Here is a 57,671-nt window from a genome sequence, read left to right on the forward strand (position 1 = left end):
ACTTGCTTGACCGCTTCGATCTTGAATTCTTCAGGGTAACGCTGACGACTCATGGCACCTCCTATTTGGGCCTCATTATGAGGCTTGGAGGTGTCTACGAAACCAGGGGCGATTCATAGTGCGCTTCTCGATGGCAATTCGGGCATAGCGCTACGCAGTTGTAGAATCGATCCGACACTTCGGCACCTAGCACGTGGTGTACGTCCAAGAAGCCAGGGAATGATCGACTTTCGGTGCATCTTTCACACCGATACTGAGCTCGTTCCAGCACCGCCAGCCGAACCTTAGGATCGCGCTTCACGTGAGACCGAAGGGTACTCACCCTCTCCCCTACGTCACGTCCTAACGCCGAATAGTCTGGCATCGGGCAATCGTCATAGGTGTCGTCCAGGGCAGGCGATTTCGGATGTGATCCGACCAGTCTGGCGAGATCGACAACCCCCGGCCACTGCCATAAAACATCAGCAACCTGGTGGGTATCCGGCAACCGATCATCCTGAAGCCACAGGGTTGGGCTTGTTCCGTTCTGGGCGTGGTTCTTCGTGATGCGTCCTTTCAGCCCCCTGCTTAGAAGCTCATCGCTCACCTCCCGCTGCCGATTCCAGATCTGATGCAAAGCGCCAATCGGGATCAAGGCGGCATACACCACGGCCTCGCCTTCACGCTGAAATAGCAGATTGTGGGTGATCCCTTGAGCGAGGTCTCTACCCACCACATGCTGCAATGTTGCGTCCCAGCCCCCAGGACGAAGGTGGGCAGTCAATTGAGCAGCAGAGTACTTTTGCTCATTCCGGTTCCGACCATCACGGCGCCAGCACAGGCGCACCCGCGCTGTGGCTTCATGGCCATCTGAGGTGCGGAAAGTCACAATTTGCTGGGATGCCGCGCCAGTAGTGATCAGGCGAGCGCTGGACACCTCGAAGCCGCAGGCTTCCAGAAATGGCCGCACAGCCGCGCGGGAACATTCTTCCGCCGCAAGACTTTCTGCGCCTCGAAACTGACGAGGTGAAGATTCGGACAATGGATCTCTCCAATTTATGAAGTGTCGTAACCAGTATCGCTGATGCGGGTCGTTCCTGAAGAACCTAGATCCTGTGATCATTACTCTCACTAGGTACATTCGGGTCTTGATTTTAGCAGTCTTGGTTGGCACGGGCCTCGTCAATCAGAACGTTCAACCACCCTTGCCGTGAAGAATGGGTTGTGCCCACAAGTAATCGACCAAGGCCGTATAGCTGCTAAAGGTCTGATCGACCAAGCGAGCAGAAACCCAGCCCATGAACATGAACCGATGAACAAACGAATTCACATTGAGCCCATTGGGGTAAATACAGAGGGCTTGCGAGCGGCCTGTGAGCATCTGACATCGCCTACTTGTTGAATAGCATAGTGCGCCGGTAGCACCCTTGCGGTTCTTTACCACCAAGCCCCGCTCGCTTCTCCACAAAACCCTTTTTGGTATTGGCCATGTCCATGAAGCTTGTGATGCCTCCCTCAACCACTGCTAGAGACTCACTGGCGATGGTTGCTACCAATCTTTTCGATCCGTCCACAGCGGATCAGGACGTTGCACGCCTTTTGGGTTGCTGCTCACCACGACCTGGTCGCCGTCAATGACGTTGTAGAAACAACTGCGGCGCCCGGTATGACAGGCACCCCCCACCTGATCGACTAAAACGAGCAGCGCATCTCCATCACAGTCCAAACGGACCTCTTTAACATGCTGAACATTCCCTGACGTTTCACCTTTTCGCCAAAGCCCTCCTCTTGAGCGCGACCAGTAACAGGCCTGCCGGGTCTGCAAGGTCTCGACGAGCGCCTCCTGATTCATCCACGCCAGCATCAACACTTCGCCACTGTCGTGCTGCACGGCAACGGCGGCCACCAGCCCTTGGGGACTCCAGGGAATCTGTGCCAGCACGTCATCTAGAGGGAAGCGCGATCCCGCCTCAGCCTGCTCGAGCTTAAGAAACATGATTTACTACCTTGGAAGCAGAGATATACTATAACGTATCATGCAATCGGCGACGCCTGCCTCTACAATCGAGAGCCCCATGAACCTATTTTCAAGCCTAGGAAGCTACCCAGCAGTTCGTCTGCGCCGTAATCGCGCCGACGACTGGACGCGCCGCCTTGTCGCCGAAAACACCTTATCCGCTGATGACTTGATTTGGCCGATTTTTCTTAAAGAAGGCTCGGGAGGTAGCGAGCTGATCAGCGCCATGCCAGGTCAGGCACGGGTCAGTCTGAACGAGCTGATCGACCATGCAGGGCGTGCCGTAGACCTTGGCATACCCGCAATTGCACTCTTCCCTGCCACTGCGCCCGATCGGAAGGACAGCCAAGGGAGTGAAGCGATCAATGCGGACAATCTGGTATGCAGGGCCGCCAGGTTATTGAAATCGACATACCCCGCCCTGGGGCTCATAGGCGATGTCGCGCTCGACCCCTACACAGACCATGGGCACGATGGGCTGATGCGTAACGGCCAAATCGTAAATGACGAGAGCCTCGAAATGCTGGCTAAGCAGGCAGTTGTCCAGGCGCAGGCCGGCATCGACACCCTTGCGCCTTCAGACATGATGGATGGGCGAATCGGGGCGCTCAGGAAAGCCCTCGATTCGGCAGGCCTGACCGATGTCCGGCTCATGTCGTACGCGGCCAAATACGCTTCGGGCTTCTACGGCCCCTTCCGCGATGCGCTAGGGTCTTCACGCGCACTCAAAGGCGACAAGCAAACCTATCAGATGGACCCAGCCAACAGCGATGAGGCCCTACGGGAAGTCGCACTGGACCTTCAGGAAGGCGCTGACATGATCATGGTCAAGCCAGGCATGCCATACCTCGACATCATCCAGCGTGTGAAGTCGACGTTTGCAGTGCCCACATTTGCCTACCAGGTCAGCGGTGAATACTCGATGATCAAGGGCGCGATCAATAACGGATGGCTTGATCCACACAAGGTCATCCTCGAGTCGCTGATGGCATTCAAGCGCGCGGGCTGCTGTGGCATTCTGACCTACTTCGCGCTTGAGGCCGCAGAGCAATTGAAGCGGGGCTGAGATTTCCCGGCTGCGGTGACAAGCCCTTGTGACACCCCTAGCTTGGCAATGCGTCACAAGGGTTTCATGCTCAAGCGGATTCAGTGTTCGCCATGGCTGCGATCAGGCTGCCCGCAGGTGGCTGCTGACGGAAGTAACCCTCTACCCCCGTGAAGATCGCATCAGCGATTTTGCGCTGATGGCGTACATCATGAAGCCGCCGGCAATCATTGAGATTAGAGATGAAGCCCGTCTCCACCAAAATTGAAGGCACTGCCGCGGACTTCAGTACCGCAAAACCTGCCTGCTCCACTTTGGATTGATGCAGTCTCGACACCCCTCCAAGTTGCGCGAGCACCTGGTGCCCCAAGTCCAGGCTGGTGGAAATGGTGGCATTCATTGACATGTCCAGAAGAACCCCGGCCACCATGGGATCATTCTTGCGCAGCTTGACGTCCAAACCACCGCCGACCGAGTCTGCGCCATTTTCCCTGGCAGCCATCCAGCGGGCCATCGACGAGCTTGCCCCTCCTTGGGAGAGTGCAAAAACCGACGCGCCCGAAGCAGTCAGCCTGGGCGCAGCGTCTGCTTGCACGGAGATGAAGAGGTCAGCATTCAACCGCTGAGCCACTTCTGCACGCTTGCGCAATGGAATGAACACATCACCGGTACGCACCAGGCGAGCCTTATACCCCTTCTGGGCATCTATGCGCCTGGCCAGTAGCAACGCAATCTGCAGGGCAACAATTTTCTCTCGCTCCCCTTTGGCCCCCACGGCCCCAGGGTCTTTTCCTCCATGCCCCGCATCGATCACTACCAACAGATCACGGTTGGACTTCCCCGCTGGCCGGTCCCTGACAGCCCCGGCCACTCCAGCCGACGCGGCAGCCTGGTTAGCCAGGCCCGTCAGTAGCAACTCGAGCTTGTGATTACCCTGCGACGCAGCCAGCAGCTCACCCCGTACACCCGACTGCGTCAAATCCACGACGATACGCAAATCACCCGTTGGTGTTTTTCCACTGCGAATCGCGTGAACGGGCGTACCAGCCAACGCCAGGCCATCCAGTGATGCATCAAGCTCAGCCTGGTGCAGATCAAGCACCACCCTCGGTGGCGACTCCAAGGCAAAGCTGTTGGCGACCACCGGGCCACTCAGATCGAACAACAACTTCGTAGACCCCGCCGCACGAACAACGCTCACTCGCAGCACAACAGCACTCGATGCGCGCGCAGCAAATGATGCCGGCAGCGCTAGACCGGCTAGCAAAAATTTCAACAAGCTCCGTCTGTCCATACACCTTTACACCCTGAGTTGTCTCAGCTCACCGGGCAGATGATCTGATGCCACCCGCCCTATCCGCTCCGCACGCTTGCGCCCCACCAAGAGGGTGTTGTGGCGCTCTCTACAATGTTACGTTATAACATGGCTTCACGAAGGCAATGACCAGCGTGATCGCTTTGACGCCTACCTGCTAACAGACGAAGAGACGGCCTAGGGCCTGAAAAGCTGGATGAAGTAGAAAACCTCTTCCAGGCTGGATCTGAATTGAAAGACGCCCCCGCTTTTGGGAGGGCCGGAAACCCGTGGATATACAAAATGAGTGCAGTGACACATCGAAGGCATCAGCATATGACGTCGACAATTCACCTCCACTCCGCTTGCTTGGGCTGTTGCAACAGCCACCTGATGCGGCACTCGCTGCATTGGCAGCGCCTTCAGCGCCAGCGCAATACCCTTTGCGTCATCGCCAGTATCTCGAGTCGTTACTACTCGCAAGGGACACTGCGCGCAGTGCTAGCGATTTTGCCAAAGCAGACGCCTTGCGTGATGAGTTACTGGCTGCAGGCTTCCGCATCGAAAACACCCCAGAAGGTTCCAAGTTGCGACCGTCGGCAAGGAGAGTGATATGAGGCAGTGGCCGATTTTGATTTTGATTGCATTGGTGCGCGGCTATCAGCTGTTCATCAGCCCGGTGATCGGCAGTCGTTGCCGATTTCACCCCTCTTGCTCCCAATACTCGATCGAAGCACTGCGCACTCATGGCGCATTGCTGGGCAGCTGGTTGACGCTGCGACGGCTATTGCGTTGCCACCCGTTACACCCCGGCGGATTTGACCCGGTACCGCAGAAAGGCAATAAAAAAGAAGGTGGTTCATGCTGATCCGTAAGCTTTTCAAATTCGAAAATGCACACATTGTGCGCGGTTGCAGCACCCGCCGATGCTCTCACTCAATCCACGGGCACTCGTATAAAGTCGAACTGCTTTTGCACGCAGACGCCCTGGATCACGGGCAAATGGTGTACGACTTCGGGTTGCTGAAAGGGGATGTTCGCGAGCTGATCGACGCCTTTGACCACTCCGTCGCACTCTGGTCAAGGGATAATCCCGAATACATTGCTTCTATTCGCAAGCACTCCGAACGGTGGGTTTTGATTCCCGTCTCCCCGAGCGCGGAGCAATTCTCCAGATTGATCTTCCGCTTGGTGGATGCCGCGTTGCAAAACACAGATATGAGCAATGGCGAGTCCGACGTGCAACTTCACTCTGTCATCGTTCACGAAACCGAAACGGGCTATGCACAGTGCTTTCGCGAAGACGTCGTGAATCCACGCATGGGCATGATCGACCTCGACCTTGTCGAGTTCTCTTCTGCCATTAGCACTCAGTGGTCAGACCCCGATCTGTTTGAACGCCTCAAGCCAAAGCACACCCTGACTCAGACCGCGCTAGACAGCCGGGCGTGAACCACGCTGCCCAGGTTTAACGTTCAGCGTGAACGCTTCGTTACTCGATATCGATGACGACCTTGCCCACAGCCTTACCGGAACCCTGCAAAACCTGTGCAGCTTGAGCTTGCGCCAACCCAAACCGGTGAGGATCCATCAGCGGTCTGAGCTTGCCTTCCTCTGCGAGCCGCGTTGCATGCTGCAGGATTTGACCATGATGCGCACGCCCTTCCCCGCTAAGCATTGGCAACAGGACGAATATGCCTGACAGCGTCACGCAGCGCAGTGAGCCAGGGGCCAGATTGTGGGAGGCGAAGGCAAAACAACTGGCGACATGGCCATAGGGCTTGGCAGCAACAAGGGAGTCGTCCAGGCTCTGCCCGCCAACGGTGTCATAAACGATGTCGAACCCTTTGCCTTCAGTGAAATCCGCAACGTACTCGTCGACAGTTTTGGCGTTGTAATCAATAGGCGTAGCGCCAAAAGACGCCACGATCTCTTGTTTGCCGGCGGAGGCTGTCGCGTACACGTCAGCGCCGTGTGCTGCGGCAATCTGGATTGCTACATGGCCGACTCCACCAGCGCCACCTTGCACCAGGACACGCTGGCCGGCCTGGACTGCGGCTCTGTCTACCATGCCTTCCCAGGCAGTCAAAAATACCAGAGGAATTGCCGCGGCTTCGCGCATGGTGAGATTCTTCGGCTTCAATGCCAGAAGTGCCGTGTCGACTGCAGCATATTCGGCCAGCGAGCCCTGCAGCCCCCGAACGCCTCCCGTGAGTCCGTAAACCTCATCCCCCACGTTGAAGGCCGTCACGTCAGGCCCGGTTTCAACAACGACGCCTGCAAGGTCGGTACCGAGAATCGCGGGCAGCTCCGGCATGGCATACGGTGCAAGCCCCTGACGAATCATGTTGTCGATTGGGTTAACACCGCTGGCTACAATCCGCACAAGTACCTCGCCCGCCCGCGGCGAGGGGCGCTCTACCGTTTTCTCCACCAATGTCCCGGTAGCGTAGTCGTCTAGCACCAAGGCTCGCATCGTGTACTGGCTGCTCATTCTGGTCTCCTTAGAGGTTGTTTACAGTGTGCAATTCAGGGATTAGGGTTTAGGTATCATCTGTCGATTAGGCACTTTTTTGGAACGTAGGCACCCAATGGTAACCATGACTGAACCCACTGTTCGCGATCCGGGAACGCCCCTGGTGGTCTGTGAACAATGCCCGCCTCGCAGAATTCACGCGCTCTTGGCCCCAAAATGGTCGTCCATGGTGATTTACGTGCTGAGTTTCGGTTCGATGCGAACAGGCCAGCTTCAGCGCTCGATGCCGGGTATTTCAAAGAAGATGCTTACCCAGACGCTTCGCGAGCTGGAGAGTGATGGGTTGATCGCGCGCAAGGTGCACCAGGTGGTGCCCCCCATGGTCGAGTATTCACTAACCGACGTGGGGCAGCGATTTGTACAGCCGCTGATGGCGCTCTATGAGTGGGCGGAAGACAACGCCGAGCTTCTGGATGAGATTGAGACCAATCGGGCGGCTGCGGGCAGCAATTCAGAGGCCAGCTAAAGCCCACACCTCACCGGCGCAAAACAAACAGTGCAATGAGGAGTCCGCCATGACCGTAGTCGATCGCCTCAAATACTTGCGCGTCGTACTGGTTTTGGCTGGTCTGGCGTGCCTCGCGCTCTACCCACTTATGTTGTCCTGGCCGTCCGGTTGGGCCTGGCACGTCGGTCACTCGGACTACCCGATGATGATCGTTGGCATCTACGCCACACTTGGCGTGTTCTTGCTGCTGGCTGCACGTGATCCATTGGCCAATCTGAGCCTGATCTGGTTCGCCGTGTGGTCCAGCGCCGTTCATGGAGCAATCATGGCTGTCCAGGCGGTAACCCAGCCGGAGCAAATGGGGCACTTGGCAGGTGACGTGCCGGCACTCTTCATCGTGGCGGTTGCCTTGGCCATCTTGACGCCCCGCTCCAAAGGGGCCGCTCGCCGCCGGAAACACAGCCGGGCTTGAGCAGTGCCGTCAGGTGATGGTCACGCTGCCCATGTTTCGTGCAAATGACGCCACAAGATCCGCCCGCCCTGAACACTGAACAGTGCAGTCGAGATCCGTGTCTTGGCGCTTTGTCCGGGTAACCGATGTGTTTCTTGATAGCGGATCAACGCCCCCTCCGGCCACTGCGCCAATGATTCCAGCCCGATAAGCTCAATGGCCAGCCCTGGCTGGCTACCTGCACGTTGAGCGAACAGGGTAGCTACGTCCTTCAGGCTTACCTGCAGACCATTAGGCGTAACCATGGAGAACTCCGGATGGAAGCGCTCGACCATCGACTCAACCGCGCCCTCCCCCCTGGCGAAAAGCGCTTCTATCAATACATGCAGGTCAACGACTTCTTGCAGGTAGGGATTCATAACGTTCAGTTCCTTTGAAGTGTGCGCCTACCCTTGGAATACGGTACTTGCGCAGCTCATGCATTATTCAGGAGCAAAGTTTTGACGTTCAGCGTCAACGCTTCGAGTGTGAAGGGTTTCGTCAGCACAGCCGTATTGGGCTCCAGTGGGGCGTTTTCCAATATATGGGGTTGCGCATACCCGGTCATGAACAAGACCGGAAGACCAGGCCGGGAGCTGCGGCCAGTATCGGCCATCTGCCTGCCGTCGATCCCTCCTGGAAGACCAATGTCTGTGACCAGCAGATCGATGCGGGTATCCGAGCGGAGTAACTGAAGGCCAGCAAGGCTATCGGTCGCCTCAATGACGGTGTATCCGCAGCTACCCAGCGACTCACTCACAAACATGCGGACAGAGGGTTCATCATCGACGACCAGCACCGTTTCGCCTGAGGAGGTATGTTGTGATTCAGGCAACGACTCGGTACGAACTGCAGCATCAACCTCAACCTTATGGCTGGGTAGCTGCAGATATACCCGGGCGCCACGGCCCTCTTCTGACTCGATCCGAACCTGCCCGCCCGACTGTTTGGCGAAACCATAGATCATGGACAGGCCGAGCCCTGTCCCCGCTCCCACAGGTTTGGTCGTGAAGAAAGGCTCGAATGCGCGCGTTAGCGTGTCGGTGCTCATGCCCACACCATCATCGGCGACACAGATCGTGAAGTACGTTCCGGGTGCCAGTTCAGGATCGAGACCTGCTCCTTGTACCAGCGCCTCGTTGTACGTCTTGATGGAGATCGATCCTCCACCGTCCAATGCGTCGCGAGCGTTGATACAGAGGTTGAGCAGTGAGTTCTCGACTTGAGCCGGATCGACCAGGCAGGTACTGGATGTAGCCTGGAGCTCTACCTTGAGCTGGATCGCCGGCCCTACCGTCCGACGAATCAGCTCCTCCATATCACTGATCAGGGTGTTCACATCGGTATGAACAGGCATCAGCGTCTGGCGGCGAGAAAAAGCCAGCAGTCGGTGAGTCAGGGATGCCGCCCTTTGTGCCGCACCCTGTGCCACCGTCAGGTAGCGTTCTACGTCAGCGGTGCGCCCCTGCTTCATGCGGAGCTTGATCAACTCAAGGCTACCCGTGATGCCCGCGAGCAGATTGTTGAAGTCGTGTGCGATACCCCCGGTCAGCTGACCGACCGCCTCCATTTTCTGCGATTGACGTAGCGCTGCTTGCGCCGCTTCTCGCTCGGCGACGGCTTCTTCAATCTTCGCTTCCAGGGTGCGGTTAAGCTCCAGCAGCTCCGACTCGGCTTTTCTTCGCGCGGTTACATCGATGGACGAGCCGATCAGCCCCATGACCTCGCCTGCTTCGTCGCACAGTGGCGCTTTGACAGACAGCCAGTAGGTGGCCGTGCCATCCGGCATGTCGACACGCTCTTCGATCTGAACGGCCTTGCCGCCATGCATGATGTGCTGGTCGGTTGCCATGATCTGGCGTGCTTGCGCTTTGTCTTCCAGAAACTCCAGGTCGGTCTTGCCCAGGTAGCGCTCTGGTGGCTTGCCAACCAGTTGGGTGACACCATCATTTGCAACAATCAGCCGCCCCTGTCGATCTTTTGCGTAGACAACACCCGGTACGGCAGCCGTGAATGTGCGAAGCAAAGCTGACATCCTGTCGCGTTCAGCCTCTGCTGACCGGCGTGACTCAATGTCCATGAGAATGCCAGGGAACCGAACAGCCTGACCTTCCTCGTCAAGCTCGGCTCTGCCATTAGCCTCAACCCAACGGTAGCTGCCATCATGCTGCCTGACGCGGTATTCACACCGGTAGGCGCCCCCACGGCTCATTGCCTCCTGGATATCGGCAGAGACACGATCACGATCGTCAGGGTGAATCGAGGCGAAAGCTTCCTCAATCGGAATACCTGCCATGCATTTGTCTGCAGGAAGCCCGAAAGAGCGCGAGAATCGCTCATCCGCAGTAACCTGGTTTACCTGAATATCCCACACCCACGTGCCAATGATCGCGCCAGCTTCGAGCGCCAACTGTAAGCGCTCCAAAGCGGTCGTCGGAAACGCGGACTCCTGATGGGGTGATGCGGGAGCATCCAGGTCTGCTGAAAGGCCGACGCCTTCGCGATCCATAAATTGCCTCTTTTCCTACGCACATGAGCGACTGGCCAATGGAAGCAATTCTAGAGCGATTTGAGCGCTATCGACCAGCCTCATCACCTCGCTGGGTGTCAGCCATCAAGCCTGAACACCCACTGCGCAGCCAGTGCCCACGGCTTGCAAGCGTTGCGCCAGCAGCCAGGTAAAGGCCAGCACCGGGATCAGCGCGCAGCCAGCCGCCAGCCACAGCAGCATGCCGAAGCCCTCACCGACCAGTTGCCCGGCCAGGGCCGGCCCCGCCATCGAGCTCAGGGCAAAGGCCCCTGGAATCAGCATGATCGAGCGACCGCTGCGGTCCAGGCGGGCAATCGCAGCGGTTTGATAGACGCAGCCCCAGGTAAAGCCCACTTCCCAGACCCAGGCGCCGGCGGCATACATCAAAAAGCCTTCGGCGTTGCCCAGTAACAGCAGCCCGGTACCCAGCACCGCGAGAACGATGACATGGGGGGCGCGCACGCCCAGGCGGTCACCAACCACGGCCAAGGCCAGCGCTGCTGCGCCGCCCAGCAGTTTCAGCACGGCGAAGACGATACCCAGTTCCGCTGGCTGCAACGCCAGGCCATGGCCCAAGCGTTCAAGAAACGCCCAGAGGCCGATCTGCCCGGCGCCGAACAGGAAGAAAAACGCCAACGCTGCATAAGCGGCCGGCGGAAACTTGAAGCGTGAGAGCAACGAGCCGGCTTGCGCCTGCTGCGCTTCGTGAATGAAGTCCTGGCGCCTGGGCAATGCCAGCGCGCTGAGGCTCAGCAGCAAAATGATCGCGGCCAGCATCAAGGCCGCGCCAGCGTAGTGGAAATAGGCAATCACCAGCGACGGCAAGGCGAACAGCACCGCGGCCACCACCCCCAGTTCAATACCCAGGCGCATGCCCAGGGCGCGTTCCTTGTTGGCCATTTCACCCATGATGCGCATGCCCAGGCAGGTCATCAGCGCAGCAAAAAAGCCGACCATGGCCCACAGCGGCAACTGGGCCGTGGCCGGCAGCCAGGACGACATCCCATATGCCGCCGCAGCGCCGAGCGCACAACCCAGGGTCAACCACCGCCAGTTCAAGCGGTCGATCAGCACCACCGCCAGCAGCGTGCCGAGCAGGTAGCCGGCAAAACACACCGAGCCCAGCAGGCCGACCTGTTCCACTGTAAAGCCCAGGCTGTCGACCATCGACCCGAGCAGGATAGGCAAGGTATTGAACGGCAAGCCGCCAATCGTCGAAGCGAAGCTGGCGGCCAGCATGATCGCCAGTATTTTACGGCCACTCATGTTCATTGCCCTCTCCTGCTCGAATGGCTATCAGCGCTGGCCGACGGTAATGATTTCGCGGCGCTCGGCCATGGTGGACGGCACGCTGGCTTCGTCCATGAAGAACTGCTCGTACCATTCGCGCAGTTGATAGACCGGGCCATCGCCTTCGGCCAAAACCGGGTTGTTCACCCGAATCTTGTGCGCCCAGATATCCACGTCCTGGTAGAAGGATTCGCGGTTTCGCATCACGTAGTCCTTGGCCATTTCCCGGTTCTGTTCTTCGCTCCAGCCCGGCACTTTCTTCACCATGCAGCCAAAACGCAGCTCAAAACTATTGGCGGTAATGGGCACATGGCAGTTGAGCAGGATCGAGTGGATCTCCATGCCCTCGAACACCGCGCGCATCCGGGTAAAGTGCGTGGCCGGCCCGTAGTAGGCCGATTCGGCCACCAGGTCACCACCCAGGCGCTCGGAGTCGCCATGGAAAATCTGCTGGGCAATGTGGCCTTCAAAGACGTTGGCGAAATACTTGGTGGGCGTGCCATGAACCGGCCCGAAGTGCTGGGCATCTGCCAGGTTGTCGACCAGTTCGCGTGGGTTGGTCTCGATAATCAGCTTGTCCATGTGCCAGTCATGCAGCCATTCGTCACTGTCCTGTTCCGGCAGGTGAGGAATCACCACGCCGTCGGCCGGCGCCTTGCCTTCCGGGTTGTTCCAGACAAACAGCAGGTTGTTTTCTTCACAGGTCAGCCAGCTGGGGGTCTTGGCTTTCGGCGGGATACGCTTGCAGTACGGGATCTCAACGCACTTGCCGCTGGCGTCGTACTGCCAGTGATGGAAGGGGCATACCACCCGGTCATTTTCCAGGGTGCCGCGCGAGAGGTCGGCGCCCATGTGCGGGCAATGCGCATCAATGACGCTGATCTGGCCACTGGACGTGGCAAATGCCAGCAAGCGCGTGCCGAAGATATTCAGGGTGTGCAGCTGGCCATCACGGTAGTCGGCCGCCTCCCCCAGGCAGTGCCAGCCTCGGCCAAAGCGAGGGGCCAGAGCAGTTTCGACATTGATTGCTGCGAGCTTGGTCATTGTTATTGTTCCTCGTGTGGAAATCCCCGGTAACTTGCCCGGTCAATCTTCACCGAGCAGGCGCCGGTGCTCATCCTCCGCATGGACTAGGTGAGCACCACGAGTACTTCTTCAGCCAGTGTTCATCGCCAGTCGGCGACGATGCCGTGCTCCAGCGCAAACGCCTGCGCCGCGATGGTGCGCCGCTGAAAGCGCGCTGCCTGGTCGTTGGTGGCCAGCCACACCATCACCTCTGCTGGCACTTGGGGAGGCGCAGTGCCGATGCGCATGGCCAGCAGGCCGTTCTCGCCGATGGTAGCCTTCAGCGCGTCGGTGGTGACCACCCCCGGGTTGAGCGTAAAGGCGCGGATGCCCTGCTCGCCCAGTTCGGCGACAAGCACCCCCGAAACCCTGGAGACCGCCGCCTTGCCCGCACCATAGGCATAGCCCCAACCACCGTCGATGGCGGCCACCGGCGGGTCGCCTTCACCGGCACCGGAGGTGACGTTTATCACCACCCCGGCACCCCGTTCGAGCATGCCGGGCAACACGGCCTGGGTCAGCAACAGCGGCGCCAGCACATAGCCCTGGAACACCCGCTCCATGGTCTGCGGCTGCAGCGACATGAAGGCGCTGTTGAGGTCGCGGCCCTGGTAGATTGCGTTGTTGACCAGCACATCGATGCGCCCGAACGCCGCCAAAACTGCCTGGCCTGCGGCCAATACCGAGGCGCTGTCGAGCAGGTCCATAGGCACCACCAACGCCTTGCGCCCCAAGGCGCGGATCGCAGCTGCCGTGCTGTTCAGGCTGCCCGCCAGGGGCACGCCCTGGGCATCGCACAGCCGATGCGTGGTGCTTTCGCCCTCCTCCACGGTGCGAGCACTGATCGCCACATCGAACCCGGCCCGGGCAAAGGCCAATGCTGTCTCACGCCCGATACCGCGGCTTGCTCCGGTAATGAATGCCACCTTGGTCATGGTTGTTCTCACGTGGACAAGGGCTAGAAACGTGCCGGACGAACCATGGCATCCATACCGCCATCGACAAACATCACAGTGCCGTGGACGAAACTGGCGTGAGCGGACTGCAAGAATGCCACCACCTGGGCAATCTCCTCGGGGTTGCCGGCGCGCCCCAGCGGTGCGACAAACTCACGGACCGCCTTGGCAAAGCGGGGATCGTTCAGCGACGCCTGGTGCAACGGCGTCTCGACCGCCCCAGGCGCCACCACATTCAGGCGTATGCCCTGCTTGGCCCAGGCAACCGCCTTGCTACGGGCGTTGCAGGTTACGGCGTATTTGGAACTGGCATAGGCGACATGGGACTGCCCCAAGGTATTGGCGTGCTCCAGCGCCAGCGCTTCGTTGCCGGCGAGCATGGCCGCGATCATCGGCTGCTGATCGGGGTTGACGTGGGTGGCGGCAATCGAGCCGATCACCACAGCGGCTGGCCGGTCGCCCTTGGCCAAGGCATCGGCCAGGCCGTCAAGCAGCTCACAGACACCAAAGTAGTTGACCGAAACGATGGTATCGGACACCGCGCTGGAGCCAACCCCGGCGCAGCACACCAGGCCGTCGAGCACCCCGCCGCTGTGCTCGAGCACCGCATTGATGGCGGCTTGGCGCCCGCTTGCGCTGGACAGGTCGGCAATCACCTCGGCATTTGCCCGGTCGATGCCGATGATGCGGTGCCCGGCGGCGCGTAACGCCTGGCAAACTGCTGCGCCGATACCGGATGCAGAACCGCTGACCGCTGTGACTGGCATAACGTTGCTCCTTGTTGAATGGTGTTACCTAGTATTGGTGCCGCGCAAACACCACAACATCGTCCGCACGGACTAAAACGCCCCGGCCTTGCAAGCAGGACCGGGGCGTTCGGGTATCCAGGGCGAAGGTCAGGCGCTATTGCGCGCCGGGGTGGCCAGTTTCAACACCGGCTTTTCCGGTTTATCGTTTGGCAGCGCTGCCAGCTTGGGCTTTCCCAAGGCAACCACACTGTTGAGGATGATGCGCACCAACTCCGTCTGGCGGCGTACACCCGTCTTCGAAAAGATCGAACGCAAATGCGCCCGTGCGGTGTTGCGGCGCACATTCAATACTTCGGCGGCCTCTTCAAGCGACAGGCCGTTAGCCAGTTCCATGGCCAGTGCGGTTTCGGCCCGGGTCAGGTTGAACAGCTGCTTGGTCACCGTTTCGCTGGCCATGGAGCGGCCAACCGCGTCGCGGATGTATACCACCACCGCAGGTTTACTCTTGCCCTCGGCCCAGTCCTGGGTGGGGATGGCCTCGATCACCACCCCCAGGTTGACCTGCCCCGATGGCCTGGCCACCGACATCGCTTCGGCCGCGGTGCTGACCTGTTCGCTACTGGCGTCGCGGGCAAAGGCATTGCGCACCAGGCGCTGCAGCTCGCGGTTATCGCTGGGATAAGTGGCCTCAAGGCGCCCACCCACCAGTTTCAGGCCATCCGCCTGTTCCAGCAGCTCGCTGGCCACCGGGTTCAGGCGCAGCACGCTGCCATTCTGGTCAAGCACGATGGTGGCCACTGACAAACGGCTGATGGCCTGGGCATACAGCTCACTGATCGACTCGCTGCGGTCGAGCAGGTTGTGCACGTGCATCGCACGGCGCAGATGCGGCAGGATCATTTCACACAGGGTGCGCTCGGAGGCGGTAAATTTGGGCGCGGCTTTGGGCCGGGTAATGCGAAAGCGCAGCTTGCCGCCATCGGGGGTGGAAACGTCGGCACCCATGATGTGGTAGGTGTCGTGCACGGTACCGTAAGTCTTGTAGTAGACCGAATTGGCCCACTCGGCTTCGGTCATCAGGTCTTCGACGGTGAACACCTGGTCCATCGGCGGGTTGCTGAAGGGGGTGACGGCTTGCGGGTAGGCCCAGTAACTCACCTCCCCCTCGCCTTCGATATCACCGACCACAATCATCAGGCCCAGGTCCGGCTGCTCAGGCACTCTCAAAATCAAGGTGACGTAATTGGCCTGGTACAGGCTGCGTACGTGGCGCAGGGTCTTGGCCATCAACTTGTGGTTCAGCGAACCATCGTAGAACTCGCCGATGAGCGTGTCATATTCAGCCAGCTCCATACCCATTTCTGCCAGCGCTTCAAACCCCAAGGTGGAATTTCCCATCGCCCGTCTCCTCGCGGGGCACAGACCAGGCCGTGCCCGCTTTTATTGTTATGATTCAAACACGTGTGCGCGCGCTGCACGGTCCGCCTTGACCGCAACCAGGGGTTTACCGAGGTTGAACCAGGCGGCCAAAGCCGGAAGCAGGAAAATTGCCCCAAGTACATTGACCAGAAACATGAACGATAGCAATACCCCCATATCGGCCTGGAACTTCAGCGGTGCAAAGGCCCAGGTGCACACCCCGATCGACATGGTCAGCGCAGTGAAAACGGCCGCTGTACCGCGTTGGCACATGGCCTGGTAGAACGCCTGGCGCAGGTCGGCGCCCTCGGCCATTTCGTGCTGGATCCGCTCGTACAGGTAGATGCCGTAGTCAACCCCCACGCCGACGCCAAGCGCCATCACTGGCAGGGTCGCCACCTTCAGCCCGATGCCCAGCATGGCCATCAGCGCATTGCACAGTACCGCCACGATGGCCAGCGGCACCAGGATGCACAACACTGCGCGCAACGACTTGAAGGTCAACCAGCAGAACAACAGCACCGAGCCAAACAACGCCACCAGCATCAGCACCTCGGCGCGCTTGACCGCATCGTTGGAGGCCGCCATCACCCCGACGTTGCCACCGCCGAGGAAGAACCTGATTTCCGGCACCTGCACCTGGGCAATGATCCGCTTGGCCTCCTTGACCACATGCGACACCGTGGCGCCATCGTGGTCGGTGAGAAACACCAGAATCTGCATCTGCTGGCAGCCATCGGTCACCAGGCCGTCCTCGGGCATATAGGCACGGGCGCCTTGGCTCAAGCCCCGGGCCGACCCCGGTATCGCCGCCCAGCGAGGGTTGCCTTCGTTGTTGCCGGCAATCACCGTCTTGCCAAAACCGGCCACCGACTGCACCGACTGCACGCCAGTGACGCTGCGCATCTGGAAGTCGAAGGCCTCCACCGCACGCATCACCGACGGTGACAGGCACGCCTCCTCCAGGCCCTGTGCCTGCACAAACACCGCCAGCACATCCAGGCCGATGGAATAGCTGCTGACAATTTTGCTGTTGTCCTGGTTGTAGCGTGACTCGGCGCGCAGCTCCGGTGCGCCTGCACCGATGTCACCGACTTCCAGCTGGCGTGCCTTGAACACCGCCAGGCTCAGCAGCATCACGCTGAGCACCAGCACCGCCAGGGCCGGACGCGGTTCGGCCAGCGCCGACAAGCGCCACCACAGCGGGTGCCTGCCCTGCTGCTGGTTGCGTTCCTTGCTCAGCACGCTACGTTCCAGGCGCAGGTAGGAAATAATGATCGGCAACATCAGCTTGTTGGTGATGATCATCAGCATCACACCGATGCAGGCCGTCACCCCCAGTTCATGCACGATCGGGATGTCGATCAGCATGATCACGGCAAAGCCCAGGGCATTCATCAACAACGCCAGGGAGCCTGGAATGAAGATCTTGCAAAAGGCCAGGCGCGCCGCCTGCAGCGAATCCTTGCCGGCCAGCACTTCCTGTTTCCAGGCATTGGTCATCTGCACAGCGTGCGAAACACCGATGGAGAAAATCAGGAACGGCACCAGTATCGACATCGGGTCAATCCCCAGGCCCATCAGCGGCAACAAGCCCAACAGCCACACCACCGGCAGCAAAGCCACCAACAGCGCCACTACGGTCAGGCGCAACGAGCGTGAATACAGCCACAGCAACAGGCCTGTGATCAGGAAGGCGACGACAAAAAAGCCGATCACGGTCATCAGCCCCTCGACCACATCACCCACCAGCTTGGCGAAACCGACGATGTTGATCTCGACCTGATCGCTGCTGTATTTGTCGCGAATGGCTTCCAACCGCTCGGCGACTTCAACATAACTGACCGATTTGCCCGTCTGTGGGTCCACGTCCTGCAAGTCTGCACGGACCATGGCTGACTTCAGGTCATTGGCCACCAGCCGCCCGACCTGCCCGGAGCGCGCGGCGTTGCTGCGCACCTGAGCCAGGTCTTCGGCGCTGGCGGTGAAGCGTGGCGGTACCACCACGTCACCAAAAAAACCTTCTTCGGTGATTTCGATGTAACGCACGTTGGCGGTGAACAGCGAGGTTACGCTGGCGCGTCTGACCCCGTTGATAAAGAACACATCGTCAGTCACCTTGCGCAGGGTGTCGAGAAACTCCGGGTTGTAGATGTCGCCCTCGCCCTTCCACCTGACACTGACCAGAAAGCGGTTGGCGCCGGTGAAGTACTGGCTGAAATCGAGGAAGTTGAGCATGTACTCATGTCGCACCGGAATCTGCTTGTTGAAACCAGGGTCGAGTTGGGTATGGGTGGCGCTGTAGCCCAGGCCCAGGGTCAGCAGCAGGAATACCGTCAACAGCAATTTGCGTCGTGCCAACAGCAGGTCGGCGCAGCGCTCGACCATGCGCCCGGACCGGGCTTTAGCGTACTTCATGAACTTGCTCTCCTTTGCCCAGCGCGGCAACGCTGTTGCCGTTCCCCTGGAAAACGCCCCGTTCGCCGGCTACTAGTAGTTGATCGGTGCCCACCACAATGGCTGAGGTCAAGGTGCCCAACCCCGGTTGCCGGGTGGTGCCGATCAAGCGGCCGTCTGCGTCCAGGCGCACCATCGAGCTGCCGCCGCCGACAATCAGTACGCCGCTGTGGTCCGGGAGCACTACATGGCCATAAAGCGGCTGGGTATTGCCGACCTTGATCGCCTGCCACTGCTCACCGAAGTTGTCGGTGACAAACACATGGCCGCGCATGCCGTAGGTCACCCAACGCTGGGCACTCAGGCGAGCCACGCCAAATAACGAGCCGTTGTAGAACGCCGGCAGCTGTTGCCAGTGCTGGCCGTTATCGGCGCTGCGCAGCACCAGCCCCTGCTCGCCCACCAGCATGCGCCGGCCATCGCTGCCGCCGTCCATTGCATTGAGATGGGCGCGGTCGACCTCCAGCGCCAGCGCGCGCCAGCTGCGTCCGGCATCGTCGGACTGATAGAACTTGCCGTAGCTGCCGAACACGACCACCTGATCGCCACCGGCTGCCCAGGCACCCAGCAACGGCTCGCCTGCATCGGGGTCGAAATGAACCTCCTGCCAGCTGCTGCCGGCGTCATTGGAGCGCAGAATCAGGCTGTCCTGGCCAACGGCAACCAACTGCTCGGGGTTTAACGCGGTCAGCGCCGTCAGGGAAATCTGGCGTTGCGGCTCGACCGTGGCTTGTTGCCAGGTGCGGCCGCGGTCATCGCTGGTGAGGATGGTGCCGCGCTCACCCACCGCCACCTGGCGCGTGCCCAGGTTGAGCAGGCCGTTTATCTGCATGCGTTCGGTATTCAGCGTGGTCTGGGCGATGTTCAGTGCGCCGCGTGGGGTAAATGCCAGCGCAACGATTGCGGCGACCGTGATGCACACGAAATAGGCAATAAGCTTGGCGCATGGGCGACTGCGTGCAGCGACATCCAGGCGCTCGACAATAGACATACGGTCCACCCTCTTGTTCTTGTAGTCGTGAATCACCGCGCCACCGAGGCGCGGTGCTTGCAACCGTTGTTGACTGAGGTGTGTAGATAGTCCGTCTGCTCGGCCTGCGGGACATCGTCCAAATGGCCTACCCCGGTGCCGATCGACGAAACCGCGGGTCAGTCCAGCTCGAAAAGCCCCGCCGCGCCCATGCCACCCCCGATGCACATGGCCACGACCACGTAGCGCACGCCGCGACGGCGCCCCTCCAACAGACTGTGCCCAACCATGCGCGCACCCGACATGCCGAACGGGTGACCAATCGAAATGGCCCCGCCGTTGACGTTCAGGCGCTCCGGGGGGATGCCCAGGGCGTCGCGGCACTGCAGGACCTGGCAGGCAAAGGCTTCGTTGATTTCCCACAGCCCGATGTCGGCCACGCTCAAACCGAAGCGGTTGAGCAGTTTGGGCACCGCCAGCACCGGGCCGATGCCCATCTCTTCCGGCGCGCAGCCGGCCACGGCGATGCCGCGGTAAGTCCCCAGCGGCTTCAGGCCACGCCGGGCGGCCTCGGCGCGGCTCATCAGCAAGCTGGCCGAGGCGCCATCGGAGAATTGCGAGGCGTTGCCGGCGGTAATGAACTCGCCCTGCTCGACCCATTGGCCGTTCTTCCACACGGGTTTGAGCGCTGCCAGGTCTTCGAAACGGGTCGAAGGACGGTTGCACTCGTCGCGCTCGGCCACCACCTGCTCATGGCCATCGGGCTGGCCTTCCTTGTCAAAGCGCAGCTTGCGCACTTGCAGGGGTACGATTTCTTCGTCGAACAGGCCGTCGCGCTGGGCGGCCGCCGTGCGCTGCTGGCTTTGCAGCGAGTAGTCGTCCTGGGCCGCGCGGCTGATGCCATAGCGCCGGGCAACGATCTCGGCGGTTTCGATCATCGGGATATAGGCGCTTGGCATGCACGCCAGTACCGCCTCTGACTGGTTGCGGTAGGTGTTCTTGTGCTTGTTCTGGGTCAGCGACAGCGACTCGACACCCCCGCCGATGGCAATGCTCATTTCACCGGCCAGAATGTTCTTCGCCGCCATGCCGATACTGATCAGGCCTGAGGCGCACATACGGTCCAGAGCCATGCCCGGCACGCTGTCGGGCAAACCACCGGTGTAGGCGCACAGCCTGCCAATGTTGTAGCCCTGGGTGCCCTGCTGTACCGCCGCGCCCATGATCACGTCATCCACCGCGCCGGGCTCGATACCGGCCCGCTCGACCACCGCGCGTACCACATGGCCGCCAAGCACCGGGGCTTCGGTGTCGTTGAAAGCGCCGCGAAAGGATTTGCTCAGCGCGGTACGGGCAGTCGCTACGATTACAACGTCTTGCTTGTCCATGAACAGGCTCACTCGGTGATGGGATTGAAGGTGTAACGGCTGATGGTGTCGACCACGCAGCCAGGGCGTTCGGCGCCCTCGATCTCGACGCTGATGCGCACCACCAGCTGTACCGCGCTGCCGATCAGCTCGGCGCTGACGACCTGGCCTCGGCCACGTACCCGCGCACCGACTTTCACCACAGAGGGGAAACGCACGCGGTCGGTGCCGTAGTTCACCCCCATGGCCATGTTGTCGATGCTCATCAGCTGCGGCATGAACAGGTTGGCCAGGGCCAGGGTCAGGTAGCCATGGGCGATGCACGCCCCGAACGGGCCATTGGCGGCGCGCTCGGGGTCGACATGTATCCACTGCTGATCGCCCGTGGCTTCGGCAAACAGGTTGACCCGTGCCTGGGTCAGCTGCAGCCAGTCGGTGACGCCCAGGTCCAGGCCCTGGGCCTTGAGCATTTGCTCGGCGCTACTGAATCGGGTGCTCATGGGGTGCCCTCAACCCTGTTGTGAACTGACCGACAGCACTTCGCCGACCATGTAGGAGGCGTAGTCGCTGGCCAGGAAGATCATGACGTTGGCGACTTCCCAGACTTCAGCGGCGCGGCCAAAGGCTTCACGGTCGGCCAGTTTGGCCAGCAGTTCTTCGCTGCTGGCCTTCTTGAGAAATTCGTGCAAGGCAATCGACGGCGACACGGCGTTGATGCGCACCCCGCTCTCGGCGGCTTCCAGCGCACTGCAGCGGGTCAGCGCCATGACCCCGGCCTTGGCGGCGGCGTAGTGCGCCTGCTCTTTCTGCGCACGCCAGCCAAGCACCGACGCGTTGTTGACGATCGCCCCGCTCCCTCGGCGTTCCATATGCGGCAGCATCGCGCGGGTCATGCGGAAGGTGCCGGTGAGGGTCACGTCGATCACCCGCAGCCACTCCTCATCGCTCATCTCGGTAACCCGCCTGGAGCCACCAAGGCCTGCGTTGTTGATCAGCACATCGACGCCGCCAAGGGTTTGTTCGGCGGCGGTGACCAGGGCTTGCACTTCGGTCTCGACGGTGACGTTGCACAGCTGGCCGTACACGGCCTGCAAGCCGGTGTCGGCCTTCAGCTGTTCAACCGCCTGCTCCAGGCGCCGGGGATGGACATCGGAAATCATCAGGGCGCGGCAGCCTTCTTCGGCGCAGCGCCGGGCCGCGGCATAGCCGATGCCAGCGCCGGCGGCGGCAGTGATGAGTACGGATTTGCCAGCCAGCAACTGGTGGCCTGGCACATAAGGAGGGGCTTGTTTCACGCGGTATACCTCTGACAGAAAACAGGTTGTCGACAGGTATAAAGGCCGCTGGGGGCAGGCACATCGTCAAAACGGACGGGGTCGGATGTCGCGAGGGAATCAGGGGCAGGCGCCGGCAACGCCGACGCCAGTGCATCAAGCCGCGCTTACGTGCCCCAGACCTTTTGCGCCTTGGGTGCTTCGTTGAGGATCGCATCGACCGCGGCCCCTACTTCAGCGACCTGCCAGCGCGCCCCCTTGTCGCGGGTGACGCCGGTGCGCCAGCCATCACCGAGGGAGATCCGGCCGCCCTGGCTTTCGAACAGCTGGCCGCTGACATGCCCGGAAGCCTCGCTGCCCAGCCATACCACCAAAGGCGCGACGTTCTCTGCCGCCCAGGCGTCGAAGCTGTCGTCATCGGGTTTCTTGACCATGTCCGGCATTGCGCTTTCGGTCATCGCCGTGCGCGCCGCCGGGGCCAGGGCGTTGGCGGTAACGCCATAGCGGGCCAGTTCTGCCGCCTGCACCAGGGTCAGCGAGGCGATACCGCCTTTGGCCGCCGCATAGTTGGATTGCCCGATCGAGCCCTGCAAGCCGGCGCCGGAACTGGTGTTGATAATGCGCGCCGCCACCGGCGTACCGGCCTTGGCCTGATCGCGCCAGCGCCGGCCAAGGATGTTGGCCAGGCAATAATGCCCCTTGAGGTGCACGCGCATCACCATGTCCCAGTCCTCTTCCGACAGGCTGATGAACATGCGATCACGCAGCACCCCGGCGTTGTTGACCAGCACATGCACTTCGCCGAACGCCGCCAGTGCAGCATCGACGATGCCTTGGGCGCTGCTCAGGGTGGTGATGTCGCCGTCATTGGCGATTGCCCGGCCACCATTCGAGCAAATTTCGTCGACCACCGCCTCGGCGGCCTCGCGACGAATATCATTGACCACCACATTGGCGCCTTCAGCGGCAAATGCCAACGCATACGCGCGGCCCAGACCGCCACCGGCACCGGTGATGATCGCGGTACGACCTGCACAGATTCCCATAGGGTGTTTTCCTGTTGTTGAGTGTGGGCGGCTTCAAAGCCGTTCGATGATGCTGACGTTGGCCTGGCCGCCGCCTTCGCACATGGTTTGCAGGCCATAACGCCCGCCGCTGCGTTCAAGCGAATGCAGCAAGGTGGTCATCAAGCGCGCACCGGTAGCGCCCAGCGGGTGGCCAAGGGCGATGGCGCCGCCATTGACGTTGGTGCGAGCCGGGTCGTAGTCGAGCTCCTTGGCCCAGGCCATGACCACCGAGGCGAAGGCCTCGTTGATTTCCACCAGGTCGATATCGGCCATGCGCAGGCCAGCCTTCTTGAGCGCCGCACGGGTGGCTGCAATCGGTGCCGTCAGGTGCCAGATCGGGTCGTCGCCGAGCACCGACAGGTGATGAATACGCGCCCTGGGGGTCAGGTTGTAGCGCTTGAGCGCAGCCTCCGAGACCACCAGTAACGCCGCCGAGGCATCGCAGGTCTGGCTCGATACGGCAGCGGTGATCGACGGGAATTCAGCGCTTACAGGCTCCAGGCTGGCCATTTTCTCCAGGCTGCTGACCCGCGGTGTTTCATCGAAGGCCAGGCCTTCGCAGGCAACGATCTCGCTGGCGAAATAGCCGGCATCTGCGGCCGCCAGGGCACGACGATGGCTTTCCAGGGCAAACACTTCCATGTCTTTCCGGCTGATCTGCCAGTGATCGGCGATGCGCTGGGCAGCGTAGAACTGATTGACCGGCTGCTGGCCAAAGCGCGCCTGCCAGCCTTTGCTGCCGGAAAACGGGTCGCTGAAGCCCAGCGGTTGCCCGGCGAGCATCGCCGACGAGATCGGGATCTGGGTCATGGTCTGCACGCCACCCACAGCCACCACCTCCTGCATGCCGCTCATCACCGCCTGGGCGGCAAAATGCAGCGCCTGTTGCGACGACCCACACTGCCGGTCGACCGTGGTTCCCGGTACGTTCAGCGGCAAGCCGGCAGCCAGCCAGCTGGTGCGGGCAATGTCGCCTGCTTGCGAGCCGATGGCGTCGACACAGCCGAAAATCACGTCGTCATACTCGTGGGCTGGAATGGCATTGCGCTCGACCAGCGCGTTCAACACATGCGCGCCCAGGTCAATGGCATGCACATGGGCCAGGCTGCCTTTGCGTTTGCCCGTTGGGCTGCGCAAGGCATCGACGATATACGCTTGGGGCATGGCTCAGTCCTCGAAGGTGGCGCCCGGCCCAAGCCGGGCTTCATCGCTGAGCACATAGGCGGCGACGCGGGTTTTATGGGTGGCACGGTCGCCCCAGGACGGGTCCAGCGACCACACACGCTTCATGAACATCTGCAGGTCGACTTCCCAGGTGTAACCCATCGCCCCGTGCACCTGGATACCCTGGCGCGCCGCCAGCCAGCTGGCATCGCAACAGGCCAGCCTGGCCTGCGAAACATAGACGTCGGCGCGGCAATCACCCTGGGCCAGGGCATAGGCCGCGCGGTACAACACAGGTTTGGCGAACTCGATCTTGCAGGCGACATCGGCCAGGTGATGCTTGACCGCCTGGAAGCTGCCGATCGGCTTGCCGAACTGCTTGCGCTGGGCCACGTAGTCCACCGACAGGTCAAGGATCCGCTGGGCCAGCCCGAGCAGCTGCCCGGCCACCGACAAGGCGCCGCGGTTCAGGGTCTCGGCCCACAAGGCCCGCCCCTGTGCGCCGCCGACCAGCAGGGTGTCAGGCGTTGGCTGCCAGCTCACCAGCCCCAGGCGCCTGGAGGCATCGATACTGGCGTTGGCCTGTACGTCCACCTGCGCACGCGGCACCGCATGCACTTCATCGCCGTGGGCAAGGATCAGCCACTCGGCCAGCGGAGCATCGGGCACCAGCGGGTTGATCGGGTGGCCGATTGCCAGGCGCACGCTGCCTTCGGCGATACGCGGCAACAGGCGGGCTTTGACCGGGTTGTCGTCGGGCAGGCCATTCAGCAGCCCGGTAACCACATACGCCGTGTCGGCCAGCGAGTCCGGGATGGCGTAGTAACCCAGCTCCTGGGTCATCAGCGTCCAGGCCACATCGTCCATGCCCAGGCCGCCGAACTGCTCGGGGACCGACAATGCCGTCAGGCCCTGCCCGGCAATCTTGTTGCGCAAGTCTGTGGAGCGGCCTGTATCGGTTTCCCAGATCTCACGCAGCATCTCGGGCGCCGCCTCGGTCATCAGGAAACGGCTGATGGCTTCGCGAAACGTGAGCTGATCATCGGTAAAGGTAAAGTCCATGGCCGGCTCCTATTTCGGCAGGCCGAGCATGCGCTCGGCAATGATGTTGCGCTGGATTTCGTTGGTGCCGGCGTAGATCGGCCCGGCCTGAGCGAACAGGAAGCCATCAAGCCAGGCGCCTTCGACCGCTTGCGCAGCGCTGCTCAACAGCTCGCCGCGCGCGCCAAGGATGCGCATGGCGGTTTCGTGCATCTTCAGGTCGAGCTCCGACCAGATGATCTTGTTGATGCTCGACTCGGCGCCGATCTGCGCGCCACGGCTCAAACGCCCGACAGTGTGATAGGACGACAGCGCATAGCCTTCAGCGCCCAGCCAGGCCTCGACAACCGCATCGCGGATGCTCGGGTCGCGGTCGGCGCTCTGGCGGTTGGCGTTGTACAGCTGTACCAACTTGCGCGCCGTGGCCTGGAACCGTGCCGGCGAACGCAACAGCAACCCTCGCTCAAAGCCCGCAGTGGCCATCGCCACGTGCCAGCCCTGGCCTTCGGCGCCAATGCAGTTTTCAACCGGCACGCGCACATCGTCGAAAAACACTTCGGCGAAGGTGTTCTTGCCGTTCAGCGCCTTGATCGGCCGGATGGTCACGCCCGGGGCATCCAGCGGCACCATCACGAACGACAGGCCGTTGTGCCGGGTCGAGGCCGGGTCGCTGCGGAACAGGCCAAACAGCCAGTCGGCAAACAGTGCGCGGCTGGACCAGGTTTTCTGCCCGTTGAGCACATAGTGATCGCCGTCGCGGATAGCCTTGCTGGTGATCGCCGCCATGTCGGAGCCGGCATTGGGCTCGGACCAGCCCTGGGCCCACATGTCGACACTGGAGGCCATGCGCGGCAGGAAGCGCTGCTTCTGCGCCTCGGTCCCGAACTCCATCAACGTCGGGCCGAGCAGCAGCTGACCGTTCTGGTTGATGCGCATCGGCGCGTCGGCGCCGTAGTACTCTTCCTCGAAAATCAGCCACTCGATCAGGTCGCAACCGCGCCCGCCGTAGGCCTTGGGCCACATGACCATCGACAGGCGTTGCTCGAACAGCTTCGCCTCCCAGGCGCGGTGCTGCTCGAACCCTTCACGGGTGTCGTAGTTGGCCAGGGGCGTAGTCGGCTGATTGGCCGCCAGCCATTCACGCACTTCCTCGCGGAAGGCCTTTTGCTTGGGGGTATAAGCGAGTTCCATGGCACCCTCTCAGAACTTGGCGTCGCGTTTTTCGACGAAGGCGCGGCGGGTTTGCGCAGAATCCGGACTGGTGTAGGCCTGCAGGGTGAGGCCCTGCTCCCAGCGGTATTTGTCTTCCAGGTTGCCGTCCTCGATGCCGTTGAGGGCTTCCTTGGCGATACGGATCATCACCGGGCTCTTGGCAGCGATTTTGCCGGCAATCTCCAGCGCGGTTTCGCGCAGCTGCTCTTTGGGCACCACGCGCTCGATGAAGCCGTACTGCGCGGCCTCGGCGGCGCCGATCTTGTCGCCGGTGAAGAACAGATAGCGAACCTTCTGCACCGGGAACAAACGCTGCAGGTGTGCACCGCCGCCCATGGCCCCACGGTCGACCTCTGGCAAGGCAAAGGTGGCGCACTCGGAGGCCACGACAATGTCGGCAGCGCCGGTAATGCCGACACCGCCACCAAGGACGAAGCCGTGCACGGCGACGATGACCGGCACCGGGTTGCGATGCACCGCCTTGAACGCCGCATAGTTGCCGGCGTTGACCGCGACGATGCGTTCGGGGTGGGCGTCCAGTTCCTTGATGTCGACACCGGCGCAGAAACCGCGCCCTTCGGCACGGATGACGATCACCCGGACGTCAGGGTTGGCGCCCAGTGCTTCGACCTGATGGGCCAGGTCCATCCATTCCTGGCTGCCCAGGGCATTGACCGGCGGTTTGGCCAGCACCAGCTCGGCGATGCCCGCCTCGATCTGTGTGGTAAATGCTTGACTCATGAGGGTGTTCTCCAACGCTCGGCAGGCTGATGTTCGCCGTGGCGAGCCAATAGGGCTTCCAGGCAGCGCTCGGCTTCCTGGGCAATTTCTTCGATCACTTGCTGGCAACTCTTGAGTTCGCCAATGGCGGCGGCCACCTGGCCGCTGGGCAGGATGCCCTCGTCCGGAACACCGTCGATCATCGAACGCTGCAGCAGTACCGGCTGGTTGGCGGCCATCACCGTTTGCGACAGCGCGCCAGGGTCTTCCTTGAGGGCCTGGCGCAGGACGCCGAACAAATGGCCCAGGCTCATGCCGGTTTGCTGCTTCCATTGCCAGGCGCTGCGCAAGGCGATGCGCAAGCGCCCGAATGGCCCGGCCTGCTCCAGGCGGTTGATGAACGGGTTTTCGATCATGCGGTGGCGCATGCCGTCCACCGCAGTGGTCACTCGCACCCGTTGCGGGTCGTTGACCTCCAGGTAATGCACCAAGGTGCTCGACGGCGTAGGCGACTCCCGGGTCATCAGAAAGCGCGTGCCCATGGCAATCCCCACCGCGCCAGCCGCCAGCGCGCCGGCAAGGCCTCTGCCGGTGGAGTAACCGCCTGCGGCAATCACGGGTACCGACACCGCCGCAAGTACCTGGGGCAAGAGGATCGAACTGGGCACACCACCGGTATGCCCGCCACCCTCGCCGCCCTGGATGGTGATCATGTCTGCGCCCAGTTCCACTGCCTTCAGGGCGTGTTTGAGTGCGCCCACCGTCGGGATGCACAGCACCCCGGCTGCCTTGAAACGGGCGATGGTCTGTTTGTCCGGGCCACGCCCATAACTGACTGCACGCAGGCGGTAGCGAATCGCCAGGTCAACGCATTGCGCCGCGTTTTCCTGGAACATGTGGAAGTTGAGGCCAAAATTGCTGCCACCGGTGGCGGCGATGACCTTGTTGATCTCGCCTTCCAGGGCGTCGGCCGCAATCGTTGCCCCGGCCAGAAAACCGAAACCACCGGCGCGGGTCGTGGCAATCACCAGGTTGGCGTCTGCAACCCAACCCATGGCGGTCTGCACGATCGGGTAGCGACAGCCCAAGGCTTCGGTCAGCGGCGTACACAACCAGCGGCTCATGCCTGCTCTCCACTGGCAGCAGCCTTGTTGGCCTGGGCCATGGCCTTGGCATCGAAACCGCCCAGCTTGTCACCCGACAGCAGCTCGTTGTGGGCATGGGCGAAGTGGTGCCAGGCAAAGGCGGCGTCCATCGCCGTGCGTTTACCCTGCAGGTCCTCGACGTGGTTGATGGCCTGTTTGGTCAGTGCCAGGCCCATTCGCGGCTGCCGGGCAATACCGGCCGCCAGCGCATAGGTGCCCTGCTCCAGGTCTTCGCGCGGCAGTACCCGATTGACCATGCCCATCTGGTAGGCGCGCTCGGCGTTCATGCGGTCGCCGGTGAACAGAAACTCCTTGGCGATGCGCGGGTTCAGCTCATACGGGTGGGCGAAGTACTCCACCCCCGGAATGCCCATGCGTACCACAGGGTCCTGGAAAAACGCATCGTCGCTGGCCACGATCAGGTCGCAGACCCAGGCCAGCATCAGCCCACCGGCCACACACGCACCCTGGACCATGGCAATGGTCGGCTTGGGCAGTTCACGCCAGCGCCGGCACATGCCCAGGTACACCTCTTGCTCACGGGCATACAGCTGCTCGCCGCCGGGCTTGTTGGTGTGGTCCCACCACAGGTGTGCACGCTCAAAGGGTTTGTTGATATCGCGCCCGGGCGTGCCAATGTCATGGCCGGCCGAAAAATGCTTGCCGGCCCCGCGCAGCACAATGACCTTGACCGCGTCATCGTTGACGGCCTGGCGCAGCGCCGCATCCAGCGCATACGTCATCTGCGAGTTCTGTGCGTTGTTGAAGCCTGGCCGGTTCATGGTCAGCGTGGCGATCCCTTCTGCCACGCTGTACAACACCGGTTCCTGTGTTTCGTAGACCGAATGGTCTGCACGCTCGACGAATTCACTGTCAGGGCTGTTCATGCTCATGTCCCTCGCCTTACGCCACGCGAATGCCAGCCGGGTTGCCCTTGATCGCCGAACTGCGCAGATCATGGGGGTCGAGCCGACGGATCAGGGCCAGTTGCTCAGGCGTCGGGTGTACGGTTTCTTTCAGCGACGCTGACTTGAGCAACGGGAAACCGGTGTTTTCCTGCACCTGCTCAAAGCTGATCCCCGGGTGCAAGCTGCGCACCTGAACCGCGCGGTCCGGGCCGTCGAAATCCATCACACACAAGTCGGTGACGATCAGGCGGATGTCCATCAGGTCACGGCGTACCCCTTGTGGCCAGCGGTCGGCCTTGAACCCGACGCCGGAGACCATGTCCACTTCGCCGCTGACGAACACGCGGGTGTTATGGCTGGGCACAAAGAACGAGTTGATGTGGTTGATGCTGTTGCCGGGCAAGCCGCGCACACCCAGCATTGCGGCCTTCGGCTTGTGGTAGTCGCCCACGCAGGAAAGGTTGCTCTGGCCCCAGCGGTCGATCTGCGTCGGGCCGATCATGGCGTGACGGCGGCCACCCCAGACGCACTCGAACACCCGTTCGAAGGTCAGCGAACCGGAATATTTCGGCACATGATCGCCACGCGGCCCCAGCGGGATCGGCTCTTCGACCAGGTAGGCCTCGCTGTCGGTCATCAGCAGTTGCGGGCTGTGGCTGAGCTTGGCCAGGCTGGCGCCCAGACGCGGGATCACGCCCAGGCCCGAGGCGATCAACTCGCCGTTGTCACGCCAGGCTTCGCTGGCCGCGACAATCATCAGTTCCGCGAGGGTAAATTCACAGGTAGTCGACATTTTCATCCTCCTCAGAACACTGGCAGGGCCAGGGAGCCCATGCGTTCGGTACCGCCGTTCTGCGCTTGATAAGCCCGCTCACCGGCCGCCACGTACTGCTCCACATAGGCCTGCCAGCCGCCCTCTTCACCGGCACTGGCGGCATAGCGCTTGAGGTGGCTCAGGTCCCAGCCATACTCGGGCTGGCAGGCGGTGGGGTGGGCGCCGAACGGTGCATGGATCACGCCGCTGACCAGGTAACGTTCGAAGGTGTTGCAGCGTGCCTGCTCGGTGGTCAGTTCCAGTCGTTCGTGCAATTGCTCGCAAGACACGAAGCACTGCTGGGCAGCGCGGGCGAACAGGTGGTCGAAATACGGGTCCGGGCCGGTCACCAGGGTGTTGCCCAGGCGGTCGGCGACGTTGACGTGGACAAACGCCACGTCCAGGTTCAGGGCGGGCATGGCCAGCAGCACTTCGCCGTCGTCATACGGCGACTGAATGGTTTTAAGTTCTGGGTTCAGCCGTGTGACATCGGTGGCCAGGCCGCAGCGGGTCGGCAGAAACGGCAAGCGCATGGCCGCTGCGCGCAGGCCCCACTGGAACATGCCCTCATCCACCTCAAGCAACTCCAGCCCACCGGCTTCGCGGGCTTTGCGGTAGTAGGGCTCCAGCGGGATGGCGTCGAGGGTGGCAAAGCCGAACACCAGCTTTTTGACCTTGCCCGCCGCGCACAGCATGCCCACCTCAGGTCCGCCGTAGGCGACCACGGTCAGGTCCTTGACGGGGGAACGCAGAATCTCGCGGACAACCGCCATCGGCTTGCGCCGTGGCCCCCAGCCGCCGAAGCCGATGGTCATGCCATCGCGCAGGTGCGCCACGGCATCGGCCGCCGTCATTTGCTTGTTCATTGCACATCTCCTTGCTGTTGGCCGACGGAAAAGTCATGCCCCCACAGGCTTACCCGGGTAAATTCGAAGGCCGAATGCTCAGCCCAGTCCACTTGCAGGCCGCCGTAGCCGTACTCCAGGTCGAAGCCGGACGGGGTCTTCATGTAAAACGAGGTCATCTGGTCATTGAGGTGCTGGCCGAGGGTGGCCGACAGCGGCACCTGGTGGGCCAGGCGCCGGTCATGGGCACGGCCCACTTCGGTCATCGAGCCCACCTCCACCATCACGTGCACGCAGCCTGAAGGCACCGCGAACTCCGCCAGCGCCAGCGAGTGGTGGCGGCTGTTGCGGCAATGCAGGAAGTGAATGCGGATCGGCGGCGCTGCCGGGTCGGGGCGAAAGTTGAAGATGTCCGACAGCTCGAAACCCAGCACGTTTTTGACGAAGGCCAGGGTCGCGTCAAAGTCCGGGGCCGGCAGCACGGTGTGGCCCAGGCCCATGTCGCCGGTGACAAAGCCCGGCACGCCTTGCGGCGAAACGAAGGGCAGGCAGTCGGAACGGTGCCCCCAGCTCAACTCGTGGCGGTTGCCGGAGGGGTCCAGCACACTGACCAGTGCCTGTACGCCACGCTGCTCGATCTCGGCGGCAGTGCCTGCTTCCCAGCGCACGCCGTTCTGCTCCAGGGCCTGCAAGGCGGCGTTGAACGCGCGCTCGCTGGCCAGCTCCCAGCCAGAGGCCAGGTAGCCCGCGTCGGCACCTTCGACGATGAGCATGCGAAACGGCCGCTCGTCCATCTTCACGTACAGTCCGCCACCGGGCGCGGGCACCACCATCATGCCCAGTACGTCTTCGGCATAACGTTGCCACTGACTGAGGTTTTCGATTTGAGCGACGAAGTAGCTCAGCCCCCGAATATCCATCATGCCCTGCTCCTCAATGACTGGACCTTTGTTGGTCTTCATTGTGCTGAGGGCGGGCCTGGTGCTCATCGTCCGTTGAGACTAAGCAGTTGATCTATCGGGAATACTGAAATGCAGACGGTGAAAACAGGCTTGCCCCGCGACAGCGATGCGCCAGGCACATCGCATCGCAGGGCAAGCTTGTGCCCACCGGGGGGCTTACATGTACAGGATCACCAGGTCGTTGATGACCGAGGGGCGATCACTGCCGACGACGTGGGTATTCACCTCCAGGGTCAACTGGGTGCCGCGCTTGACCCGCGCCACCTGCTTGACCCTGGCGCGTGCATGAACCCGCGAGCCGGCCGGCACCGGCGCCGGGAAGCGCAGGCGGTCGGAGCCGTAGTTGACCATGGTGCTGAAGCCGGTAATTTCATAACCCAGCGCCAGCTTCAGCCGGGACTGCAACACCTGCACCAGCGCGCCGTGGGCAATGGTCCCACCAAATGGGCTGTCCTTGCGCGCACGCTGCGGATCGGTGTGAATCCAGTAGTCATCACCCGACAGCGCGGCAAAGGCATCGATCAGGGCTTGATCGATGACAATCTCGTTGCTCCAGGCGCTGAAGGTTTCGCTGACCAGGCTCTGCAGCGCCACGTCATCATCCATGGCGATCAGGCGTACAGGTGCTGCTTCACCCTGCTCCTGGGTTTGCGCCTGAGGCGCACCGTTGTAGCGCTGCAGCGCCGTGCTGTCCTGGTCCGGGCCGGTAAAGCGCAGTAACCGCGTACCCTTGGCGTCAACTTCGGCAAACACCGGTTTGAGCCGCATGCCGATGCGGATCTGATCCTCTTCAAGCCCCACCAGGGTGGTGTTGATTCGCACGCCCTCGTCCAGCTCGATGACGGCCAGCTTTTGCGGCATTTCGTCGGCGAAATCCGGCAACGTGGCAATGCGTGCCACGGTGAAGCTGTACAGGCTGGCGCCCCCGCTGACTTCGCGCCAGCTCAGGTCATGGGCCAGGCACTGCGGGCAGTGCCTGCGCGGGTAGAACACCCAGTGTTCACAGGCGTTGCACTGTTGTATCAGCAGGCGCTGTGCCTTCAGCCCTTCCCAGAACGGCGCAGAAATCTCAGTCGGCACCGGCATTGGCTTATTGTTCGACATGCGGGTCATGCTCCCTGAAGTATCAACGCGGCCTGCTCACTCATCACGCCACCGGTACCCGAGACGTAGACAGCGTCGCAGCGTTCAAGCTGGCGCTCACCCGCCTCACCGCTGATCTGCGTGACAGCCTCGATCACCTGTGACATTCCCCCGGCAGCGCCGGCCTGGCCGAAACTGAGCTGGCCACCGTGGGTGTTCATCGGGAAATCGCCGCGCCAGGTCAGGTCATGCTCGCGAACAAACTGCATGCCCTGCCCCTTGGCACAGAAGCCGGCGTCCTCCAGGGTCAGCAAAGCGGTAATGGTGTAACAGTCATAGATCTGCGCCGCATCGACATCGCCCGGTTTGAGCCCGGCCATCTCGAAGGCACGGCGCGAAGCAGGGCCAATCGGGGTGTTGAGCATGTCCTGGGCATACGAAGGCGACTTGAACGCCAGGTGCTCACCGAAGCCTGTGATGAATGCCGGGCGCTTGCGTGCACGTGCGGCCACTTCCTTGGAGGCAATGATCAAGGCCGCGCCACCGGCCACCGGCATGACAATCTCCAGTACGTGCAACGGGTCAGCCACGCGCTTGCTCGCCAGCACCTGCTCGATCGTCAACGGCTGGCCATGGAACATCGCCTGGGGGTTGGCCAAGGCATTGGTGCGCTGATCGACGGCAATCTTGGCCATGGCCACCGGGTCGTAACCGTACTGCGCGGCATAGCGTTGGGCGATCATGGCGTAGCCGGTGTTCTGGCCCATGTGGCCGTAAGGCAGATCGAACTCCGCCTCCGGCGCGCCGAAGGCGGTGCTGTGACCGCCGTAACGCATGGCGCGGGCCATTGCCCCGGGATCTTCGTCGGGGCCCATCGGCGCCAGGCGGGCCGGCATCACACACAGCACCGCCTGGCACAGGCCCAGTTCGATCGCCGCGGCGGCGCGCCAGACCATGCCCACTGCGGTACACCCACCCAGGTCGACCACTTCGGCGAAATTGACAGACAAACCCAGGTATTCGGCGGCCATGGCCGGTACGAACACCGAAGCTTCGTGGAAGTGCGGGCCATTGATCACCAGGCCATCGAGGTCTGCGGCACGCAAGCCGGCGTCACGCAGCGCTTGCGCCGCCAGGTCGGCGACTTGCTCCAGATGGAACATTCGTGGCGCTGTGGCGTATTTCTCGGGTTTGTATTGCGCGGCGCCGACAATCGCCGCATGACCTTTAAGACCCATGTATCCCCCACTCGAAGGCTGTGTGCTTGAGGTTTTTTGTCTTGCGACCATGCCACAGGTGCCGTGGCGAGTGATCGTCCATTTTGACTAGTCTCTGTATGTAAAGCCTTGATACTCGGTGATGCTGCGTTGAAAACAGCCTCGGAATGCTCATTTACAACCCGTAAAGTCGAGCGCGACTCCGACCGTTCCTCGGCTGTTTTCGCCTTGCCTGACCTTCGTCTCAAGACTTTTCATACAGAGACTAGAACAGGGGCCGGCGCCAGGCTTGACCCAACCCTGGCGCCCGCGCGCTGATCAGAAGCTGTATTTGACCGAGAATGTACCGTAGTCGCGGTCTGCCAGCAGGCGCTTGACCGGGTCTGCATCGCCCAGGTAGCCAGTGACCCGCAGGGCGACTTCCAGGTTGCCCAGGTACTTGAACGTGGCGCCCATGCTCAACCGGCGATCACCTTGCAACCCGGAAATGGTCCCGGCCATCGGCGTGGCACCACTGAACACGTTGGAGAAGTTCACCGGCACTTCAAGGTCCCAGCCTTCGAACACGCCCGGGTAGCTGAACGACGCACCCAGGGTGTAGGCACTGGCGGTCTTGCTGCGCCAGCCCGTCGAGGTCTTGTAGGTGTAGTCGTCAGACGGTTGCACCAGCGGGCGCATGGACGGAATCAGGCTGTTGCCAAGGCCCTGCAGGTTCGGCGCCGCCGAGGCTTCATCAACGCTGTCGACACGTATATGCACGATCTCGGCGGTGAGCGAGGTCTGGCTCGCCCAAGGCCGGTCACCCAGAATACGGATTGCCGACAGCTGCATTTGCTGGCCCTTGCCGCGCGCAGGCGTCGGGCCAAGCCCGGTGTTGACCATCACAGGGGCACCGTCGCGATACGACCACTCGCCACCGATCTGGGTCTCGCCGATTTTGGTCGAGGCACTGATCCCGGTCAGCTTGATGTCTTCAAAGTAGGTAATGCGGTAGCCATCCGGCGTCCCGAAGAACACGCCTGGCCCGGCCGGGACGGCCCGGTAACCCACCAGGGCAGTGGCTGGGTTCTTGTCATGATAATTGACATGAAACAGTGACAGTTCCAGGGCGGGCACGGGTCGAAAGCGTACCTGCGCCCCCCACTGGCCGCTGTCACGCGGTTCATCGGTACCCTGGTAGTTGATCCGCGAACCATTGGCCCCGATGATAAATTCACGCCCTGGCCCGACCACATCGCTGGTGGACAGGTAGCTGCCCACCGGTGGCAGTTCCGTGCCCATCCATTCATATTGCACGTAAGCGCCCAAGGTCCACTGCGGGTTCAAGCGATACGACGCCGACACCTGCCCGACCGGCAACAGCACTTCCTTGACCTCGACCCCTGGCTGCGCGGCCTTGACCGCATCGGACGGGTTCTGGACACCGCTGACGCCGGGGTAGAACAAGCTTTCACCCCACGACTCGATATGGCGCCCGGCCTTGACGTCGAGCATCGAGCCATTGTCGAAGCGCCAGCCGCTGAACACATAAGCATCGAGGAACTTGCTGCGCCCGCCGCTGTAGTACTTGGTGTCGCTGGTGAACTCGTTGTGGTCGCCGGCCTTGTTGACCGTGCCCGGTGAGTCGTTGTCGTTGGACCGATGGTAGACATCATCGTAGAAGGTACTGGCGCGCAGCACCCCGCCGTAGTTGTCCTTGCGCACGATCATCTCGGCCAGGGCACCAATACGGTTGGTCACCAGGCTGCCCTTGTCGAAGTTGCGGTCGCCATCATCGGCGTTGGGTGTCAACAGCTTGCTTGACGGGTTCGACAGGCGAACCCCCAGGCCGTAGCTGGTGGTCACCGTCCAGTCGATTGTCGTGCCGTTGTCGAACTCGATGGTTTCACCGGACCACGCGGGGGTGGACACCAGTGCGATTGCCACCACCAGGCCCGATAATTCGAAACCCGATACAGCTGGGCCAGCACCATATTTGTTGTTTTTATTAGTCACACTGCCTCTCCGATTAACGACCTGACGGTCGCGCAAAAGTGCAAGAACACCACTCGTTACCCTCAGCCCGCTCAGAGCTGCCCTAGCACCGACTGAGCGATGACACCCTCGGGCGTGCGCCCGTAACGGAACACGCCGGCTGTTTCTTCACGCACCAGTTGCCCTTGCGCAATCAGGTGATTGACATGCGCCAGGGTCTCGCCAATTGCCATCAATTCATCGAAGCGCCCCTTCACCTTCGGAAACAGCTCGGCCATCAGATCTACGGCACTGCGCGGCGCGGTGCAGGCGGCCAACAGTTGCTGCAAATGCCCCTGGTGGTGCGCGCGCAGTTGATCAAGGCGTAGATGCAGGTTGTAAAACGGCCGTTCATGCGCCGGCAGCACCAGCACGCTGTCGGGCACCTCCCGCAAGCGCTCGACCGAGTCCAGCCAGTCGCGCAGCGGGTCGGCATCGGGCTCGGTGACCTGCACGCAGACACTGGAGGTGATGCGCGGCAGCACCTGGTCACCGGAAATCAACAGGCCGTCCTCTGCGCAGTACAGGCAGGCATGCTCCGGCGAATGGCCGCGGCCAATCAGGACCTGCCAACGGCGCCCGCCTATCGTCAGCTGGGTGCCCTCGCTCAGGCGCCGGAAGCTGGTCGGCACCTCTGGCCGAAAGTGCGCGGAGCCCAGCAGCGGGAACAACGCGGCGGTCTGCTCCTGGTTGAAGCCTGCGCGCTGGTAATGCTGGTAAAACGCCCAGCTCGTGCCGGTGTCGCCCGGCGCGCCGAGCTGATGCATGGCCTGATATTCACTGGCGCTCATGAACACCGGGCAGCGGAAGCGCTCGGTCAACCAGCCGAGCACCCCGACATGGTCCGAGTGAAAGTGCGTGCAGACCACCGCCACCAGCGGCAAACCACCCAATACCGTGGCAAACAGCGCTTCCCAGATGTCGCGGGTCTGGGTGTTGTTGAGCCCGGTATCGACCGCCACCCAGCCCTCGCCGTGGCGCAGCAGGTACAGGTTGATGTGGTCAAGCCCGAACGGCAGCGGCATACGCAGCCAGAAGAGCCCTTCGGCGACCTGCTGAACCTCGCCATTGGCCGGTGGCTGCGGCCAGGGGAAGCGCAGGCCTGAGCGCCATTCGTGCCCCTGGGCATCCAGGCTACTCACTGACGTCACCCGCAAAAGCGGCCAGGCCAATGCGCCCCAGCACCTGCGTGCTGTACGGCACATAGCTGCGGCTGCTTTCGTCACGGATGAACAGCGGGTCGCTGAACGCCGTCGGCGCATAACCCTGGCGCTGCAGGTCGACCTTGCGCAATTTGAAGGTGCTGGTCAGGTCGGCCGCTGCCGACACCCGCACGAATACCGGCGCCGCATAGCGTGGCAAACGCGCTTCGGTCAGCGCATAGAACGCTTCGGGGTCAAAAGGCTGCCCTGGCTGCATCAGTACCGCCGCCATGCCGGCGCGTCCCTCTTGCCCAGGCACCTGCACACCGTAGATGTTGATCAGCTCAAGCCCGGCAAAATCGCCCAGTGCAGCCGCCACCTCCAGGGTCGAAACGTTCTCGCTCTTCCAGCGGAAGGTGTCGCCGATGCGGTCGATGAAGTACAGGTAGCCGTCTTCGTCAAAACGCAGCAGGTCACCCGAACTCCAATAGGCATCACCTTGGCGCAAGACATTGCGACGGATCTTGCTGTCGGTTGCGTCGGCCGAGGTGTAACCCTCGAAGCGGCCGCCGCCGATCTGCGGGTGGTCGATGATCAAGCCCAGGGCTTCACCCACTTCACCCACTTCGCAGAGCTGGTAAAAGCCCTGCTCGTCGCGTGGGTGGCTGTCGGTTTCAACGTCATAGCGCACCAGGCGCAGGTTGCTCTTGTCCCAGAACGGTATGCGCCCGCAGGCGCCCAGGTAGTTGTCGACGTTGACCACATTGGTATTGGACTCGGTAGAACCCCAGCCCTCGAACACCTGGATCGGCCCGAAACGCTGCACCCAGTTCTGCCAGGTTTCACGCGTCAACCCAGCGCCCAGCATGCAGCGCAGGCCATGCTCGCGTTCGCCGGCCGCCTCGGGCTGGTTGAGCAGGTAGCGGCAGATCTCGCCGATGTACTGGAACACGCTGATCTGGTGCTCACGCACGTCTTTCCAGAATTCGCGGACACTGAACTTGCGCCGCACCACGATCGCCGCGCCGGTTTTCAGCGCGGTTGACGTCACTGAAGTGGCCGCTGCGCCGTGGTACAGCGGCAGGCAGCAATAAAACACGTCGCTTGGCGTGGTCTGCAGGGTGACTTCCATGATGTCGCCCGTGGACATCCAGCGCATGTGGCTGTAACGCGCCGCTTTCGGCAAACCGGTGGTGCCGGAGGTAAAAATCAGCAGGCTCGGCGACTCGGCGCGCAGGTCGGCACGCAGGTCACGCGGGAATGGCGTGCACGGGGCATTGGCCAATGCGTCGGCCAGGCCGGTGTCGACCTGTGCAGGCATCGCCCCGGCCCACGGCTGCTCGGCATCTTCGACCAGCCACAGCGGCAGCGGCGGCAGGCCTTCGGTGGTGAGCACGTTGCCCAGCACTTCCTCGCCGACCAGCATTGCCTTGGCCTCGATGGCCTCCAGCGCGTGCACCAGCGGCCGGCCACTGACCTGGGTATTGACGAAGCCCACCACCACACCGAGCTTGACCAGGCCGAACCAGCAGCAGAAAAACGCCGGGCGGTTCTCCATGGCCAGCGCGCAGACATCACCTGGGCGCAGGCCACGGGCATAAAAAACGTGGGCCAGCTGGTCGGCCCGGGCGTTGACCTGGGCGTAGCTCAAGCGCTGATCGGCATAAATGACGAAAGGCCGCTCGCCGTGACGCTGCGCCTGTTCTTCGAGGCGATCGGCCAGGGTGTAGCGATCCGCAGGTTTGATCCGCGCGGCGGCTTCGGCCCGGCGATCAAGGATGGCCTGGGTTTGTTCGCGCGGCACAACCCCGCGATCGACACTGGACAGCAGGCTTGCGTTGTTATTGAAATTGTTCATCCCTACCTCCGATAAAACCGGCTGTTCATGCAGTCGCCTGGGCGTGGGTCGGATAGTCCGAATAGCCAGGCGAGCCTTTCGTATAAAGTGTCTTGCGGTCGAAGCCGGCCAGCGGCAGGCCGGCGCGCAGGCGCTGGACCAGGTCCGGGTTGCCGATAAAGTGGCGGGCAAACGACACCGCGGCGCCCTGCCCGGCTTCTATTGCCGCAGCGGCCGAAGGCCCGTCGAAGCCGTCATTGAGGATCAGCCCGCTGCTGCTATGGCTGCGGGCCAAGGCAAAGGCATCCAGTGCGGCCAGCGGCGAGCGCATGATGTGCAGGTACGCCAGGCCAAGCGGCTCGACCTGCTCGCACAAGCCTTGTGCAGTGGCGGCCGGGTCAGCGTCGCTGATGTCGTTGTAAGGGTTACCCGGGCACAGGCGAAAACCCACACGCCCCGGGCCGATCGCCGCCGCCATCGCGGTCAGCACCTGGGCCGGAAACCGCACGCGGTTGGCTACCGCGCCGCCATAGCCATCACTGCGCTGGTTGCTGCCGGACGCCATGAACTGCATCGGCAGGTAACCACTGGTGCAATGCAGCTCGACCCCTTCGAAGCCGGCTTCGCGGGCGTTCAGGGCTGCGCGCCGGTATTGCTCGATCACGTTGTCGATGTCCTCCAGGCTCAACGCCTGGGGCTCATCGGTATCGACCAGGCCAGCCCCGTCGCAGAACACCTGGGTGCGGGCACGGATCGCCGAGGGGGCCACGGTCCGCGCCCCGGCCGGTTTGTTCTGCCAACTGGCGGCGCGGCCCACGTGCATCAGTTGCAACACCATGCGCCCGCCGGCATTACTGACCGCGCGGGTGATCTGGCGCCAGCCCTCGATCTGCGCGCTGTCGTAGATGGCCGGCGTGCGGCAATAGCCCAGCCCCTCGGCAGACGGCGCTGTGCCCTCGGCAATGATCAGCCCGGCACTGGCACGCTGGCGGTAGTAGTCGACCATTTCAGCCGTCGGCACCGCCTGTGCGCTGGCGCGGCTGCGGGTCATCGGCGCCATGACAATGCGGTTGCCCAGTTCCAGCTCGCCCAGGCGCAGGGGTTCAAACAAGATGCTCATCGTGATTCCTCAGCGCACACGAATCTTCGGTGCCGCAGCACCGCGTCGCAGGGTGGCTAGAAAGTGTTCCAGGGGCGCGGCCGGGGCGACGTCGGGCAGTTGCTCCTTGTCCGGGCGCCGGGCCCAGAACTCGGCCCAGGACGGGAACAGGTCGTGGAAGCTGCCGGCATAGGGCTCACGCCCTGGCCAGCGCATTTTTCGCTCGCCGATTGGCGGCTTGTTGAGGTCGCTGGCGTACCAGTAGCACGGCAGGCGGCGACGGAAGTACCAACGGCCATCGATGCGCTGGTAGTCATCCCAATAGAGCATTTGCATGGTCACCCACTCGGGGCCGGTCTCATGCTCGTTCTTGGAATACACCACGCCAACGGCATTGTCGGCATCAAGCAGTTCGATGATGTGCTGGCCCAGGTGATGCGAGGTACCGCTGAACTGATCGCGCAAGGTGGCATCGACCCACGCTTTGAGGTGCGCGCGGCCGGTCTTTTCGCGGCCAACGCGGATGTCCTCGGCAAACAGATTGACGTGGGCATCAAGGTCGCGCATGTCCAGCGACAGCGAGTACTTGGCCGCCAGTTGACGGATTTCCTCAATCGACTCAAGCCGGTCGATGCGTGCCAACAAGGTGTTCGGCTCCATGCTCATCACTCCAGCACCGTGTAGAGTTCCGAGCTGCGCCCACCGTCCACCGGCACACACGCACCGGTGATGTAAGACGCTTCGTCGCTGGCCAGAAACAGAATCGCGTTGGCCACCTCCTGCGCCTGGCCGATACGGCGCAGCGGGATCAGTTTCTCGGTATTGCCACGGGCCTTGGCGTCGGCCAGCATGCCCGCAGTTGCCGGGGTTTCGATGACGCCCGGGACCACCACGTTGCAGCGAATCCTGTTGGCCGCCCCTTCGCTCGCTGCGGCGCGGCTGAAGTTGATCACCGCGGCCTTGGCTGCCGAGTAGCCGGCCATCCAGGGCGTACCGAACAACCCGCAGATCGAGGCGATGTTGACGATGGCGCCGCCGCCCTGGGCTTTCATCAGCGCCATGGCCGTGCGTGTGCCCCAGAACGTGCCGTCTACGGTGGTGCTGAAGTTGGCGTGCCAGTCATCGGTGCTGGTGCTGTCGATGGCACCCCAGGTGTAGGCCATGGCGTTGTTGACCAGGATGTCCAGGCGGCCATGCTGCTGCGCCGCGGCTTCGATTGCGCCGACAAAGGCCTGCTCGTCGCTGACATCGGCGACCTGCCAATGGGCCTTGCCACCGGCTTCGCGAATGGCGCTGGCCACGGCTTCCAATGGCGCCTGGTTACGCCCGCAGAGCACCACGGAGGCGCCCTCCTGGGCAAAGCGTTGCGCGGTGGCGGCACCGATCCCGGAGCTGGCACCGGTAATAAATGCGATTTTGCCTTGCAGTCGTCTGCTCATTGCCTGCTCCCGGTTCAAATGAAGGCCATGCCGCCGTTGACGGCGAGGTTCTGACCGGTGATGAAGCTGGCGTCGGAACTGGCCAGAAACACGGCGGCGCGGGCGATCTCATCGACCTCGCCCATACGGCCCAGGGGGATTGCCTTGAGCATGCCCTGCAGCCACTCCTCGGGGATGTCGGCCATCATCGGGGTGTTGGTCGGGCCGGGCACCAGGGTGTTGACGCGGATGCCACTGGCGGCCAGCTCCCGCGCCATGCTGCGCGTCAGCCCCATGACGCCGGCTTTGGCCGCGCAGTAATGGCTTGGGCCTTCGCCGGTCATCGCGGCGGTGCTGGAGATATTGATCACCACGCCCTGGATGGCGTGCTTCTGCATCAGCCGCACGGCTTCACGGCTGCACAGGAACGTGCCCGTGAGGTTCACGCCAATGACCCGCTGCCAATGCGCGTCCGGGGTGTCGACAAAGGCGTCGACCGAGCCGACACCGGCGTTGTTGACCAGGATGTCGAGACCGCCGAAACGGGCTTCCAGCTTGTGCATCGCCGCCGCCACCGAGTCGCCGTCGGCGACGTTGCACGCCAACGCCAGGGCGTGCTCACCGAGCCCTTCGATCGTCTGTTCGGCAGCCTGCAGGTTGATGTCGGCCGCTACCACCCGTGCGCCGGCCTCGGCAAAGCGCCGGGCAATCGCCCGCCCCATGCCTTGCCCGGCGCCGGTGATCAGGGCCACTTTGTTCGCTAACTTCATCGTTGATCTCCCGCAAGCCTTGGCTTCCCCGATCACCTGCACAACACGCTGGATGATCGAGCACGGGACGAATCATTAACCCTGTACAAAACCGCAACATCGTCCGATAAGACTACGCAGCCGCGCTTGCCCGATGTGCCGCAAGCAAGTGGTCTGAATGGACGATGTGCCCGAGCGTGATCGGCGCCACGCTCCTGCTCACTAGAACAAAACCGGGAGCACCCGTCGTGAACTCTTCCAACCCCGTTACCTGGCGTAGCCACTACGCACTGTTCGTGCTGGCCGTGATTTACATCTTCAACTACATCGACCGGCAGTTGATGGCGATCCTGATCGAGCCGGTCAAGGCGGAGTTCGGCATTTCCGACACGGGCATCGGCCTGCTCTCGGGGGTGACCTTCGCGGTGTTCTATACCCTGTTCGGCTTCCCCCTGGGCCGGCTGTCCGACCGTATCGGGCCGAAGCCGGTGATTGCCGCCTGCTGCATTGCCTGGAGTGTGATGACCATGGCCTGCGGCCTGGCTACCAGTTTCTGGCTGCTGGTATTGGCGCGGATCGGCGTGGCGGTGGGTGAGGCTGGCGGCACGGCCCCTTCGGTGGCGATGATTTCGCAGCTTTACCCGGCAAAAAACCGCTCCACCGCCTTGTCTATCCTGATGCTCGGCTCAAGCTTCGGCGCCATATTCGGCCTCGGTTTCGGTGGCTGGATCGCCCAGCATTACGGCTGGCGTTCGGCGTTTCTGATCATTGGCGTACCGGGCATCCTGCTGGGGCTGTTGCTGTGGCTCACGGTTCGTGCGCCGGCAATTGCCAGCGAAATGCAGACCAAGGTCGAAGTGATTCAGGAAGGCTGGGCGAAGACGGTAACCAAGCTGATGGAAACCCCGTCGTTCCTGTGGCTGGTGCTGACCGGTGCGTCCAGCGCCATCGCCGGCTATGCGATTGGCACCTGGAGCCCGAGTTTCCTGATCCGCTCCCACGGCTTGAACCTGCAGGATGCGGGCTTTCTGGTCGGCGTGGTGGGCGGCAGCGGCGCCACCTTCGGCACCCTGGCCTGCGGCATCATTTCTGACCGCATGGCCCGTCGTGATGCCGGCTGGCAGATCGGCGTACCGCTGCTTGCCACCCTGGCCAGTATCCCGTTCGGCTTGGCGTACTTCCTCTGGCCAACCGGCATTCTGTTCCATCTGGGCAGCACCCCGGTACCGACCGCGTTCCTGTTCTATGCAGGCTTTGCCTTCTTTGGTACCTGGTGGGCGACCCCTTGCCTGGGCGCCGTCACGCATCTGTTCCCGGCTGCGCGCCTGGCCCAGGCCACTGCAATCTTCGTCATGGCCATGACCCTGCTGGGCGTCGGCGTCGGCCCACTGTTGATCGGGGTACTCAGCGACCTGTTTGCCCCGTCCCTCGGCACCGAAGCGCTGCGCTACGCCCTGGCCACCTCCATTTCGATGCTCATGCTCTCCACCGTATTCCTGGGCATGGCCCTGCCCCGCTACCGCGCTCAACTGCAGCGATCGGCTGCACCGACTGCCACCCCTGAAAATGCCGTAACTGCCTGATCAATGGAGATTCGAAGATGTCAGAACAAGACCTACCGTTGCCTATCGGCCACTTCGTCACCCTCGACAACGGCCTGCGCCTGCATTACCTCGACGAAGGCAGCGGCCCCGTCGTGGTGTGGTTGCATGGCAGTGGCCCGGGCGCCAGTGGCTACAGCAACTTCAAGGGCAACTACCCCGACTTCGTCGCGGCCGGCTTTCGTAACCTGGTGATCGACCTGCCTGGCTTCGGCCGTTCGGACAAACCTGACAACGTCCAGTACAACCTGGATTTCTTCGTCAACGCCGTGTCCGGCTTGCTCAAGGCCCTTGAAGTGCAACGCTGCACCCTGCTCGGCAACTCGCTGGGGGGCGCCATCGCCATTGGCCTGGGGCTGGCCGAACCGCAATTGCTCGACAAGCTGATCCTGATGGCCCCGGGCGGTGTCGAGGAACGCGAAACCTACTTCAAGAAGATCGGCATTCAGCGCATGGTCGAACTGTTCAATGCCGGCCCGCTCGACATCGACAAAATGCGCCAGATCATGAGCCTGCAACTGTTCGATGCCTCGCAACTGCCCGACAGCCTGCTGGCCGAACGCGTGGCCGTGGCCAAATACCAGCCGCACTGCCTGTTCTCGACCATGATGGTGCCGAACATGACCGAGCGCCTGGAAGAGCTGCGCGTCCCGATTTTGGGGTTCTGGGGCACCAACGACAACTTCAACCCGGTCGGTGGCGCGATGAAAGTGCTCGACAACGCCCCTGACGCCCGCTTTATTCTGCTCAACCGCTGTGGACACTGGGTTCAGGTGGAGCACCGTGAGTTGTTCAACCGTTCCTGCCTCGAGTTCCTGCGCCAAGCCTAGTCGTCGTACGCAACGTACCTTGCGACAGCAGCAACCTGGCCGCTGTCGTATCGACTGGCTTCTACCAAGGGCTGACATAACAATGACAAAACTCTCCCACTTGCTTGAGCCTGGCCGCATCGGCCCCCTTCAACTGCGTAATCGCATCATCATGGCGCCCATGGGCTCCAACTTCGCCGAAGCCGACGGGCACTGCGGCGAACGTATCCAGGCCTACTACGAAGCACGTGCCGAAGGCGGTGCCGGGCTGTTGATCATGGGCGTGTGCGCCGTCGCCTTCCCCGCCGGTACCGCCGAACCTTACCAGGTCGGTGTGTCTTCTGATGAATTCATCCCGGGCCTTGCCCAACTGGCTGAACGCGTGCACAAGCACGGCGCAAAAATCGCCATGCAGTTGCAGCACGCCGGCAAGAACGCCATACGAGACATGGCGGCGGGCCGCCCGCTGTGGGTGCCGTCGTTGCCCCCGGCCAGTACCTCCGACATGATGCAGGCCTTGACCCCGGAAGAACTCGCCTCCTTTGTCAGCGCCGTACGCGGCCGCAAAGGCGGGATCGAGATGCGGGTGATGGACCAGGATGACATCGCACAGATGGTCGAATGGTTCGCCGCCGCCGCCGTGCGTGCGCAGCGCGCCGGGTTCGATGGCGTGGAAATCCATGCTGCGCACAACTACATCATCGCAGGCTTTCTATCGCCGTATTACAACCGCCGTGAAGATGCCTACGGTGGCGCGGTGGAAAACCGTGCGCGCTTGCTGCTTGAGGTACTGGCCGCCATCCGCGCGCGGGTTGGCGCCGGCTTTGGCGTGTGGTTGCGGCTGGATGCCGAAGAACTACTCACCCCCGGTGGCATCACGATCGACGATGCCAAGGCGATTGCCCGGCTGGCTGAAGACGCCGGCGCCGATGCGGTCAGTGTCTCGGCCTATGCCATGACCAGTAGCGGCGTGGCCTTTACCGAAGCGCCGCTGGTGCAAAAGCCCGCGGCTTTTCTCGAATGGACAGCGGCCATCAAGCAGTGCGTGAGCATTCCGGTGATTGCCGTTGGGCGTATCGAACCTGAAACGGGCGACGCCGCGATTGCTGCCGGCCAGTGCGATTTCATTGCCATGGGCCGCAAGCTGCTGGCCGACCCACAATTGCCGAACAAACTGCAGGCCGGGCAGCTGCAGGCCGTTCGACCGTGCATTTACTGCTATGTGTGCGTCAGCCAGATCTTCATCAACGAGCGGGTCAAGTGCGCGGTCAACCCGCAAACCGGCCATGAAAGCGAGCGCATCATCACGCCAGTGGCAGCCGCGCAACATGTTGCGGTGATCGGGGGTGGCCCGGCGGGCCTGGAAGCCGCGCGCGTGGCGGCCTTGCGTGGCCATCGTGTGACGCTGCTTGAGCGCAGTGACCGCCTGGGCGGCACGCTGTTCTTTGCGGCCCTCGCCTACCCCGAGAACGGACGCCTGCTCGACAACCTGCTGTACCAGGTGCGGCAACTGCCCATCGATGTACGCATGGGCAGTACTGTGGATGCAGCCTTGCTGCGCGACCTGGGTGTCGATCAGGTGATTGTTGCCACCGGCGCACAGCGCGCCGCGCCGGACATCCCCGGCGCCGAGCAGGATCATGTGTGGAGCGGTGATGAACTGCGCCGGCTGATGACCGGCGACCGCGCCGAAGAGATTGCCCGGCGCAAGCTGTCGCTGACGCAACGTACCCTGATGAAGGCCGGCAACCTGATCGGCGTCACCGACAGCACCGAAGCCATGCAAAAGCTGTCACGCGTGTGGATGCCCCTGGGCAAGCGCGTGATCATTGTCGGTGGTGGGCTGGTGGGGCTGGAACTGGCGGAGTTTCTGATTGCCCGTGGGCGCCAGGTCTGTGTGCTGGAAAGCAGTGGCCACCTGGGCCGGGAACTGGCGATTGTGCGGCGTTGGCGGGTGCTGCATGGCATCCGTGTGCACGGTGGGCAGCTGCTGACCGGGGTGAACGTTACCGCCATCGACGGTAACCGTGTGCGTTATCAGACAGCCGAAGGTGAAGCTGCCGAGGTGCGTGGGGACTCGGTGGTACTGGCCAGTGGTGCGACGCCTGATACCCGCCTGAGCGATGCACTGAGCAGCGCCGGGTTGAAGGTGGTCAGCATTGGTGACTGCCAGAGCCTGGGGTATATCGAAGGTGCCATCGCCGCCGGCAATCGCGCAGGGCGAGAAGCCTGAGACCAAAAAAAACCCCAGGTTTATACCTGGGGTTTTTTTTTCGCTCAGCCGTTACCGCCCCATCGCCCTCGCCGCATCGGCGGTGTACATGTCCGGGGTGAACTTGGCTTCGTTGAGAATCGGCCCTTTCTTCGACTCGTTGGTCATGGCGTAGCCGGTGTACTGGCCCGAGTTCAGGTCCATGAAGAACTGCGAACCGGCCTGCCAGGCGCTCATGTCCGGGTGGTAGTAGTAGTTGATCATCGCGTGCTTCCACAGCGCACCACGGCTGTCATAGTTGTCCGAAACCACCGCGTTCCAGGTGTCTTCGTCGATAAACAGCACTCGCTTGCCGTAAACATGGCGGTAGCCCTCTTTCAACTTGGCCTCAAGCACCCACACACGGCGCAGCTCATAGCGCATGTAATCGGGGTTGGGGTGGTTGGGGGTCAGCATGTCGGCGTACTTGATGTCACCGGTATTGGGTTTGAAGGCGTTGGCCGGCACGTAGACTTCGCGCTTGCCGATCAGCGTCCAGTTGAAGCGCTCGGGCGAGCCGTTGTAAAGACGGTCTTCGTCAACCGTCATGGTGCCATTGGTGCCGATCATCGGTTGATCGTAACCGTAGCCAGGCAGTTGCCGCACACGCCGGGTGGACGGGCTGTAGCTCCAGGCCTGGCGTGGGTTGGCGAGGAAGTTGTAGGGCTCCTGGGAAATACTCACCACACCGTTGTCGCGCACCGGCTTCAAGGTGGTGTTCCAGCTCATGGCCTGTATCTGGCCTTCGGTTTTTGGCTCGACGGTCGGTGAGTTGGCTTGCGAAAGGTTGCGCGCATGGGCGCGGCCCCAACCGATGCTGCCGTTTGGCAACACCGAAGCCAGGTCGCTGACCTTTTCTTCGGTGTAGGCCCGAGCTGGCAACTGGTGGTTCCACAGCAGCTCCATGCCGTTTTTCGGAATCGGGAACGGTACCTGGCCAATCCCCTCGATGCCCATGCCGTTGTCGACCAGCTTGGCGCTCAAGGCGTTCTTCATCGCCCGCTCGCAGACATAGTCCGGGTAACGGAAGTCCCGATGGCCCGGGTAGATGTTCATTTTGTAGGTGGTGGGGTAGCGCTTGAGCAGGGCCTTCTGGCCTTCGGTCAAATGGCTTTCGTACTGGCCCATGTTCTGCGCGGTGATCACCAGGATGGGCTTTTCGTTGGCGTAAGGGTCGACCGGTTGATCGCCAGAGAACTTCACATGGTTCCAGCCCGGCACTTCGCCCAGGTACTTGCCGGTGTAAGGCGGAATGGTGCCCTCGGCATTACCGGCTTTCTCGGCACCGACACAGGTCAGCTCCTTGCCGAGTTTGGCAGCCTCTTCAGGCGACACTTGCGCAAGTGCGTTGCCTTGCAGGCCGACATTGGCGGCCACTGCAGCTACGAACATCACGCCTTTTGTTGTTATTTTCATCGGTTGGCTCCTTCGCAGACCAGGACTACTGGGGTACCTCCATTGTTCCTGATCTGCTGGGGAGTACATCGTCCGGAAAGACTAATCAGTCAGGCACCGACCAATAATTCCTTCAGTTGCGCCTTGATCACCTTGCCCGACGCATTGCGCGGCAGCGGATCGCGGTGCAGGTGTACCTCGGCCGGTACCTTGTAGGCCGCCAGGCGCTGGCCGATAAAGGCACACACCTGCTCCTGGGTTGGTGCTGGCTGAAGCTCGCTGCGCAACACCAGGGCCAGGCGCTCGCCCAGTTGCTCATCGGCCAAGGCAAAGGCGGCCGCCTCGGTCACCCCGGGCATTTCGCAGATACACGACTCCACTTCACTGGCGGATATCTTCTCGCCCGCACGGTTGATCAGGTCTTTGGCGCGGTCGGTGATGTACAGGAAGCCCTCCTCGTCCAGGTGGCCAATGTCACCGGTGTCCAGCCAACCGTCGCGCAAGGTCTGAGCGCTGGCTTCGGGCAACTGCCAGTAGGCGTTCATCAGGGTCGGCGAACGTAGCCAGATCAAACCGCTGCGCCCCGCCGGTAGCGGTGAGTGCGGGTCCGGCCCGATGCATACATCAACGATCGGCAGCGGCCAGCCCACCGAATCGGGCTTGTAGACGAACTGATCGCCGCCCACCGCGGCACCGATGCCGTTGCTCTCGGTCAGACCATAGCCACTGCCACCAATCGCATGCGGTTTGCGCTTGCTGATGTGCGCCAGCAGCCGGCTGGAGGCCACCGCCCCGCCCAGGCCTAGCCCGTACAGGCTGTCGCTGTCGGCGCTGGCAAACCGCGGCGAACCGAGCAATTGTTGCATCATCACCGGTGCGCCATTGAACTGGGTACAGCGCTCATCGCGAATCAGGTCGAAGGCCTTGTCCACGTCCCATTTGTACATCAGCAACAAGCGCCGGCCGCTGCGCAGCCCCAGCAAAAACTGCGCGTGCAGGCCACTGACATGGAACAGCGGCACCGCCATCAGGTTGGTCGGCGCCAGACCGCTGGCAATCACTGCCTGGATCCGCTCGGGCGAACTCACGGCGCAGAACGCCGACTGGAACTCCAGTGCCGCCAGTGCCTGGCAAATGGCGCGATGGCTGGACAGCACGCCCTTGGCCCGGCTGGTGGTGCCAGAGGTATAGAGGATCAGCGCCGGGTCAGCGGGGTTGATCTCGATGGCCGGCAACGCCAGCAGCGGTCCCTGGATCAGCGCTTCGAAACGCTGGCAGTTGGCCGATAATGCTTGCCCCGCCGGCATGCCAACCACAATGCTGACCAGTCGCTGTGCCAGCAGGTCGCTGGTCAGCAATTGCAGGCGCTGTTGGTCACAGACCAGCACCTGCGCACCGCTGTCTTGCAGGCCATGGAACAATTCGTCGCGCAGGCCCCAGCTGTTCAACGGCACGCACACCGCGCCACAGCGCTGCACCGCAACAAAAGCCACCAGCCAGGCTGGCTGATTGCGCATGGCGATGGCCACCCGGTCCCCCTGCTTTACCCCGAAGCGCTGCGCCAGTTGTGCAGCCAGGCGGTCGACCTGATCGAAAAACCCGGCGAACGTCAGCCGTTGCTGCTCCCACACCAGAAACTCTCGCTCACCGTGTGCACGGCCTGCATCGATGGCTTCGAGCAAGTTCGCCGGTGCATGGCGAAAATACCGCAGGCCGTCGTCGGGCGAAGACACCACCTCGAACGGCGAGCCCGGGCCGATCAACTGCTGCCAGGCGTTGCGCCACTGTTCCAGCTTCATGTTCTAGTTCTCCAAAGACGCGAAAGCGGCGTAGCGCGCGCACTGGAAGTCACTGTCACCCAGGCACGCCTGGGCCACGCGAATCCGCTTGAGGTAAAGGCCGACGTCCAGCTCATCGGTGACACCAATGCCACCGTGCATCTGTACCGCCTCATTGCTGACCAGGGCGGCCACCTCGCCGGCTTTCCATTTGCCCAGGCTCACCCGCCGCCCGCGCTCGGCCGCGCTCAATGCGCTGTCGTCGAGCGCGGCCAAAGCCGCCATTACAGCGCTGCGGGCCAACTGCAACTCCACATGCAAGCGCGCAGCCCGATGCTGCAGGGCCTGGAACGAACCGATGGGCACGTCGAACTGTACGCGGGTCTTGAGGTAATCCAGGGTCATGGCGAACAGTTGCTCGGCAGCGCCGAGCATCTCGGCGGCCAGGCACGCCCGCCCGCGGTCCAGGGCCTCGTCCAGCACCGGCCACGCCGCGCCGAGCGTACCGAGCAAGGCGTCGCTGCCCACGTGCACGGCACTCAAACGCAGCCGCGCGCAATTGCGCGAGTCGATCAGCGTCAATGCGCTGACCTGCAAGCCCGGCGTATTGGCCGGTATCAGAAATACGCTGATGCCCTGCGTTTCACCTGCACGGCCACGGGTGCGCGCCGCTACCAGGTAGGCATCGGCGCCCAGGCCATCGATGACGAAGAACTTCTCGCCGTCCAGACGATAACCACCGGACTCGGCCATCGCCGTCAGTGCCGTGTGCTCCGGGGCATGGCGCGGTTTTTCATCCAGTGCCAGGGCCAGGCGTCGCTCGCCACTGATCACCGCCGTCAGCCAATGGTCCTGTTGCGCAGCGCTGCCCGCCAGATGAATCAGCGAGCCACCGAGCACCACACTGGACAACAAGGGTGAGGCCGAGAGGTTTCTGCCCATGGCCTCGAAAATAGGCCCCAGGCCCATGCAGCCGAATTCAAGCCCGCCCAACGCCTCGGGAAATGGAATGCCGCTCCAGCCCAGGCCCACGGCTCCTTGCCACAGTTGCGGGTCATACCCGGGCGCGCTTGCCGCGTCGCGCAGGCGCCGCTGCGCCGCTACCGGGCTGCGCGCCGCAAGGAAATCGCGGGCGCTGTCGGCCAACAGGCGTTGCTCTTCGCTATACACCAGACTCATGTTCACACTCCCCTCAAACGCTCGGCAGGTTCAAAACCCGCTTGGCGATGACATTCAACTGCACCTCCGACGAGCCGCCGGAAATGGTCAGGGCATAGCTGTTGAGCCAGCCACGGGTAATCGCCAGTTCCTGGCTGCTGAACGGCTCGCCTTCAAGGCCCAGCGCGCGATAGCCAAGGGCATCGAGGAGGATCTCGAACTTGTCGCGTTCCTGCTCGGTGTGCACCAGCTTCATGATCGCCATGATTGCGCTGATATCCAGGCCAGCCCTGGCCTCCTCGCCCATGCGCTGCACGGTAAGGTTGTAGGCATGTTCATTCATTGCGCAGGCCTGGGCGCGAGCACGCAGGGCCTGATCGGCAGGCGCCTGGCTGTCGGGCAGGTAGCGTTCGATCAACGGCAGCAGGTGAAAGTGCGTCGGCAGGCTGAACTCGCCGAACTTGGACATGGCCTTGCGCTCGTGCTGCAGCAGGCTCTTGCCCAGGTGCCAGCCACCGTTGAGCGGCCCGATCAGCTGGCTTTGCGGCACGCGCACGTTATCGAAGAACACCTGGCAAAAAGCAGACTTGCCGCTGATCAAGTCAATCGGCGAAACACTCACCCCGGGGCTTTTCATGTCCAGCACGATCAGGCTGATACCCTGATGCTTGGGTGCCTTGGGATCAGTGCGCACCAGGGCGTACATCCAGTCGGACTTGTCGCCGTAGGAGGTCCAGATCTTGGTGCCGTTGATCACGAAGTCATCGCCATCGGCCACCGCCGAGGTCTTCAGGCTGGCAAGGTCGGAACCGGCATTGGGCTCTGAGAAGCCCTGGCACCAGCGCACTTCGCCGCGACACATCGGTGGCAGCAGCGCCTGCTTCTGCGCTTCGCTACCGAACTCCAGCAGCACCGGGCCGAGCATCCAGATGCCCAGGTTGATCTGCGCCGGTCGACACTTCAGCCGGCGCAGCTCGCTTTCCAGCACCGCGTTGTACTCGGCGCTCAACCCGCCGCCGCCGTATTCGCTGGGCCATTGTGGGCAGAACCAGCCTTTGTCACGCATACGCTCGAACCAGAGGCGGGCGTCTTCGCTGGGAAAGTCTACTTGGCGGCCACCCCAGACGATCTCGCCGTCGGGGGTGGCCGTGCGCAGCGATGGCGGGCAATTGGCCTCCAGCCATTGGCGCGTCGCTTGCCTGAATTGCTCGATTGCGCTCATTCGTTCACCTGAAAGGGACGTTATTGTTATTCGCTTCAAGGGTACAACGGTGAATCAGCGTTGCGTGCGCGGCATGCCCAGGCCGAACTGGGCGATCAACTCGCGCTGGATTTCATTGGTACCACCGCCGAACGTCAGGTTCACCGAGGCGCGCACTTCATACTCCAGCTCGCCGAGCAGATACGCCGCCGCAGAACCTGCCCGCGTCAGGCCGCTGGCACCGACGATGGCCGACAGCTTGCGCAGGATCTCGATCGCCGATTCCGAGCCGTAGACCTTGGTGGTCGAGGCCAGCGCGACGTCGACGCGGTCACGCTCAAGGTCGGCGGCAATACGGAAGTTGATCAAACGCATGGCTTCGAGCCGGGCATAACACTCGGCCAGATCGCGCCGCACCCAGGCATGGTCGGTAGCACGCTTGCCCTGCTCATCGGCACACCGTGCCCACAGGTATACCCGGCTGAACAGGCTGACGACCTTGTCCGACCAGGCACCCAGGCCCAGGCGCTCGTGGTTGAGCTGTGCGGTGATGAGTTTCCAGCCACCGTGCAGTTCGCCCACCAGCATCTCCCTGGGCACCCGCACGTTATCGTAATACGTAGCGGCCGTGGGGTTTCCGGAGGTCGGGATCAGCGTGCTGGAGAAGCCTTCGGCCTGGGTATCGAGGATCAGGATCGAGATGCCCTTGTGCCGCGCCTGCTCGGGGTCGGTTCGGGCCGCCAGCCAGATGTAGTCGGCCGAGTCGGCGCCCGAGGTCCACAGTTTGCTGCCGTTGACCAGAAAGCCGTCGGCGTCTTCGCGTGCGGTGGTTTTCAGCACGGCCAGGTCACTGCCAGCACTGGCTTCGGAATAGCCGATGGCAAAGTTGATCTCGCCGGCAGCAATGCCGGGCAGAAATTTGTCTTTTTGCAGCGCCGAACCGTGGGCCATCAGGGCCGGGCCCACGGTGCTGATGGTCACGAACGGCAGCGGTGCGCCGGCAATGTTGGCTTCTTCGAAGAAGATCAATTGCTCGGTGGCCGCGTAACCCTGGCCGCCATAGGCCTTCGGCCAGCCGACGGCGAGCCAGCCGTCACGGCCGATCTGGGCGATGGTGCGGCGAAACAGCTCGCCGCCTTCGGTGCCACGCATCTGCTGGCGCAGTTCGGGGGTCATCAGGTTCTGGAAATAGTCCCGGACCTTGAGCCTCAGGGCATGCTGTTCGGGGGTGAGATCGACGAACATGGGACGCTCCTTATACCGCGCCGAGAATCAGGCCGCTGGTAGGCACGCCGGTTCCGGCGGTCACCAACACGTTTTCGACACTGTCCACCTGGTTGGCCGCCGTGCCCCGAACCTGGCGCACGGCTTCAGCGATACCGTTCATGCCGTGGATGTAGGCTTCGCCCAACTGCCCGCCGTGGGTGTTGATTGGCAGTTTGCCGCCACGGGCATGGTGCCCGGCACGGATGAACTCCTTGGCTTCACCGCGCCTGGCAAAGCCGAACTCTTCCAGTTGCGGCAGTACGAAGGGCGTGAAGTGGTCGTAGATCACGGCGGTTTGCAACGCGTCCGGGCCCAGGCCCGACTGGCTGTACAGCTCTTTGGCGACCACACCCATTTCCGGCAGCCCGGTGATGTCGTCGCGGTAGTAGGAGGTCATCACCTGTTGCCCGGCGCTGATGCCCTGCGAGCCGGCCTTGATGATCACCGGCTTTTGCCTGAGGTCTCTGGCCCGCTCGGCCGAGGTGATCACCATCGCCACCGCGCCATCGGACTCCTGGCAGCAGTCGAGCAGGTGCAGCGGCTCGCAGATCCAGCGCGAGGCCTGGTGCTCTTCAAGGGTGATCGGCTTGCCGTAGAAAAATGCCTGGGGGTTGGTGGCGGCAAAATCGCGCACTGCCACCGCCACCCGGCCGAAGTCCTCGGAGGTAGCGCCGTAGGTGTGCATGTAGCGCTGGGCAAACATGCCGACCCAGGCCGCCGGGGTGTGAAAACCATGCGGCATGTACCAGCCGTAGTTCACGTTCTCGAAGGTCGGCGTCGAGGCAAAGCCGTAGCTGCCGGTGCCGAAGCGGTACCAGGAGCGTTCGTTCATCGCCCGATAGACCACCACCACTTTCGCCACCCCGGTGGCCACGGCCATTGCCGCGTGCATCACCGGCCCGCAGGCGGCGCCGCCACCGTGGGGTACCTGGGAGAAGAACTTGACGTCCTTGCAACCCAGCAGGCGGGCAATTTCGTACTCCGGGACCTTATCGACCGAATAGGAACTGAAACCCTCGACTTCGCTGGGGTCAATGCCGGCGTCCTTGAGCGCCGCCAGTGTCGCTTCCATGGCCAGGCGCAGTTCGGTGCGCCCGGAGTTCTTGGAAAACTCGGTCGCGCCCAGCCCTGCAATGGCGGCGCGCCCGGAAATCGACGAATTGGTCATCTGTGTTGTCTCCCGCGAATCAAGGCAGAACCAGCGCGACCGTGCCGGTCACGTGATTGCCCATGGAGTTTTTGCCCTTGAGGGTCACTTCCAGGCTGCGCGTAGCGGCATCCTGATGGGTCACTTCGCCGCTGAAGGTCATGCTGTCGCCGGGGTAGTTAGGCGCGCCCAGCTTGATTTTCAGCGACCGGAACTGCACCTGCGGGCCGCTCCACTGTTCGATGAAGCGTTGCACCAGGCCGTTGGTGGTCAGGATGTTCATGAAGATATGTGGCGAACCCAGCTCGCGCGCCGCATCCAGGTCATGGTGACCGGGAAAATAGTCACGTGTGGCAATCGCCCCACCGGCAATCAGGCCGACCGTGATCGGGATCGTCAGTTCGGGCAGTTGCTCGCCAGGGCGCACGTCTTCAAAGCGCTTGGTGTTCATCGAGGTCATATTTCCATCCCAGGGTAGTGTTATCGCTCAACCAGTCGCCGAGACGCTCCAGAATCATCGACGAGCCTCCCAATGCACTGCTCAGGGCGCGGCTCCAGTAGAGAAAGCGATGGATCGGGTACGTCAGGTCAACGCCGATGCCGCCATGCACATGCTGCGCGGTGTGGCCGATGCGGTGCCCGGCTTCGCACGCCAGGTACGCAGTTGCCAAGGCTTGTGAAGGGGCCGGCAGACCGGCGTCGAGGCGGTAGCACAATTGCCACAGGGCACTGCGCAACACCTCCAGGTGCACGTGGGTATCGGCCATGCTCATTTGCACGGCCTGGAAGCTGCCGATGCAGCGGCCGAACTGCTGACGCTCACTGACATAGGCCACGGTGCGGTGCACCTGCTCGGCGCTGACGCCCAGTTGCAAGGCCGCCAGGGAGGCAATTGCGCGCGGTGCCAGCCAGTCCAGGGCAGCGGCGGGCAGCACCTGCTGATTGCTCAGGGTGACGCCGCGCAAGCTCAGGTCGGCAAAGCCTTCGCCGTGGGTCATGACCCCCGATACATGGCTGATGCCTGACTGGCGCAGGTCCACCAGCACCAGCCGTGGTTGCCCCATCACCCGGGCCAACACCAGCGCTGCCACCGACTGCTCGGCCAGGGCCAGCGCCGCCACCCGGCCGTCGAGGCGCCATCCGCCCTCTTCTACGCTGGCCTCAAGCTCGATGCCGCGCACTGTGTTCAGGGCATCGAGGCTCAGGGTCAGCAAGCCTGTGCCCGCAACAGCCTGTTCAACCCACGGTGCCAGGGAGCTGTCGCCGAACTCGGCGAGGGTGGTCGCGGCCAGTTGGTGGCGCCACAACGGCACTTGCGCCAGGGCGCCGCCCTGGGCATCGAGGATCTGCACCAGCTCAGTCATGCCCAGCCCGCTGCCACCGGCCGCCTCGGGGATGGCCAGGGCATGCAGGCCGGTTTGTACGCAGCTGTGCCACAGGTCTTGCATATAGGCCTGCCCGCAGAGGTCCCAGTCACGCAGGCGCTCGTCGGTGCAGTAGTCGCTCATCAGGCTGCCGGCCATTTCGGCAATGGCTCGCTGGTCTTCGCTGAGTTCAAAATCCATGGTACCCCCCTACTCTGCCGCTGGACGGAACATCGGCAGCGCCAGGTCGTCGTCGAAGGTCTGGAACTCGACCTCCACACGCTGGCCAATGCTGATGTCTTCACGCTTGACGCCAACCAGGCCGGCGATCAGGCGCACGCCTTCGTCCAGTTCGATCAGGCCGATCGGGTTGGGGTGATCGAACGGTGCCACTTGCGGGTAGTGCATCACCACGAAGGAGTACAACCGGCCCTTGCCGCTGACCTGTTGGGTGTCCCAGTCAAAGCAATGGCACTCGATGCACACCGGTGCTGGCGGGTGGCGCAAGGTGCTGCACTGCGTACAGCGCTGGATCAACAGCTTGCCTTCCTTGCAGCCGTCCCAGAAAAACCGCGTGTCGTCGCTGACACCGGGGGCCGGGCGCTTGGCCTGTACCGGCTCGGCCACGGCCTGGGGCGGCGCCTGGACCTTGTGCACGTTGGCCGGGCGGAACTTGAACACCCGGAACAACAGCTCGCCGACTTTTTCGTCGCCCGTGGCCTGCTGCGAGAAGTAGCTCATCACCAGGGTGACAAAAAAGCCGGTGCCAAGGCCGGTGGTCTTTTCCTCACCGACCGCGTCCAGGCGCGTGGTGTAGTAGAGCTTTTCGCCCAGGCGCAGGTTGCGCTCGAAGGTAAGCTCCGAGTTCACCGCCACCACCGACGGGTAGCCATGGCTTTCGATCACACCCAGCACCTCATAGGGGTTTTCGGTGGTCGAGCCGGGTGCGTAGTTATTGATGTGAAAGCCTTCCATGCACCAGATCTGCAGCATCGGAGGCGGCGCGATGATGCCGTCATTGCAGCTGTTGGCAGCGGCCACGGGGTCGGTGTAGAGCGGGTTTTCAAGGCCGATGACTTCGCACCACTGGCGAATCATCGGCGCGTTGACGTCGTCCCAGGCGTTCACGCGACCGTATTCGCGCCCAACCAGGGCGCGCACTTTGGATAGCAATTCTGGATCAGCCAAGTTCGTCTCCTGCGTGTTCAAAGCGGCGCCCGCAACGCAACGCCGACGTGGGTCGATCAGTGCGGGGTAACCTGCGCCGCACCGAGATAAGCCGGGCGTTCACCACCGCCATGCAGCAACAGGTTGCAGCCGCTGGCGTAATTGGCGAGCGGTGAAGCGATATAGAGGCAGGCGTTGCCGATGTCCTCGGG

The 57,671-nt window shown here is 62.4% G+C and carries 54 protein-coding genes (1 of these 54 running past the window's edge); 9 read left to right on the forward strand and 45 right to left on the reverse strand.

The features are described 5' to 3' along the window. Positions 1–94: 94 nt before the first annotated feature. Both AK81_RS30675 and hisI read right to left on the reverse strand, forming a co-directional pair. Positions 95–1,120, reverse strand: a complete 1,026-nt coding sequence (locus AK81_RS30675) for an HNH endonuclease (protein ID WP_343226799.1) — start codon at positions 1,118–1,120, stop codon at positions 95–97. 408 nt (positions 1,121–1,528) lie between these two features. Next, entirely contained in the window at positions 1,529–1,975 is a 447-nt protein-coding gene (gene hisI, locus AK81_RS14450) for a phosphoribosyl-AMP cyclohydrolase (RefSeq protein WP_043199946.1), read from the reverse strand. Between the two features lie 79 nt (positions 1,976–2,054). Between hisI and hemB the strand changes: the two genes are divergently transcribed. After that, positions 2,055–3,062 (forward strand): porphobilinogen synthase, encoded by a 1,008-nt coding sequence (gene hemB / locus AK81_RS14455; protein WP_043199948.1) that lies wholly within the window; start codon positions 2,055–2,057, stop codon positions 3,060–3,062. Between the two features lie 70 nt (positions 3,063–3,132). Here hemB and AK81_RS14460 read toward each other — a convergent pair whose 3' ends face one another. Continuing rightward, a complete protein-coding gene (locus tag AK81_RS14460) occupies positions 3,133–4,335 on the reverse strand; it encodes an N-acetylmuramoyl-L-alanine amidase (protein WP_043199949.1) in 1,203 nt (400 codons plus the stop codon). A gap of 290 nt (positions 4,336–4,625) precedes the next feature. Here AK81_RS14460 and AK81_RS30790 point away from each other — a divergent pair, with 290 nt between their 5' ends. Genes AK81_RS30790 through AK81_RS14465 form a run of 3 tightly spaced genes read left to right on the forward strand, consistent with a single transcriptional unit; the run spans position 4,626 to position 5,787 of the window. After that, positions 4,626–4,952 (forward strand): CysS/YqeB C-terminal domain-containing protein, encoded by a 327-nt coding sequence (locus tag AK81_RS30790; protein ID WP_430298229.1) that lies wholly within the window; start codon positions 4,626–4,628, stop codon positions 4,950–4,952. Further along, the gene (gene yidD / locus AK81_RS28315) at positions 4,949–5,203 is read left to right on the forward strand and encodes a membrane protein insertion efficiency factor YidD (RefSeq protein ID WP_081042072.1); all 255 of its coding nucleotides are present in this window, start codon (positions 4,949–4,951) and stop codon (positions 5,201–5,203) included. The genes AK81_RS30790 and yidD overlap by 4 nt, the downstream gene beginning before the upstream one ends. Next, on the forward strand, positions 5,197–5,787 hold the full coding sequence (locus AK81_RS14465; RefSeq protein ID WP_043199950.1) for a 6-pyruvoyl trahydropterin synthase family protein: 591 nt from the start codon (positions 5,197–5,199) through the stop codon (positions 5,785–5,787). Before yidD ends, AK81_RS14465 begins: the two co-directional genes overlap by 7 nt. A gap of 40 nt (positions 5,788–5,827) precedes the next feature. Here the strand turns inward: AK81_RS14465 and AK81_RS14470 are convergent, their stop codons facing one another. After that, the gene (locus AK81_RS14470) at positions 5,828–6,829 is read right to left on the reverse strand and encodes a zinc-dependent alcohol dehydrogenase family protein (RefSeq protein ID WP_043199951.1); all 1,002 of its coding nucleotides are present in this window, start codon (positions 6,827–6,829) and stop codon (positions 5,828–5,830) included. A gap of 106 nt (positions 6,830–6,935) precedes the next feature. On the opposite strand from AK81_RS14470, the gene AK81_RS14475 reads away from it, so the two are divergent. Together AK81_RS14475 and AK81_RS14480 are read left to right on the forward strand one after the other, a co-directional pair. Beyond that, positions 6,936–7,337, forward strand: coding sequence for a winged helix-turn-helix transcriptional regulator (locus AK81_RS14475; protein ID WP_043200072.1), 402 nt, complete (start codon positions 6,936–6,938; stop codon positions 7,335–7,337). Positions 7,338–7,386: 49 nt separating this feature from the next. After that, positions 7,387–7,791 (forward strand): DUF6632 domain-containing protein, encoded by a 405-nt coding sequence (locus tag AK81_RS14480; RefSeq protein WP_043199952.1) that lies wholly within the window; start codon positions 7,387–7,389, stop codon positions 7,789–7,791. 20 nt (positions 7,792–7,811) lie between these two features. Here AK81_RS14480 and AK81_RS14485 read toward each other — a convergent pair whose 3' ends face one another. The 31 genes from AK81_RS14485 to AK81_RS14635 form a co-directional block, all read right to left on the reverse strand. Next, on the reverse strand, positions 7,812–8,189 hold the full coding sequence (locus tag AK81_RS14485) for a hypothetical protein (protein WP_043199953.1): 378 nt from the start codon (positions 8,187–8,189) through the stop codon (positions 7,812–7,814). 56 nt (positions 8,190–8,245) lie between these two features. Continuing rightward, positions 8,246–10,318: a hybrid sensor histidine kinase/response regulator gene (locus AK81_RS14490; RefSeq protein ID WP_043199955.1), complete on the reverse strand. Its 2,073-nt coding sequence runs from the start codon at positions 10,316–10,318 to the stop codon at positions 8,246–8,248. Between the two features lie 105 nt (positions 10,319–10,423). Then, positions 10,424–11,611: an MFS transporter gene (locus tag AK81_RS14495; protein ID WP_043199957.1), complete on the reverse strand. Its 1,188-nt coding sequence runs from the start codon at positions 11,609–11,611 to the stop codon at positions 10,424–10,426. A gap of 24 nt (positions 11,612–11,635) precedes the next feature. After that, positions 11,636–12,673, reverse strand: a complete 1,038-nt coding sequence (locus AK81_RS14500) for a Rieske 2Fe-2S domain-containing protein (protein WP_043199958.1) — start codon at positions 12,671–12,673, stop codon at positions 11,636–11,638. 122 nt (positions 12,674–12,795) lie between these two features. Beyond that, the gene (locus AK81_RS14505; protein ID WP_043199960.1) at positions 12,796–13,629 is read right to left on the reverse strand and encodes an SDR family NAD(P)-dependent oxidoreductase; all 834 of its coding nucleotides are present in this window, start codon (positions 13,627–13,629) and stop codon (positions 12,796–12,798) included. 23 nt (positions 13,630–13,652) lie between these two features. Beyond that, positions 13,653–14,417, reverse strand: coding sequence for an SDR family oxidoreductase (locus tag AK81_RS14510; RefSeq protein WP_043199962.1), 765 nt, complete (start codon positions 14,415–14,417; stop codon positions 13,653–13,655). 129 nt (positions 14,418–14,546) lie between these two features. Beyond that, positions 14,547–15,797: a helix-turn-helix transcriptional regulator gene (locus AK81_RS14515; RefSeq protein ID WP_043199964.1), complete on the reverse strand. Its 1,251-nt coding sequence runs from the start codon at positions 15,795–15,797 to the stop codon at positions 14,547–14,549. A 48-nt stretch (positions 15,798–15,845) separates the two neighbouring features. Next, entirely contained in the window at positions 15,846–18,236 is a 2,391-nt protein-coding gene (locus AK81_RS14520; protein WP_043199965.1) for an efflux RND transporter permease subunit, read from the reverse strand. Then, positions 18,223–19,266, reverse strand: coding sequence for a WD40/YVTN/BNR-like repeat-containing protein (locus AK81_RS14525; RefSeq protein WP_050491884.1), 1,044 nt, complete (start codon positions 19,264–19,266; stop codon positions 18,223–18,225). The genes AK81_RS14520 and AK81_RS14525 overlap by 14 nt, the downstream gene beginning before the upstream one ends. Positions 19,267–19,424: 158 nt before the next feature. Further along, entirely contained in the window at positions 19,425–20,633 is a 1,209-nt protein-coding gene (locus tag AK81_RS14530) for an acetyl-CoA C-acyltransferase (RefSeq protein ID WP_043199966.1), read from the reverse strand. An 8-nt stretch (positions 20,634–20,641) separates the two neighbouring features. Beyond that, positions 20,642–21,112, reverse strand: coding sequence for a MaoC family dehydratase (locus AK81_RS14535; RefSeq protein WP_043199967.1), 471 nt, complete (start codon positions 21,110–21,112; stop codon positions 20,642–20,644). A 9-nt stretch (positions 21,113–21,121) separates the two neighbouring features. Then, entirely contained in the window at positions 21,122–21,907 is a 786-nt protein-coding gene (locus tag AK81_RS14540; protein WP_043199968.1) for an SDR family oxidoreductase, read from the reverse strand. A 146-nt stretch (positions 21,908–22,053) separates the two neighbouring features. After that, positions 22,054–22,932 (reverse strand): SDR family oxidoreductase, encoded by an 879-nt coding sequence (locus tag AK81_RS14545; RefSeq protein ID WP_043199969.1) that lies wholly within the window; start codon positions 22,930–22,932, stop codon positions 22,054–22,056. 33 nt (positions 22,933–22,965) lie between these two features. After that, positions 22,966–24,117 carry an acetyl-CoA C-acetyltransferase gene (locus AK81_RS14550; RefSeq protein ID WP_043199971.1) on the reverse strand — a complete coding sequence of 384 codons (1,152 nt, stop codon included), beginning with the start codon at positions 24,115–24,117 and terminating at the stop codon, positions 22,966–22,968. Positions 24,118–24,120: 3 nt separating this feature from the next. Further along, complete coding sequence (locus AK81_RS14555) at positions 24,121–25,179, reverse strand: acyl-CoA dehydrogenase family protein (RefSeq protein ID WP_043199972.1); 1,059 nt, start codon at positions 25,177–25,179, stop codon at positions 24,121–24,123. Positions 25,180–25,188: 9 nt separating this feature from the next. Beyond that, positions 25,189–26,349, reverse strand: coding sequence for an acyl-CoA dehydrogenase family protein (locus AK81_RS14560; RefSeq protein ID WP_043199973.1), 1,161 nt, complete (start codon positions 26,347–26,349; stop codon positions 25,189–25,191). A gap of 9 nt (positions 26,350–26,358) precedes the next feature. After that, the gene (locus AK81_RS14565; RefSeq protein WP_043199974.1) at positions 26,359–27,111 is read right to left on the reverse strand and encodes an enoyl-CoA hydratase family protein; all 753 of its coding nucleotides are present in this window, start codon (positions 27,109–27,111) and stop codon (positions 26,359–26,361) included. Next, positions 27,108–28,214: an NAD(P)H-dependent flavin oxidoreductase gene (locus tag AK81_RS14570; protein ID WP_043199975.1), complete on the reverse strand. Its 1,107-nt coding sequence runs from the start codon at positions 28,212–28,214 to the stop codon at positions 27,108–27,110. The genes AK81_RS14565 and AK81_RS14570 overlap by 4 nt, the downstream gene beginning before the upstream one ends. Beyond that, positions 28,211–29,122, reverse strand: coding sequence for an enoyl-CoA hydratase (locus AK81_RS14575; RefSeq protein WP_043200075.1), 912 nt, complete (start codon positions 29,120–29,122; stop codon positions 28,211–28,213). The genes AK81_RS14570 and AK81_RS14575 overlap by 4 nt, the downstream gene beginning before the upstream one ends. A gap of 16 nt (positions 29,123–29,138) precedes the next feature. Continuing rightward, positions 29,139–29,936: a CoA-transferase subunit beta gene (locus tag AK81_RS14580; protein ID WP_043199976.1), complete on the reverse strand. Its 798-nt coding sequence runs from the start codon at positions 29,934–29,936 to the stop codon at positions 29,139–29,141. Between the two features lie 11 nt (positions 29,937–29,947). Next, a complete protein-coding gene (locus AK81_RS14585) occupies positions 29,948–30,823 on the reverse strand; it encodes a CoA transferase subunit A (protein WP_043199977.1) in 876 nt (291 codons plus the stop codon). After that, positions 30,820–31,725 carry a VOC family protein gene (locus AK81_RS14590; RefSeq protein ID WP_043200077.1) on the reverse strand — a complete coding sequence of 302 codons (906 nt, stop codon included), beginning with the start codon at positions 31,723–31,725 and terminating at the stop codon, positions 30,820–30,822. The genes AK81_RS14585 and AK81_RS14590 overlap by 4 nt, the downstream gene beginning before the upstream one ends. A gap of 195 nt (positions 31,726–31,920) precedes the next feature. After that, positions 31,921–32,868 carry an OB-fold domain-containing protein gene (locus tag AK81_RS14595; protein ID WP_043200078.1) on the reverse strand — a complete coding sequence of 316 codons (948 nt, stop codon included), beginning with the start codon at positions 32,866–32,868 and terminating at the stop codon, positions 31,921–31,923. 5 nt (positions 32,869–32,873) lie between these two features. After that, positions 32,874–34,085 (reverse strand): thiolase family protein, encoded by a 1,212-nt coding sequence (locus AK81_RS14600; protein ID WP_043199978.1) that lies wholly within the window; start codon positions 34,083–34,085, stop codon positions 32,874–32,876. 297 nt (positions 34,086–34,382) lie between these two features. Next, positions 34,383–36,059 (reverse strand): DUF1302 domain-containing protein, encoded by a 1,677-nt coding sequence (locus AK81_RS14605; RefSeq protein ID WP_043199979.1) that lies wholly within the window; start codon positions 36,057–36,059, stop codon positions 34,383–34,385. Positions 36,060–36,130: 71 nt separating this feature from the next. Then, positions 36,131–37,219 (reverse strand): MBL fold metallo-hydrolase, encoded by a 1,089-nt coding sequence (locus AK81_RS14610; RefSeq protein WP_043199980.1) that lies wholly within the window; start codon positions 37,217–37,219, stop codon positions 36,131–36,133. Next, positions 37,212–39,077, reverse strand: coding sequence for a long-chain-acyl-CoA synthetase (locus AK81_RS14615; RefSeq protein ID WP_043199982.1), 1,866 nt, complete (start codon positions 39,075–39,077; stop codon positions 37,212–37,214). The genes AK81_RS14610 and AK81_RS14615 overlap by 8 nt, the downstream gene beginning before the upstream one ends. A gap of 25 nt (positions 39,078–39,102) precedes the next feature. Then, the gene (locus AK81_RS14620) at positions 39,103–40,176 is read right to left on the reverse strand and encodes an alkene reductase (RefSeq protein ID WP_043199984.1); all 1,074 of its coding nucleotides are present in this window, start codon (positions 40,174–40,176) and stop codon (positions 39,103–39,105) included. 9 nt (positions 40,177–40,185) lie between these two features. After that, entirely contained in the window at positions 40,186–40,815 is a 630-nt protein-coding gene (locus tag AK81_RS14625) for a nuclear transport factor 2 family protein (protein ID WP_016486839.1), read from the reverse strand. 5 nt (positions 40,816–40,820) lie between these two features. Next, positions 40,821–41,594: an SDR family NAD(P)-dependent oxidoreductase gene (locus tag AK81_RS14630; protein WP_043199987.1), complete on the reverse strand. Its 774-nt coding sequence runs from the start codon at positions 41,592–41,594 to the stop codon at positions 40,821–40,823. Positions 41,595–41,608: 14 nt separating this feature from the next. Beyond that, entirely contained in the window at positions 41,609–42,343 is a 735-nt protein-coding gene (locus AK81_RS14635) for an SDR family NAD(P)-dependent oxidoreductase (protein WP_043199988.1), read from the reverse strand. 227 nt (positions 42,344–42,570) lie between these two features. On the opposite strand from AK81_RS14635, the gene AK81_RS14640 reads away from it, so the two are divergent. The 3 genes from AK81_RS14640 to AK81_RS14650 all read left to right on the forward strand — a co-directional run bounded on the left by AK81_RS14640 (position 42,571) and on the right by AK81_RS14650 (position 46,965). Further along, positions 42,571–43,905 (forward strand): spinster family MFS transporter, encoded by a 1,335-nt coding sequence (locus AK81_RS14640; RefSeq protein ID WP_043199989.1) that lies wholly within the window; start codon positions 42,571–42,573, stop codon positions 43,903–43,905. Positions 43,906–43,922: 17 nt separating this feature from the next. Beyond that, positions 43,923–44,753, forward strand: coding sequence for an alpha/beta fold hydrolase (locus AK81_RS14645; protein WP_016486835.1), 831 nt, complete (start codon positions 43,923–43,925; stop codon positions 44,751–44,753). A gap of 82 nt (positions 44,754–44,835) precedes the next feature. Beyond that, positions 44,836–46,965 carry an FAD-dependent oxidoreductase gene (locus tag AK81_RS14650; protein WP_043199990.1) on the forward strand — a complete coding sequence of 710 codons (2,130 nt, stop codon included), beginning with the start codon at positions 44,836–44,838 and terminating at the stop codon, positions 46,963–46,965. A 51-nt stretch (positions 46,966–47,016) separates the two neighbouring features. Here AK81_RS14650 and AK81_RS14655 read toward each other — a convergent pair whose 3' ends face one another. From AK81_RS14655 to AK81_RS14700, 10 genes are all read right to left on the reverse strand, one after another. Beyond that, positions 47,017–48,399: a DUF1329 domain-containing protein gene (locus tag AK81_RS14655; protein WP_234228561.1), complete on the reverse strand. Its 1,383-nt coding sequence runs from the start codon at positions 48,397–48,399 to the stop codon at positions 47,017–47,019. Between the two features lie 89 nt (positions 48,400–48,488). After that, entirely contained in the window at positions 48,489–50,177 is a 1,689-nt protein-coding gene (locus tag AK81_RS14660) for a class I adenylate-forming enzyme family protein (RefSeq protein ID WP_043199994.1), read from the reverse strand. A gap of 3 nt (positions 50,178–50,180) precedes the next feature. Beyond that, the gene (locus AK81_RS14665) at positions 50,181–51,335 is read right to left on the reverse strand and encodes an acyl-CoA dehydrogenase family protein (protein WP_043199995.1); all 1,155 of its coding nucleotides are present in this window, start codon (positions 51,333–51,335) and stop codon (positions 50,181–50,183) included. 13 nt (positions 51,336–51,348) lie between these two features. Next, positions 51,349–52,536 carry an acyl-CoA dehydrogenase family protein gene (locus AK81_RS14670; protein ID WP_043199997.1) on the reverse strand — a complete coding sequence of 396 codons (1,188 nt, stop codon included), beginning with the start codon at positions 52,534–52,536 and terminating at the stop codon, positions 51,349–51,351. A gap of 54 nt (positions 52,537–52,590) precedes the next feature. Next, entirely contained in the window at positions 52,591–53,760 is a 1,170-nt protein-coding gene (locus tag AK81_RS14675; RefSeq protein ID WP_043199998.1) for an acyl-CoA dehydrogenase family protein, read from the reverse strand. Positions 53,761–53,770: 10 nt separating this feature from the next. Then, positions 53,771–54,949 carry a lipid-transfer protein gene (locus tag AK81_RS14680; protein WP_043199999.1) on the reverse strand — a complete coding sequence of 393 codons (1,179 nt, stop codon included), beginning with the start codon at positions 54,947–54,949 and terminating at the stop codon, positions 53,771–53,773. Positions 54,950–54,968: 19 nt separating this feature from the next. Continuing rightward, positions 54,969–55,388 carry a MaoC family dehydratase gene (locus tag AK81_RS14685; protein ID WP_043200001.1) on the reverse strand — a complete coding sequence of 140 codons (420 nt, stop codon included), beginning with the start codon at positions 55,386–55,388 and terminating at the stop codon, positions 54,969–54,971. Next, positions 55,360–56,493 (reverse strand): acyl-CoA dehydrogenase family protein, encoded by a 1,134-nt coding sequence (locus AK81_RS14690; RefSeq protein WP_043200002.1) that lies wholly within the window; start codon positions 56,491–56,493, stop codon positions 55,360–55,362. Before AK81_RS14690 ends, AK81_RS14685 begins: the two co-directional genes overlap by 29 nt. Before the next feature lie 9 nt (positions 56,494–56,502). Continuing rightward, complete coding sequence (locus AK81_RS14695) at positions 56,503–57,480, reverse strand: bifunctional MaoC family dehydratase N-terminal/OB-fold nucleic acid binding domain-containing protein (RefSeq protein WP_043200003.1); 978 nt, start codon at positions 57,478–57,480, stop codon at positions 56,503–56,505. 56 nt (positions 57,481–57,536) lie between these two features. Next, positions 57,537–57,671, reverse strand: the 3' portion of a protein-coding gene (locus AK81_RS14700; RefSeq protein WP_043200005.1) for an SDR family oxidoreductase. It continues 651 nt past the right edge of the window; the window shows 135 of its 786 coding nt (coding positions 652–786); the start codon falls outside the window, past its right edge; the stop codon is at positions 57,537–57,539.

The organism is Pseudomonas putida W15Oct28 (genome assembly GCF_000708715.2).
Lineage (GTDB): Bacteria > Pseudomonadota > Gammaproteobacteria > Pseudomonadales > Pseudomonadaceae > Aquipseudomonas > Aquipseudomonas putida_R.

Coding starts and splice junctions, on each gene's coding strand:
- AK81_RS30675 (WP_343226799.1), bottom strand. CDS start 1,120: ATGTACCTAGTGAGAGTAATGATCACAGGATCTAGGTTCTTCAGGAAC.
- hisI (WP_043199946.1), bottom strand. CDS start 1,975: ATGTTTCTTAAGCTCGAGCAGGCTGAGGCGGGATCGCGCTTCCCTCTA.
- hemB (WP_043199948.1), top strand. CDS start 2,055: ATGAACCTATTTTCAAGCCTAGGAAGCTACCCAGCAGTTCGTCTGCGC.
- AK81_RS14460 (WP_043199949.1), bottom strand. CDS start 4,335: ATGGACAGACGGAGCTTGTTGAAATTTTTGCTAGCCGGTCTAGCGCTG.
- yidD (WP_081042072.1), top strand. CDS start 4,949: ATGAGGCAGTGGCCGATTTTGATTTTGATTGCATTGGTGCGCGGCTAT.
- AK81_RS14465 (WP_043199950.1), top strand. CDS start 5,197: ATGCTGATCCGTAAGCTTTTCAAATTCGAAAATGCACACATTGTGCGC.
- AK81_RS14470 (WP_043199951.1), bottom strand. CDS start 6,829: ATGAGCAGCCAGTACACGATGCGAGCCTTGGTGCTAGACGACTACGCT.
- AK81_RS14475 (WP_043200072.1), top strand. CDS start 6,936: ATGACTGAACCCACTGTTCGCGATCCGGGAACGCCCCTGGTGGTCTGT.
- AK81_RS14480 (WP_043199952.1), top strand. CDS start 7,387: ATGACCGTAGTCGATCGCCTCAAATACTTGCGCGTCGTACTGGTTTTG.
- AK81_RS14485 (WP_043199953.1), bottom strand. CDS start 8,189: ATGAATCCCTACCTGCAAGAAGTCGTTGACCTGCATGTATTGATAGAA.
- AK81_RS14490 (WP_043199955.1), bottom strand. CDS start 10,318: ATGGATCGCGAAGGCGTCGGCCTTTCAGCAGACCTGGATGCTCCCGCA.
- AK81_RS14495 (WP_043199957.1), bottom strand. CDS start 11,611: ATGAACATGAGTGGCCGTAAAATACTGGCGATCATGCTGGCCGCCAGC.
- AK81_RS14500 (WP_043199958.1), bottom strand. CDS start 12,673: ATGACCAAGCTCGCAGCAATCAATGTCGAAACTGCTCTGGCCCCTCGC.
- AK81_RS14505 (WP_043199960.1), bottom strand. CDS start 13,629: ATGACCAAGGTGGCATTCATTACCGGAGCAAGCCGCGGTATCGGGCGT.
- AK81_RS14510 (WP_043199962.1), bottom strand. CDS start 14,417: ATGCCAGTCACAGCGGTCAGCGGTTCTGCATCCGGTATCGGCGCAGCA.
- AK81_RS14515 (WP_043199964.1), bottom strand. CDS start 15,797: ATGGGAAATTCCACCTTGGGGTTTGAAGCGCTGGCAGAAATGGGTATG.
- AK81_RS14520 (WP_043199965.1), bottom strand. CDS start 18,236: ATGAAGTACGCTAAAGCCCGGTCCGGGCGCATGGTCGAGCGCTGCGCC.
- AK81_RS14525 (WP_050491884.1), bottom strand. CDS start 19,266: ATGTCTATTGTCGAGCGCCTGGATGTCGCTGCACGCAGTCGCCCATGC.
- AK81_RS14530 (WP_043199966.1), bottom strand. CDS start 20,633: ATGGACAAGCAAGACGTTGTAATCGTAGCGACTGCCCGTACCGCGCTG.
- AK81_RS14535 (WP_043199967.1), bottom strand. CDS start 21,112: ATGAGCACCCGATTCAGTAGCGCCGAGCAAATGCTCAAGGCCCAGGGC.
- AK81_RS14545 (WP_043199969.1), bottom strand. CDS start 22,932: ATGGGAATCTGTGCAGGTCGTACCGCGATCATCACCGGTGCCGGTGGC.
- AK81_RS14550 (WP_043199971.1), bottom strand. CDS start 24,117: ATGCCCCAAGCGTATATCGTCGATGCCTTGCGCAGCCCAACGGGCAAA.
- AK81_RS14555 (WP_043199972.1), bottom strand. CDS start 25,179: ATGGACTTTACCTTTACCGATGATCAGCTCACGTTTCGCGAAGCCATC.
- AK81_RS14560 (WP_043199973.1), bottom strand. CDS start 26,349: ATGGAACTCGCTTATACCCCCAAGCAAAAGGCCTTCCGCGAGGAAGTG.
- AK81_RS14565 (WP_043199974.1), bottom strand. CDS start 27,111: ATGAGTCAAGCATTTACCACACAGATCGAGGCGGGCATCGCCGAGCTG.
- AK81_RS14570 (WP_043199975.1), bottom strand. CDS start 28,214: ATGAGCCGCTGGTTGTGTACGCCGCTGACCGAAGCCTTGGGCTGTCGC.
- AK81_RS14575 (WP_043200075.1), bottom strand. CDS start 29,122: ATGAACAGCCCTGACAGTGAATTCGTCGAGCGTGCAGACCATTCGGTC.
- AK81_RS14580 (WP_043199976.1), bottom strand. CDS start 29,936: ATGTCGACTACCTGTGAATTTACCCTCGCGGAACTGATGATTGTCGCG.
- AK81_RS14585 (WP_043199977.1), bottom strand. CDS start 30,823: ATGAACAAGCAAATGACGGCGGCCGATGCCGTGGCGCACCTGCGCGAT.
- AK81_RS14590 (WP_043200077.1), bottom strand. CDS start 31,725: ATGATGGATATTCGGGGGCTGAGCTACTTCGTCGCTCAAATCGAAAAC.
- AK81_RS14595 (WP_043200078.1), bottom strand. CDS start 32,868: ATGTCGAACAATAAGCCAATGCCGGTGCCGACTGAGATTTCTGCGCCG.
- AK81_RS14600 (WP_043199978.1), bottom strand. CDS start 34,085: ATGGGTCTTAAAGGTCATGCGGCGATTGTCGGCGCCGCGCAATACAAA.
- AK81_RS14615 (WP_043199982.1), bottom strand. CDS start 39,077: ATGAACAATTTCAATAACAACGCAAGCCTGCTGTCCAGTGTCGATCGC.
- AK81_RS14620 (WP_043199984.1), bottom strand. CDS start 40,176: ATGAGCATCTTGTTTGAACCCCTGCGCCTGGGCGAGCTGGAACTGGGC.
- AK81_RS14625 (WP_016486839.1), bottom strand. CDS start 40,815: ATGGAGCCGAACACCTTGTTGGCACGCATCGACCGGCTTGAGTCGATT.
- AK81_RS14630 (WP_043199987.1), bottom strand. CDS start 41,594: ATGAGCAGACGACTGCAAGGCAAAATCGCATTTATTACCGGTGCCAGC.
- AK81_RS14635 (WP_043199988.1), bottom strand. CDS start 42,343: ATGAAGTTAGCGAACAAAGTGGCCCTGATCACCGGCGCCGGGCAAGGC.
- AK81_RS14645 (WP_016486835.1), top strand. CDS start 43,923: ATGTCAGAACAAGACCTACCGTTGCCTATCGGCCACTTCGTCACCCTC.
- AK81_RS14650 (WP_043199990.1), top strand. CDS start 44,836: ATGACAAAACTCTCCCACTTGCTTGAGCCTGGCCGCATCGGCCCCCTT.
- AK81_RS14655 (WP_234228561.1), bottom strand. CDS start 48,399: ATGAAAATAACAACAAAAGGCGTGATGTTCGTAGCTGCAGTGGCCGCC.
- AK81_RS14660 (WP_043199994.1), bottom strand. CDS start 50,177: ATGAAGCTGGAACAGTGGCGCAACGCCTGGCAGCAGTTGATCGGCCCG.
- AK81_RS14665 (WP_043199995.1), bottom strand. CDS start 51,335: ATGAGTCTGGTGTATAGCGAAGAGCAACGCCTGTTGGCCGACAGCGCC.
- AK81_RS14670 (WP_043199997.1), bottom strand. CDS start 52,536: ATGAGCGCAATCGAGCAATTCAGGCAAGCGACGCGCCAATGGCTGGAG.
- AK81_RS14675 (WP_043199998.1), bottom strand. CDS start 53,760: ATGTTCGTCGATCTCACCCCCGAACAGCATGCCCTGAGGCTCAAGGTC.
- AK81_RS14680 (WP_043199999.1), bottom strand. CDS start 54,949: ATGACCAATTCGTCGATTTCCGGGCGCGCCGCCATTGCAGGGCTGGGC.
- AK81_RS14685 (WP_043200001.1), bottom strand. CDS start 55,388: ATGACCTCGATGAACACCAAGCGCTTTGAAGACGTGCGCCCTGGCGAG.
- AK81_RS14690 (WP_043200002.1), bottom strand. CDS start 56,493: ATGGATTTTGAACTCAGCGAAGACCAGCGAGCCATTGCCGAAATGGCC.